The sequence below is a fragment of the Bacillus cereus group sp. MYBK227-1 genome, assembly GCF_051916325.1.
In the GTDB taxonomy this organism is placed as follows: Bacteria; Bacillota; Bacilli; order Bacillales; family Bacillaceae_G; genus Bacillus_A; species Bacillus_A cereus.
Genome location: NZ_JBQAGK010000005.1, coordinates 1 through 57,671 on the forward strand (window position 1 = coordinate 1; position 57,671 = coordinate 57,671).

Below are 57,671 nucleotides of genomic sequence, written 5' to 3' on the forward strand. Positions count from 1 at the left end.
CTCGACTTGCATGTATTAGGCACGCCGCCAGCGTTCATCCTGAGCCAGGATCAAACTCTCCAATAAAGTTAGTTTGTCTAGCATCTAAAATAAAAATTGACGTTTCACGTTATTTGTTTCGTTTAGTTTTCAAAGTTCAACATCGCGTTTCAGCGACTTTTATAATATATCATACTATATTATTTTCGTCAACAAGTTTTTTTGATAAGTTGTATCTCTCATTTGCTGACTCTGCCTATTATATAGGCTTTCTCTTCCCTATGCAAGTATTATTATAAAAAAATAAAGAGAGGGAAAATCCCCTCTCTTATTCTTCTGAAGAAACCTCTTCACTCGTTTCTTCCTCTTCATCTTTTTGTGCTTTTGCTACCGTCGCTACCTCTTGGTCTTCCTCTAATCGAATTAGACGAACACCTTGTGTATTACGTCCCATTTGAGAGATTTGATCAACTGGCATACGAATAATAACGCCTGCCGCTGTAATTAACATAATATCTTCTTCACCTGTAACAGACTTAACAGCTACTAATTTACCGTTCTTATCTGTAATGTTACAAGTTTTCAGACCTTTACCACCGCGACTTTGCAGACGGTATTCATCAATCGGTGTACGCTTTCCGTAACCATTTTTCGTTACAATTAGAACATTTACATCCTCTTCGACAATTTCCATACCTACAACTTGGTCTTCATCGCCCAACGTAATAGCTTTAACACCTGCAGCATTACGTCCCATAGAACGAACATCTTGTTCATTGAAACGAATTAGCATACCGTTACTTGTCCCGACAATAATATCCTTATCACCCGATGTTAAACGTACAGATATTACTTCATCCTCTTCACGAAGAGAAATTGCAATTAAACCATTTGTACGTATATTTGCAAATGATGAAAGTGGCGTTCTCTTAGAAACCCCTTGTTTTGTCGTAAAGAATAAGAACTGATCGTCACCAAATTCACGAATCGGAATAATAGCGTTAATCCACTCACCCTTATCTACCCCTAATAGGTTAATAATTGGTAGTCCTTTTGCAGTACGACTATACTCTGGAATTTCATATCCTTTCGTACGGTATACTTTACCCTTGTTTGTAAAGAATAAAATATGATCATGAGTAGACGTTGTTAATAAATGTTCAACAAAGTCATCATCATTCGTACCCATTCCTTGCACACCACGTCCCCCACGGTTCTGTGTTTTGTACGTAGAAGCTGGTAACCTCTTAATATAACCGTTATGAGTTAACGTAATCGCAATGTTTTGTTCAGGAATTAAATCTTCATCTTCAATAAATTCCATACCGCCAATTGTAATTTCTGTTCGTCTCTTATCATTGAAACGCTCTTTTACTTCTGTTAATTCTTCACGAATAATCTCAAGAACTTTTTCTTCATCTGCTAAAATCGCTTTTAATTCAGCAATTAACTTCATTAAGTCTTGATATTCTTGCTCAATTTTTTCACGTTCTAATCCAGTTAAGCGTTGCAGACGCATATCTAAAATCGCTTGCGCTTGTTTCTCACTTAAACCAAAACGTTCCATTAAGCCTTGCTTTGCAATATCTGCTGTTTTTGAACTACGAATTAACGTAATAACTTCATCAAGATGATCTAAAGCAATTCGTAATCCTTCTAAAATATGAGCACGTGCTTCTGCTTTTTCTAATTCATAAGCAGTACGTCTACGAATTACTACCTTCTGATGCTCTAAATAATGATATAGATTTTGTTTTAAATTTAGTACTTGTGGCTCCCCATTTACAAGAGACAACATATTAATACCGAAACTTGTTTGAAGCGCTGTATGTTTATATAGATTGTTTAATAGTACGTTTGCATTAGCATCACGACGTACTTCCATGACAATACGCATACCATTACGATCTGATTCATCACGTAAATCTGTAATACCTTCAATTTTCTTATCGCGAACTAATTCTGCGATTTTTTCAATTAATCTCGCCTTATTAACTTGATAAGGTAGTTCAGTTACGATAATAGATTGTTTACCGTTTGACTTCTCTTCAATTTCAACCTTAGCACGAAGCATAATGGAACCGCGACCTGTTTCATAAGCTCTTCGAATTCCACTTCTTCCTAAAATTAAACCTGCCGTCGGAAAGTCTGGACCAGGAATATATTCCATCAATTCTGCGATAGTAATATCAGGATTATGACTTAATGCCAGCACACCATCAATTACTTCGCCAAGCTGATGCGGCGGTATATTTGTTGCCATACCAACAGCAATACCTGTTGTACCGTTTACTAATAAATTAGGGAAACGCGCTGGTAGTACTATCGGTTCTCTTTCGGAACCATCATAGTTATCTTGATAATCAATTGTATTTTTTGAAATATCACGTATTAATTCCATAGAAATCTTAGACATTCTTGCCTCTGTATAACGCATTGCTGCTGCTGAATCTCCATCTACAGAACCGAAGTTACCATGCCCATCTACAAGCATATAACGTTGACTAAAATCTTGCGCCATACGTACCATTGTTTCATAAACGGCTGAATCACCATGAGGGTGATACTTACCGATTACTTCACCGACAATACGTGCTGATTTCTTATACGCTTTATCAGCTGTAATTCCTAAATCATTCATCGCATATAAAACCCTACGATGCACAGGTTTTAATCCATCACGAACATCTGGTAATGCACGAGATACGATAACACTCATTGCGTAATCTAAAAATGAGGTACGCATTTCATGACTAATATTAATTTCTCGAATTCGTGCTTGTTGTTGATTGTCTGACATCAACGAGCACCTCCTCTTACATTTCCGTTACACATACATTGATTTATATGTAGAAGACAGGAATACTTAGATTCCTGTCATTACTCATTTAAATATCAAGGTTCTTCACGTATTTTGCATTTTCTTGGATAAAGTTACGACGCGGTTCTACTTTATCACCCATTAAAATTTCAAACGTTTCGTCTGCTTCTATTGCATCTTGAAGAGAAACTTGAAGTAACGAACGTACTTCTGGATCCATTGTCGTCTCCCATAGCTGAGTTGGATTCATCTCCCCAAGACCTTTATAACGTTGAATTCCTGGTTTCGGCTGGGCTGGTAGCTCAGCTAAGATTTTTTCAAGTTCCTTATCGTTGTAAGCATATTGAATTTTTTTACCTTGTTGTATTTTAAACAATGGCGGCTGTGCAATATAGATATAACCACACTCAATTATTTGACGCATATAACGATAGAAGAACGTTAATAATAGGGTACGAATATGTGCACCATCAACATCGGCATCGGTCATAATAATAACTTTATGATAGCGTGCTTTTTCAATATCGAAGTCTCCACCAATATTTGTACCGATTGCCGTAATAATGGTACGAACTTCATCATTTGATAAAATCTTATCTAAGCGCGCCTTTTCCACATTAATAATTTTACCCTTCAGCGGTAAAATTGCTTGGAAATGACGATCGCGTCCTTGTTTTGCAGATCCACCCGCAGAGTCACCCTCTACGATGTAAATTTCACTAATTGCTGGATCTTTCGAAGAGCAATCAGCTAATTTACCAGGTAAACTTGAAACTTCTAACGCACTCTTTCGACGTGTCAATTCACGCGCTTTTTTCGCAGCTACACGTGCACGTGCAGCCATCGTACCTTTTTCTACAATTTTTCGCGCTACATTAGGATTTTCTAGTAAGAACTTTTCAAATGCCTCTGAGAATACAGACTCTGTAATTGTTCTCGCTTCACTATTCCCAAGTTTTGTCTTCGTTTGTCCTTCAAATTGTGGATTTGGATGCTTGATTGATACAATTGCTGTTAAACCTTCACGAACATCCTCACCAGTTAAATTACTGTCCGCATCTTTTAAAATGCTATTTTTACGACCATAGTCGTTGATTACACGAGTTAAAGCTGTTTTAAAACCTACCTCATGTGTACCACCTTCATACGTATGGATGTTATTCGTAAATGAGTAAATATTATTTGTGTATCCTTCGTTATATTGAAGAGAAACCTCAACCTGAATACCATCTTTTGAACCTTCTACGTACACAGGCTCTTCATGAATCGGTTGTTTTGAGCGATTTAAATGCTCAACGTATGATTTAATTCCACCTTCGTAATGGAATTCTTTCTTTTGCTTATGTTCACGTTTATCTTCAATTGTTAATTTAATATTACGATTTAAAAACGCTAATTCACGCATACGAGTTGCTAGCGTATCAAAATCGTATACTGTTGTTTCTTGGAAAATTTCCGGATCTGGTTTAAATCGAGTTATTGTTCCTGTTTGATCGGTGTCACCAATGACTTTTAAATCCGCAACCGGAATACCTCTTTCGTATTTTTGGTAATGGATTTTACCTTCACGATGTACAAATACTTCTAATTCTGTTGATAGAGCATTTACAACCGATGCCCCAACACCATGTAAACCACCAGAAACTTTATAACCGCCACCGCCAAATTTACCACCGGCGTGGAGAACAGTCATAATAACTTCTACAGCTGGACGTCCCATTTTTTCTTGTATACCAACCGGAATACCACGCCCATTATCCGTTACACGAATACTATTATCTTCTTCGATACTAACATTAATTTCATCACAATAACCTGCAAGTGCTTCATCAATACTATTATCTACGATTTCCCAAACAAGATGGTGAAGCCCTTTTCCACTTGTAGATCCAATATACATACCAGGGCGTTTCCGAACTGCCTCTAGTCCTTCAAGCACCTGTATCTGACTTTCATCATATGCATTTTCTTGCATTTGCTTTTGTTCCATTGACACAAAGATCACCTACTTTTCCATTTAAACAGGGGTTATTCCCTATCTATTTCACAATCTACAGTGCCGTTCGTTACATGAATTGTTTTCGCTTCTTTTAATGTTTCGTGTTCAATTCCGTCGACACTCGTCGTTGTAACAAATGTTTGCACTTTTCCTTGAATTGTATTTAAAAGATGTGATTGACGATAATCATCTAATTCTGATAAAACATCATCCAACAAAAGGATTGGATATTCTTTAACCTCTGAATAAATCAATTCAATTTCAGCTAATTTTAGGGATAGTGCGGTCGTTCGTTGTTGTCCTTGCGAACCAAAGACTTGAACATTTTTACTATTAACGAAGAATTGTAAATCGTCACGATGAGGACCAATTAAAGTCGTACCACGGAAAATTTCACGTTGTTTCACAGATTGAAAACTTTCATAGTATACTTCTTTTATTTTCGACAAATCCATTGATTCTGATACATCTACACTTGGTTTATAGACAATTTCTAACTCTTCTAATCCACGGCTTATACCTCGATGAATTGGAGCTGCCCATTCCTGTAGCAAATGCAAAAATTCAAAACGTTTTTGCAGTATTTTCGCACCATGCTCAATTAGTTGAAGTGTAAATACATCCAACATCGTTTCCTCATTCTTACTATTCCCTTGCATTTTTTTCAACAAGTGATTTCGTTGCGTGAGCACCTTTTGATATTGACTTAATTCATACAAATATACAGGAGCTATTTGTCCTAATTCCATATCTAAAAAGCGTCTTCTTACTTGAGGGCTTCCTTTTACAAGATTTAAATCTTCTGGGGCAAACATGACAACGTTCATCACGCCAATATATTGACTTAACTTTTGTTGTTCAAGTTGATTTAATTTTGCCTTTTTACCTTTTTTCGAAATATTTAATTCCAAAGACAAAGAACTGTTTCTTTTTTGTAATTTCCCTTTTATTTGACCAAAATCTTCATCCCAGCGGATAAGTTCGCGATCATTAGAGGTTCTATGAGATTTCGCCATCGCTAAAACATAAATAGCTTCCATCAAATTTGTTTTCCCTTGCGCATTTTCGCCGATAATTACATTTACCTTATCTTCAAAGGAAAGCTCTAATTTTTCATAATTGCGATAGTTTTTTAATTGTATTTCTGAAATAAACAAAGGGCTCCCCCTTTATGCCTGAACTTGGAAAGTTCCGCTTCCTGGAATTTCAATAACATCATTCGCATATAGTTTGCGACCTCTTCTATTTTCAAGTTCGTTGTTCACGTACACTTCATATTCTTGTAAAAACCATTTTACAGCGCCACCTGTATCAATTACATCAGCTAACTTTAAAAATTGTCCTAGTGTAATATACTCTGTTGAAATTTTAATACGTTTCATAAAATCGCTCACTTTCTGAAAGTGTTCATTCTTTCATTGTACTAAATAAACTAGCATTAGGAAAGTAATACCCAAAAATCAAATAAGGGCCACTAGCATCTTTAAACTAGCAACCCTTATTCCTTACCTAGTAAGTACGAACCGGTAAAATTAATTGAATAATTGAATCATCATTTACTGTACGAATTAAGAACGGTCTCATCGCCCCAGTAAAGCTAACTTTAATCTCTGTACTATCCAAAGCTTTCAATGCATCCATCATATATTTTGCACTAAAAGATATTTTTAACTCTTCTCCATCTACTTTTTCGCATTGTACTTCTTCGACAACTTTTCCGATTTCTGGTGAATTCGAAGAAATCTCTAGCATTTCTTGCTCTAAAGTTGATAATTTAACAACGTTATTGCGGCCATCTCTTGCTAATAGTGAAGCGCGATCAATTGCTTGTAGGAATTCTTTTGTATTCACAAAAATATCCGTTTTACTCTCTGCCGGAATTAAACGTGTCGTATCAGGATAATTCCCTTCTAACAATCTTGAGAAGAATAATAAATGTTTTGTACGGAATAATACTTGATACTCCGTAATAACGATATCTACCATTTCTTCAGACTCATCTAAAATTTTACTTAATTCATTTAAGCTCTTACCTGGGATAACAACATTAGCTTGGAATTCATCTGCAATATTATGTCCTTCAATTTTTGCTTTTCGAAGTGCCAACCTATGACTATCTGTTGCAATACAAGTTAACTCGCTGTTATATACCTTCCAGTTTACACCTGTCAAGATTGGTCTTGTTTCAGAAGTAGAAACTGCAAATACAGTTTGTCTGATCATATGTTTAAGTAAATCTGTTGGTATCTTAAATACATGATGTTCTTCAATCTGTGGCAATAACGGATATTCTGCAGAATCTAAACCATTTAGGTTAAACTCTGATTTTCCAGATTTTATTTTTGTCATAAAATGATTTTCTACAGAAATTTCGACAGTGTCTTTAGGTAGTTTTTTTACAATCTCACTAAAATATTTTGCCTGTAAAACAATGCTTCCTGATTGAGCTATTTCTACGATTTCTTTTCCATCTTCTTCGACTGGAATAAACGATTCAATAGAAATATCAGCATCGCTTCCTGTTAATGTAACTCCTTCTTCAGTTGCTACAACTTTAATTCCCGTAAGAATTGGGATTGTTGTACGAGAAGAAACTGCCTTCATTACATCTTGTACACCTCTTACAAGATAGTCTTTTTGTATTGTAAAACGCATAAAGAAAAACCTCCGGTAAGTATAAGATTTTATTTAATTAATAAAGATAAAAAATAGTAGTAATAGTAATAGGGCTTGTGGATATGTGGATAACCCCGCTAAAGGATGTAAAAACAGTCTATCTACATGTGGATAGACTGTGCGTAAAACAAGGTAAGTTATTCACACTATTCAGCTACTACTTTAAAATACCATTAATTTCTTCAACTTGCTTTTGTAATTGCGTATCGGTTTTTAGTAGTTTAGAGATTTTTTCATGGGCATGGATAACTGTTGTATGATCACGTCCACCAAATTCTTCACCTATTTTTGGTAAAGAGGAATCTGTAAGCTCGCGCGATAAATACATTGCAATTTGGCGAGGAAACGCAACTGATTTTGTACGTTTTTTCGCTTTAAAATCTTCTAATTTCACTTGATAAACGTCCCCGACAGCTTTTTGAATATCATAAATAGAGATAATTTTCGGCTTAGAATTTGGAATAATATCTTTAAGTGCTTCAGCTGCTAAATCAGCATTAATATCTTTATTAATTAAAGATGAATAAGCTACAACTCGGATAAGTGCACCTTCTAATTCACGAATATTTGAATCAATTTGATTTGCGATATAAAGCATAACTTCATTTGGTATATCAAGCCCTTCAGCTTTTGCTTTTTTGCGTAAAATCGCAATTCGTGTCTCTAAATCTGGCGGCGTAATGTCTGTAATAAGTCCCCATTCAAAGCGGGAACGAAGACGATCTTCTAAAGTTGGAATTTCTTTTGGTGGTCGGTCACTAGAAATTACAATTTGTTTACTTTCTTCGTGTAATGCGTTAAATGTATGGAAAAACTCTTCTTGAGTCTGTTCTTTTCCAGCAAGAAATTGAATATCATCTATCAATAAAACATCTACGTTACGATATTTATTACGAAAATCAACAGCTTTATTATCACGAATAGAGTTAATAAATTCATTTGTAAATTTTTCTGATGATAAATATACAACTTTTGCATTTGGATTATGTTCAATTACATAATGACCAATTGCGTGCATTAAATGTGTCTTTCCAAGTCCAACTCCCCCGTAAATAAAGAGTGGATTATACGCTTTAGCTGGCGCCTCAGCTACAGCTAATGAAGCTGCATGGGCAAAACGGTTACCAGAGCCAATAACAAATGTATCGAATGTATATTTTGGATTTAACATGCTCTGTGGTAAATGAGCTGAATCATCTTGTGCTGGATTCGGCTTAACTGGAGGCAGATCAATGTCCTCTTCAGCTTGACTTTGGGGAATAATAAAGCGAATTGCTAATTTTGCCCCTGTTAAATCGTATAGTGTTTCTGAAATTAGTTCGGAGTAATGAGATTCTAGCCAGTCACGAGCAAATTCATTCGGAGCTGTAATCGTTAATACGTCTTTCTTCAAGTTATGAGCCGTTGTGGATTTTAACCATGTCTCATAACTAGGCTTGCTTACCTTTTTTTCTAATTCTTTTAAGGCACTATTCCATAAATCAGAGATATTTTCCAAAGGTGTCCCTCCTTTACTAAGTTGGTAAAAGAATAAGGTTGTGCAACAAATGTACAACCTAATAAATATAAAATGTATATTTATACGAAACGTATTTTAAAACCTAAAAACGTCGTTTGTATATGAGATAGGGTTTTCGACAAAAAAAGCAAATGTGGACAACTATTTACCCACATGTGATTAAAACTGTCCACATGTTATACACAAATTGTGGATAAGATAAAGATGTGGAAAACTTATTCAAAGTGAAAACACAACTATAATATCAAAAAAAAGTGGCTATAGCAATGAATTTAAGAAAGTTATCCACAAAATCAATACCTTGTGGAATAAACTTGTCCACAACACGATATACTGTGTAAAAGTGCGAAAAAAGTTTGTGGATATAAAAAGCGCGAAAAAATATTTATCCACAAGGAAATATAGGTGCTGTGAAAAAGTATGTGAATAGGTTCAAAATGAATATTTGATGAAAATTTCTAGAACCATTGACATTTTCCTAGTTAATTAACTATAATTTATAGGACTGTCTTTAACAGATATTCCTCAGGGAGGTGTCATATAATGAAAAGAACTTACCAACCAAATAAACGTAAGCGCAGCAAAGTACATGGTTTCCGCAGCCGTATGAGCACAGCGAACGGACGTAAAGTGCTAGCAGCTCGTCGTCGTAAAGGAAGAAAAGTATTATCTGCGTAGACCACTGATCGTTCAGTGGTCTTTTTTTCTAATAATAGTGAATTTCCGCTGATGAAATACAGGAGTGTCAATTGATATGAAGAAAAAACATCGTATAAAGAAGAATGATGAATTCCAGGCGGTTTTTCAAAAAGGAAAATCAAATGCAAATCGTCAGTTTGTTGTATACCAATTAGATAAAGAAGAACAGCCAAACTTTCGCATCGGCCTTTCTGTTAGCAAGAAAATAGGAAATGCAGTAGTTCGTAATCGAATTAAGCGCATGGTCCGTCAGGCTATTACAGAGTTAAAAGATGAGATAGCTTCTGGAAAAGATTTTGTTATAATAGCAAGGAAGCCTTGTGCAGAGATGACATATGAAGAAGTAAAGAAAAGCTTAATTCATGTCTTTAAACGCTCTGGTATGAAAAGAATAAAAAAGTAGCGTAAGGAAATGAATTACACTATATACATACCGATACAAGGAGGAGTAGGCTTTGAAAAAGAAATTAGGTTTACTAGCCATGGTCGTTGCATTAATGGCGATTGCCACCGGTTGTAGTGAAACGGGTCAGCCGATTACATCGAAAAGTACTGGGATTTGGAATGAATATTTCGTATATCCGCTTTCTCAGTTAATCACGTATTTTGCCGACTTATTTAACAGTAATTACGGTTTAGCAATTGTTATTACAACTCTTATCATTCGTTTTGCATTATTACCATTAATGATTAAACAAACAAAGAGTACAAAGGCAATGCAAGCGTTACAACCAGAAATGGTGAAGTTAAAAGAGAAATATAGTTCTAAAGATCAAGCAACACAGCAAAAACTACAACAAGAAATGATGCAGTTATATCAAAAGAATGGTGTAAATCCATTGGCAGGATGTTTACCGATATTTGTTCAGATGCCTATTTTATTCGCGTTTTATCATGCGATTATGAGAACAGCTGAAATTAAACAACATAGTTTCTTATGGTTCGATTTAGGACATGCAGACCCGTTCTATATCTTACCAGTCGTTGCAGCAATTACGACATTTATTCAGCAAAAGCTTGCAATGGCAGGAACAGCTGGTCAAAATCCACAAATGGCAATGATGCTTTGGCTTATGCCGATTATGATTTTAATCTTTGCAATTAACTTCCCAGCTGCATTATCACTTTATTGGGTTGTTGGTAATATCTTTGGTATTGCTCAAATGTACTTTATTAAAGGGCCAGAGATTAAGGCTAGTAAGGCTGGTAAGGCTGGAGGCTCAAGCAAGTGAGTGTAATTACTGCTAAAGGACAAACAGTCGAGCTGGCAGTAGAGGATGCTTTAAGGCAATTAAATACATCAAAAGATCGAGTAGATATAAATATTGTCGATGAGGGTAAAAGGGGATTCTTAGGTTTATTTGGGAATCGCCCTGCAGTAGTAGAAGTTGTATTGAAGAAAGATCCAATTCAAGAATGTGAAGAATATTTAAGAAATGTTATTCACGATATGGGTGTGGAAGTCGAGATTAGTAAAATTGTAAAAGGACGCGAAATCGAATTTACAATTTCTGGTGATAATGTAGGTGTTTTAATTGGGAAAAGAGGTAATACATTGAACTCTTTACAGTATTTAACAAAACTTGTCGCGAATCGTAACACGAAGCAGTATATCGGTATTACACTAGATGCTGAAAATTATCGTAGTAAAAGAAAAAGTACGTTAGAATCACTTTCTTATCGATTAGCGAAACAAGTATTTAATACGAAAAAAAGAGTTATTTTAGAACCGATGCCATCTTTTGAACGAAAAATTATTCATCAGGCATTATCAAATCATCAAGGTATCAATACAACTTCTGAAGGAAATGAACCACATCGGCATGTTGTAATATCTCCTAAATGACCGGTTGCTCAAATGAGTGCCGGTTTTTTTGAGCGGAAAATAGATGTGGATAACTAAAAAACACTAAACTTATCCACTGTGAATAAGTTTAGTGTTTTTTACATGGGGATATAATAAAATGAGTTATTCTTCTTTTGTAGATAGGTTCGTTATGGTATCCTAATAATTTAGTGAAAGAAATAATCATGTTGAAATAGAGATAAATAAGCAAGTGAGGTGAAAGGACATGGAATTTGATACAATTGCTGCGATTTCCACAGCGCTTGGAGAGGGTGCAATTGCCATTGTTCGAGTAAGTGGGGATGATGCGGTTGAGAAAGTTGATCGTATTTTTAAGGGGAAGGATTTAACAGAGGTTCCTTCTCACACTATTCATTATGGTCATATTGTTGATTTAGATACAAATCAAGTTATTGAAGAAGTTATGGTGTCTATTATGCGCGCACCAAGGACTTTTACACGTGAAAATATAGTGGAAATTAACTGTCACGGTGGACTTGTTTCAGTAAATAAAGTATTGCAACTTATTCTAGCACAAGGAGTACGATTGGCAGAACCGGGCGAATTTACAAAACGTGCTTTTTTAAATGGACGTATCGACTTATCACAAGCAGAAGCTGTTATGGATTTGATTCGAGCAAAAACAGATCGTGCGATGAATGTAGCAATTAATCAAATGGAAGGGCGATTATCTAAATTAATTGGTCTTTTGCGTCAAGAAATATTAGAAACATTAGCTCATGTTGAGGTAAATATAGATTATCCAGAATACGATGATGTAGAAGAGATGACACATAATATTTTAATTGAGAAAGCGACGCATGTTCGTTCGGAAATCGAAAAAATATTAGAAACATCAAAACAGGGGAAAATTTTACGTGAAGGTATTGCTACAGCAATTATCGGTAGACCTAACGTTGGGAAATCATCGTTATTAAATAGTCTTGTTCAGGAGAAAAAGGCAATTGTAACTGATATTGCAGGAACAACTCGTGATGTTATTGAAGAGTACGTTAACGTGCGTGGTGTACCTCTTAAACTTATAGATACAGCCGGTATTCGGGAGACAGAAGATGTTGTTGAACGAATTGGTGTGGAACGTTCAAAAGAAATGATGAGCCAAGCGGATTTAGTATTAGTTGTTGTCAACTATAGCGAGGCTTTAACAAATGAGGATGAAGATCTATTCCGTGCGGTACAAGGAAAAGACTTTATTGTTATTGTGAATAAGACTGATTTACCGCAAGCGATTGATATGGAACGTGTTACAGAGTTAGCCGCGGGAAATCGTGTTATTACAACATCCTTAATTGAGGAACAAGGAATAGATGAACTAGAAAAGGCAATAGCTGATTTATTCTTTGAAGGAACAATCGATTCTGCAGATATGACATATGTTTCTAATGCGAGACATATTGGATTATTAACACAAGCAGGAAAAACAATCGGTGATGCAGTTGAGGCGATTGAAAATGGTGTACCAATTGATATGGTACAAATTGATTTAACAAGAACGTGGGAAATACTTGGTGAAATTACTGGGGACACAGTGCATGAAAGCTTAATTGACCAGTTGTTCTCTCAATTTTGTTTAGGAAAATAATATAGTGAAGTTGTAGAAAGATAGAGATTATTAGGAGGAATAAACAATGGGATACAATGCCGGTTCATACGATGTCATAGTAATCGGTGCAGGTCATGCAGGATGTGAAGCTGGTCTTGCGGCAGCACGAATGGGCTCAAAAACATTAATGTTAACAATTAATTTGGATATGGTAGCATTCATGCCATGTAACCCTTCTGTTGGTGGACCAGCAAAAGGGATTGTTGTTCGTGAAATTGATGCATTAGGCGGAGAAATGGGACGTAATATTGATAAAACTCATATTCAAATGCGTATGCTAAATACAGGTAAGGGACCAGCCGTACGTGCACTTCGAGCGCAAGCTGATAAATTCGCTTACCAACATGAATTAAAGAAAACAATTGAAGAAACACCAAACTTAACGTTGTTCCAAGGAATGGTAGAGCGTTTAATCGTTGAAGAAGGTGTATGTAAAGGGGTAGTTACACAAGCTGGTGCAGAATATACAGCAAAAACTGTTGTAATTACAACTGGAACATTTTTACGCGGCGAGATTATCATGGGCGACTTAAAATATTCAAGCGGTCCAAATAATCAGCAACCGTCTATTACATTATCTGAGCATTTAGAGGAACTTGGATTTGATCTTGTTAGATTTAAAACAGGGACACCTCCGCGTGTAAACAGTAATACAATTGACTACAGTAAAACAGAAATTCAACCAGGTGATGATAAGCCACGTGCGTTCTCTTTTGAAACAACGAAATTTATTATGGATCAAATTCCATGTTGGTTGACATATACAAGTACAGAAACACACCGTTTAATAGATGAAAATTTACATCGTTCAGCTATGTATTCTGGTATGATTAAAGGAACAGGCCCTAGATACTGTCCTTCTATTGAAGACAAAGTAGTAAGATTTAATGATAAACCACGCCATCAAATTTTCTTAGAGCCAGAAGGGCGTAATACACAAGAAGTATATGTACAAGGTTTATCCACAAGCTTACCAGAAGATGTACAACGTGACATGCTTAGAACAATTCCAGGCCTAGAAAATGTTGAAATGATGCGTACAGGTTATGCAATTGAATATGATGCAATTGTGCCAACACAACTATGGCCAACACTTGAAACGAAAAAGATTAAAAATTTATATACAGCAGGACAAATTAATGGAACTTCTGGTTACGAAGAGGCGGCCGGACAAGGGCTTATGGCTGGAATTAATGCAGCATGCCGTTCTTTAGGTAAAAAAGAAGTTGTTTTAGGTCGGGAGGATGCTTATATTGGCGTCTTAATTGATGATCTTGTAACGAAAGGTACAAATGAACCATATCGTTTATTAACGTCTCGTGCAGAATACCGTCTATTATTACGCCACGATAATGCTGATCTTCGTTTAACTGAAGTTGGTCGTGAAATTGGATTAATTAAAGAAGAGCGCTATGAGCGATTTACAAATAAAAAATTACAAATTGAACAGGAAAAGGAACGTTTAAGCAGCATTATTATTAAACCACGTCCTGAAGTTCAAGAATTAATTCGCAATATTGGCGGAAGTGAATTGAAAGATGGAATACGTGCAAGTGACTTATTACGTCGTCCAGAGATGACATATGAGCATATTCATCTTTTAGTACCAAGTGAAGTAGAATTAAGTGATGAAGTTAAAGAACAAGTTGAAATTCAGATTAAGTATGAAGGGTATATTGAAAAATCTTTACAGCAAGTAGAGCGTATGAAGAAAATGGAGAGTAAAAAAATCCCTGTAGATATTGATTATGATGCGATTTCTAGCCTTGCTTCAGAAGCTAGACAGAAATTGAAAGATGTTCGTCCACTTTCAATGGGGCAGGCTTCACGTATTTCTGGCGTAAATCCAGCGGATATTTCCATTTTACTTGTGTATATAGAACAAGGAAAAATTGCACGCGTATCGAACCAATAAATAGTAAGGAGATATTGCTAGATGAACATAGAACAATTTCAATCTATGCTAGAAGAGAAGGGAATCACCCTCTCTTCTAGACAGTTAGAGCAGTTCAAAATCTACTTTGAAACATTAGTAGAGTGGAATGAAAAAATGAACTTAACGGCTATTACAGAAAAAGAAGAAGTATATTTAAAACACTTTTTTGATTCCATTACAGCTGCTTTTTATTATGATTTTTCAAAACCATTCTCAATTTGTGATGTTGGTGCAGGGGCTGGATTCCCAAGTATCCCTTTAAAAATCTGTTTCCCGCACTTAAAAGTAACAATTGTAGATTCATTGCAAAAACGTATTAATTTCTTAAATCACTTAGCCCAAAAGTTAGAATTAAGTGATGTTGCATTTTGTCACGATCGTGCTGAAACATTTGGGAAAAAAGAAGGTGTACGTGAATCATACGATATTGTAATGGCACGTGCAGTTGCGCGTCTTTCTGTATTAAGTGAGCTATGTTTACCACTTGTAAAAGTTGGAGGAACATTCATTGCAATGAAAGGTGCAGCAGCAAACGAAGAAATTGAAAATGGCAAGTATGCTTTAGAGGTGCTAGGCGGAGAGTTAAAAGAGATGTCTACGTTCCAATTGCCGTTTGAAGAGAGTGAACGTAATATTTTATTAATCGAGAAAAAGCGCAAGACACCAAAGAAATATCCACGCAAACCGGGAACACCCAATAAATTACCTATTGAAAAATAAATCTTATTAGACGTAAGATTAAATTATATAAATGAAAACGTAAATGTTTCATAGGAAACATTTTATGGAGAATAGTCAATAGGCCTAAAAGGTGGTGGAATATGTATGAAAAATACGTTTTCTCGTTTATTTGGCTTTGGGGATAAAGAGAGCGAATTCGAATTACAAGACGAAAGCCATGAAGAGATAGATAAAAAGGTATATGAAGAAATACAAGAAATTCCGATAGTAAATATTACCCCTAACCGTTATCAACCAAGAACAGTTTTTGATGATGCGCGTATTGATGAGCTAGCATTAACAATTCGTACACATGGACTTATTCAACCGATTGTTGTAAGGCAATATGAGGATGATAAGTACGAGATTATTGCTGGAGAAAGACGTTTTCGCGCGGCAACAAAGTTAGGTTGGGAAAAGGTTCCTGCAATTATAAAGAATTTAAATGATACAGAGACAGCTTCTGTAGCTTTAATTGAAAACTTGCAACGTGAGGAACTAACGGCAATCGAGGAAGCTGTGGCATATCAAAAGCTGATTGAGTTACATAATTTAACACAAGAAGCATTGGCACAACGACTTGGAAAAGGACAATCTACAATCGCAAATAAGTTGCGCTTGTTAAAGTTGCCTGAAGAAATAAAAAGTGCATTATTAGAAAAAAGCATTACAGAACGTCATGCCCGCGCTCTCATTCCTTTAAAAAATGAGGAATTACAACTGAAGGTTTTACAGGAAATTGTTGAGAAACAACTAAATGTAAAGCAAACAGAAGAACGAATTGCGAAGTTACTAGAGGAAGCGAAACCGAAGCGTAAGGCAAAGCAAAAAGCAGTAAGTCGAGATACGAGGATTGCTATGAATACAATTAGACAATCTTTACAAATGGTTACTGAAAGTGGTTTGAATGTTAATTCTGAGGAAGAAGAATTTGATGAGTACTATCAAATTACAATTAAAATTCCAAAGAAAAAATAATAATGACGTGCTAGAGACCTTATCCTATTGGAGAGGTCTCTTTTACTATATTTTCTTGTTAAATGAAGAAGGAGTTTAGAAATAAATTTTGAAGTTTAATAAAGGACGTAAAAGAAAAAGTTTTATTTCATGTTACAATAAACGTAATTGTTACTAGAATAAGATAGAAAGGTTGAAAGTAGGTGACATCATGGGAAAAATCATTGCTATTGCTAATCAAAAAGGCGGTGTTGGAAAAACAACAACATCTGTTAATTTAGGGGCTGGATTGGCGCAAGTAGGTAAAAAAGTCCTTCTTGTAGATATTGATGCTCAAGGAAATGCAACGACTGGTGTGGGAATTGAAAAATCTGAATTAGATCAATGTATTTACAACGTTCTTGTGGAAGATGCAGATGTTCAAGGGGTTATACAGAAAACCGCAACTGAAAACTTAGATGTTCTACCCGCTACAATTCAATTGGCTGGTGCTGAAATTGAATTGGTACCGACTATTTCCCGGGAAGTACGTTTGCAAAGAGCATTACAGCCAGTTCGTGATGAATATGACTATATTATTATCGACTGTCCCCCATCTTTAGGGTTATTAACGATTAATGCATTAACAGCAGCAGATTCTGTTATTATTCCTGTACAGTGTGAATATTACGCACTAGAAGGGTTAAGTCAGCTATTAAATACAGTTAGACTTGTACAAAAACATTTAAATAAAAATTTAGCAATTCAAGGTGTATTGTTAACAATGTTGGATGCCCGTACAAATTTAGGGATTCAAGTTATAGATGAAGTGAAAAAGTATTTTAGGGATAAAGTATATCGCTCGATTATTCCGCGTAATGTACGCTTGAGCGAGGCTCCAAGTCATGGGAAACCTATTATGCAGTATGACGCTAAATCAAGAGGAGCAGAAGTGTATATAGATTTAGCAGAGGAAGTGATTGCAGGTGGCTAAAGGATTAGGAAGAGGAATTAATGTGTTTTTTCCTGATTTAGATGTGAAAGAAGAGGAAACAATTCAGGAGATTCTTGTAACTGAATTAAGGCCGAATCCATATCAACCGCGTAAACACTTTAATAAAGAGGCGATTCAGGAATTAGCAATTTCGATTAAGGAACACGGTATTCTACAACCATTAATTGCTAGGAAGAGTATTAAAGGATATGAAATTGTTGCAGGTGAAAGACGATTTCGTGCTGCAAAAGAGGCTGGTTTAGAAAAAGTACCTGCGGTTGTAAGACAATTAACTGAACAGCAAATGATGGAATTTGCTTTGTTAGAAAACTTACAACGAGAAGATTTAAATCCTATGGAAGAGGCAATGGCATACCAGATGTTAATGAATGAGCTAAATGTAACGCAAGAACAATTAGCGAAGCGTCTTGGTAAAAGCAGACCTTACATTGCAAATTATACTCGGTTATTAAGCCTACCTTCTTTCGTACAAGATATGATTGCAAATGGTCAACTTTCAATGGCTCATGGGAGAACTTTACTTACGATAAAAGATGAAGAACAATTGAAGTCCTTATTGAAACGCATTGAAAAAGAAGGATTAAATGTTCGTCAATTAGAGAAAATCGTCCAAGAGATTAATCAACACGTTTCACGTGAAACAAAAAAAGTGAAAAAAGAGCGAAATATATTTTTCGTAGAACGTGAAACGTTCTTAAGAGAAAAGTTTGGCACAGATGTGAAAATTAAAGAGACGAAAAAAGAAAAAGGTAAAATCGAAATTGAATTTTTTAATAAAGAAGATTTAAATCGTATTTTAGAACTATTAGCACAGAAAAATTAAAAAGCAAACCATCTTATTATTTATAGATGGTTTGCTTTTTTTAATGCGGATAATTTTTGATCCGTCTCTTTTATACTTTTTGCGATTACATCAGCCATTTTCATGACTAAACTTAATCTTGTATTTTGAAGAACGAAAAACTCCATAAACCCATTTAGATTGACGATACCGTGTATGTGCAAATCACCAACTGCAGGTAATTTCTTATTCATAGCAGCTCCAGGTTTACTAGGTCCCTTTCCAGTAGTGATTGATCCGATATTTTGGGACTTTCCTAAACATGCATCAACAGCAATTATAAATGCAGTAGGATATTCTTTCTGTATATTCTGAATTTTCTCCTCTAAATTTAGCGCATGTACTGGCTCATCTAGTGTACCGAATACTTGGAGGTTTTGGATGTCTATTTGTTCAAGTTTTGTACCAACTAATGGGCCGAGTGCGTCACCTGTAGAGCGATCTGTGCCGATACAAACGAGAATGAGTGGTATATTAGTTTTAATAGGAATATGGGTAAGTAAGAAATTACTGATTATCTCAGAGGCTTCTAGATCTTGGTGCATAACGTTTTGAGTTTCTTTCTCAAAAAATGGTAAGCGAAAACTTCCAATATTCATGAAGCACCCATCCTTTTAATAAATTTTCAATATATGTTATATGGTGAGGAAAATGGAAAGTTATAAGTGCGTAATTTTTGCAAAATGTGAATGAAAACGGAAATAATAGTACTAGTATATATATATTCGTTCCATTTTATACCTGGATGTCGGGGATAAAATAGGATTAAAATCATAAAATTTTTTCAGCAATTAGGGGACTTCTGATACAATAATAAGGGTAACTAAAAAGAAATTTTAGCTAGAGAGGTAGAGGTACATGGATTTATTAGCGAAGTGGTTTAATTCTATGAAACAGTATTTATTAGATGCTGATCGTTGGGCTCATATTGGAGTTGCGACATTAAAAATATGTATTATTTTAACAATTGGTGCAGTTGTTGTGCGAATTGCAAGGGCGGTTGTACGAAATGCGTTTCGTATGGGGAGTCGTTCTCCAATTCAAATTTCAGAACGTCGTACAGTTACAGTAGCGAAATTACTTGAAAATATTGTAGCGTACGTTGTTATGTTCATTATGCTAATTGCGATTTTAGGTGTGTTTGATATTAATGCGTCAGGTTTATTAGCGGGTGCTGGGGTAATTGGTTTAGCAGTCGGATTTGGTGCTCAAAGTTTAGTGAAAGACGTTATTACAGGTTTATTTATTTTGTTAGAAGATCAGTTTTCAGTTGGCGATTATGTTAAAATCGGTCAATTTGAAGGAGTCGTTTTAGAAATTGGACTTCGTACAACGAAAGTAAAGAGTTGGACAGGTGAAATTCATACTTTACCAAATGGAAGTATTATTCAAGTTACTAACTACTCAGTTAGTAATAGTGTAGCGTTTGTTGATGTATCTATTTCATATGAGGCTGATATTGCGAAAGCAGAGCAAGTTATTGAAGATTTATTAGTAGAATTACCTTCAAAGTACGAAAAAATGGTAACAACGCCTCAATTATTAGGTGTGCAAACATTAGCAGCATCAGAAGTTATATTACGTGTTATTGCTGAAGTAGAACCGATGCAACATGCAGTTATTGCAAGGGCACTTCGTAAAGAGATTAAAAATCGTCTTGATTTACATGGAATTGAAATTCCATATCCACGTATGGTTTTATATAATCGTGAAGAATTAGTTAGTGGAAAAGCAATTTAGTATGGAGAGGAGTTTGGAGAATGGAGCAAAAGGAATATAACTTGTATGATGTTGTGGAAATGAAGAAAGCCCATCCATGTGGCGAGAATCGTTGGAAAATTATTCGTATGGGAATGGATATCCGCATTAAGTGCGAGGGGTGTGACCATTCAGTAATGATTCCTCGAAGAGAGTTTGATCGTAAGGTGAAAAAAATACTTGTGAAGCACGAAGAATAGAGGGAGAGTAACAGTTACAGTAGGTAACTGTTACTTTTTTTCGTTTGGCGGAAACTTGTCATTTTTTTCGTTACTATCTATAATGATGAAAGATTGAGACATAGGAGTGAAAAATATGGGATTAACGGCTGGGATTGTTGGATTACCTAACGTAGGGAAGTCCACTTTATTTAATGCAATTACACAAGCAGGAGCAGAATCTGCGAACTATCCATTCTGTACAATTGATCCAAACGTAGGGATTGTAGAAGTACCAGATGAGCGTTTAAATAAATTAACGGAATTAGTAGAACCGAAAAAGACTGTTCCGACTGTATTCGAGTTTACTGATATTGCAGGTATCGTAAAAGGTGCTAGTAAAGGTGAAGGTTTAGGAAATAAATTCTTATCTCACATTCGTCAAGTAGATGCAATTTGCCAAGTTGTTCGTTGTTTTGAAGACGAAAATATTACGCACGTTTCAGGGAAAGTAGATCCAATTGATGATATTGAAACAATCAATTTAGAGCTAATTTTAGCGGACTTAGAGTCTGTTGATAAGCGTATCGAGCGTGTTGCGAAATTAGCAAGACAAAAAGATAAAGAAGCGGTATATGAGCATGAAATTTTAGTTCGTTTAAAAGAAGCTTTTGAAGAGGGAAAACCAGCTCGTACTGTTGAATTTACAGAAGAGCAGATGAAGATTGTTAAAGGCCTTCATTTACTTACAACAAAAGAAATGTTATACGTAGCGAATGTAAGTGAAGACGATATTATCGATCCTTCGGAAAATAAATACGTACAAATGGTAAAAGAATTTGCAGCAAATGAAAATTCTCAAGTAATCGTTGTATGTGCAAAAATCGAATCAGAAATCGCTGAATTAGACGAAGAAGAGAAAAAAGTATTCCTTGAAGAATTAGGAATTGAAGAGTCTGGTTTAGATCAATTAATTCGTGCAGCATATGACCTATTAGGACTTGCTACTTACTTTACAGCTGGCGTTCAAGAAGTACGTGCTTGGACATTTAAACAAGGAATGAAGGCACCACAATGTGCTGGTGTTATTCATACAGACTTTGAGCGTGGATTTATTCGTGCAGAAACAGTTTCTTACGATGACTTAATAACAAACGGTTCTATGACAGCTGCAAAAGAAGCTGGAAAAGTACGTTTAGAAGGAAAAGAATATATCGTAAAAGACGGAGATGTTATGCACTTCCGTTTTAACGTTTAATTTAATATTTCCTAGGAAAAATAAAGATATGAGCTTGGCAAATATATTATATGTTTGCCAAGTTTTTTATGTATTGGTGAGTTGATTCATATAACTTACTATGATATAATCTAAACTCGTGAGTAATTACTATAAATTAATTGCTCCTTGCCCATTACGGGCCGTTTAGACCAAAAGGAGGTGAAAGTGTAATGAGAAAGTACGAAATTATGTACATCATTCGTCCTGGCGTTGAAGAAGAAGCTCAAAAGGCTTTAGTTGAACGTTTTGCAGGTGTTTTAACAAACAATGGTGCAGAAATCATTAACACGAAAGAGTGGGGTAAGCGTCGTTTAGCTTACGAAATCAACGACTTACGTGAAGGTTTCTACATGATCTTAAACGTGAAATCTAACGCAGAAGCGATTAACGAATTCGACCGTTTAGCTAAGATCAACGAAGACATCCTTCGTCATATCGTTGTTAAAGAAGAAGAAAAATAATTGATATATAAGGGAGAGTGGTTCGATTGATGAATCGTGTTATCCTCGTTGGTCGTTTAACTAAGGACCCTGACTTACGTTACACGCCCAATGGTGTCGCAGTAGCTACTTTTACGTTAGCTGTGAATCGCGCATTTGCCAATCAGCAAGGTGAGCGTGAAGCTGACTTTATTAATTGTGTAATATGGCGTAAACAAGCAGAAAACGTAGCAAATTATTTGAAAAAAGGTAGCTTAGCAGGCGTAGATGGACGTCTTCAAACTCGTAATTACGAGGGACAAGATGGTAAACGTGTATACGTAACAGAAGTTCTTGCGGAAAGCGTGCAATTTTTAGAGCCGCGTAATGGCGGTGGGGAGCAACGTGGTTCATTTAATCAGCAACCATCAGGAGCTGGTTTCGGTAACCAAGGCTCTAACCCATTTGGTCAATCTAGTAATTCAGGTAACCAAGGTAATTCTGGATTTACGAAGAATGACGATCCATTTTCAAATGTAGGTCAACCGATCGACATTTCCGACGACGATTTACCGTTCTAATACAGTAAATTTGTTAGTTTTAACAAAGAATGGAGGGAAATAGACATGGCAGGACGCAAAGGTGGACGTGCGAAACGTCGTAAGGTGTGTTTCTTCACAGCTAACGGCATCACTCGCATTGACTATAAAGATGTTGATTTATTAAAACGTTTCGTTTCTGAGCGTGGTAAAATTTTACCTCGTCGTGTAACAGGAACAAGCGCAAAATACCAACGCAAACTTACAGTTGCAATTAAACGTGCTCGTCAAATGGCACTTTTACCATATGTTGGTGAATAATAGCGTATGAAATGCACAGTAGAGTCGGACTCTACTGTGCATTTTGCTATGCTTTTCTTTTTGAAAGAGAGGTTAAAATGTGAAACAAACAAAGTTTATTACAGAAGGTGCAGCATTATTAGCTATATATGCAATTTTATTGCTTATATCTATGTATGTTCCGATTTTGGGTACAGTTGTAACTTTTGCGTTGCCGTTACCATTTATACTATTAATGATAAGACATAAACTATCTAATGTGCTCGTGATTTTTGTAGCGGCACTTTTTGTTACTATTATTGTGAGTCAACCGCTGAATTTAGTGAAGACAATTATGTTTGGATTGATAGGGATTGTTTTAGGATATATGTATAAAACAAGAAAGAAGCCAGTGGAAATCTTAATAGCGGGGACGCTTGCATACTTAATTGGTTTTGTACTTATTTATGTTGCGAGTATAAAGTTTTTCAACATAGATATAATGAAGCAAATGCAAAGTATGTTTAGTGAAAGTATGGCGAAAAGCGAAAAGATAGTAAGTGCTACAGGTATGCCGATTAGTAAGGAACAAAAAGAGTTACTTGCACAAATGAATGATATATTACAATCGTTACTTCCAAGTATACTTGTGCTAGTTTCAGTATGTTTTTCTTGGATTACAGTGATAATATCAGGTAGTGTTTTGAAAAAGTTAAAACATGAAGTTATATCTTGGCCTAAATTTAAAGATATACAATTACCAAAGAGTATCATTTGGTATTACGTTATATTTATTTTGTTAGCAACTTTTATAAAAGTAGAACCAACATCATATTTACATATGGTATTTTCTAACCTAAATGTCATATTTGCACTATTGCTTGTACTGCAAGGTCTGACATTTATCGCCTTTTTAGCGTATAGAAAAGGTTTTACTAAAGGGGTTCCTATTATTAGTTTTATTGCATGCATGTTTATTCCGATGCTGTTTCCTCTTGTGACAATCTTAGGTATAATTGACTTAGGGATTTCATTGCGTTCTAAAATAGGGGGATAAAATAATATTCCTTATACTATTTTAATCTGTTTAACTAACTGGAAGGTAAGTTAGTTTTACTTTATAGGAGTTGTATACATGCCTGAATTTGATAAGAAACAGTGGTTTTTATATCCTGTTTATGTATTGGCATTTTTTGTGTTTGTGCTCATTTTAATTCTCTGTTATTTTCATTTAATTATGGGTATAGCTGCTTTTGTCATTTTTTGTATCGTATTCTTTATCGTTATACGATTTGAACTTAATTTTCAAAGGAATTTCGAAAAGCATACGACAGATATGATTACAAGAGTAAAGAAAGTAAGTAATGAAGCATTTAACCAAATGCCGATTGGTATTTTGTTATACAATAAGGATTATGGGATTGATTGGGCAAATCCTTATTTATCTTCATGTCTGGGACAGCATGCATTAGCTGGATGGCACCTTTACGATGTATCAGAAACATTACTTCTTTTCATTAAAGGAGAAACTTCTGATGATATAGTCTCTTTAAATAATCGAAAGTTTCGCGTTTTTGTAAGGAAAGAAGAAAAGTTAATTTATTTCTTTGATGTAACGGAACAAACAGAAATCGAAAAGATGTACGAGGATCAAAGGACTGTTTTAGCTGTCATCTATTTGGATAATTATGATGAAGTTACACAAGGATTAGATGATCAATTACGTACGAATATAACAAGTCTTGTGACATCGCGACTAAATGAATGGGCACTTAAGTATGGTGCTTATTTAAAACGTGCATCTTCAGAAAGATTCTTCGTTGTGCTAAATGAAAGTATTTTGACGCAGATGGAGAAAGGGAAATTTAGCATTTTAGATCAGGTGCGTGAAGAAACATCTAAAAGGAATATACCACTTACATTAAGTGTGGGTGTCGGATCAGGTGATTTACCTTTATCAGAGCTTGGAGCAATGGCTCAATCTGGTTTAGATCTTGCGCTTGGGCGTGGGGGAGACCAAGTAGCTATTAAACAAGCGACAGGTAAAGTTAAGTTCTATGGAGGTAAGACAAATCCGGTTGAAAAACGTACCCGTGTACGCGCCAGGGTCATTTCGCATGCGTTAAAGGATTTAGTATTAGAAAGTAGTAATGTCATTATTATGGGGCATAGGGCTCCCGATATGGACGCAATTGGTGCTGCGATTGGTATTTTAAAAGTGGCTCAATTAAATGAGCGTAAAGGATATATTGTGTTAGATGAAAATGATTCCGATAAAGGAATTAAGCGTTTGATGGACAAAGTGAAACAAAATGAGGAGTTATGGTCTCATTTTATTACTCCAGAGCAAGCGATGGAATTTGCAAATGATGAGTCGTTACTTGTTGTTGTCGATACGCATAAACCTTCTATGGTGATGGAGCAAAAACTGTTACATAAAATTGAAAATGTAGTAGTTATTGATCATCATCGCCGCGGAGAAGATTTTATTGAAGACCCATTGCTAGTTTATATGGAACCATATGCTTCTTCAACGGCAGAATTGGTTACAGAATTACTTGAGTATCAACCTAAAAATTTAAAGATGACAATGTTAGAAGCGACGGCATTGTTAGCGGGTATTATTGTCGACACGAAAAGTTTCACATTCCGGACAGGGGCTCGTACATTTGATGCTGCTTCTTATTTACGCTCACATGGTGCAGATACTGTACTTGTACAAGAACTTTTAAAGGAAGATATGGATCAGTATTTACGGGTTGCAAAAGCTATAAAAAATGCGTACATTTATAAAAATGGAATTGCGATTGCTAAAGTTGATAGTGATGATTACTACGATCAAGTGCTTATTGCGCAATCGGCAGACACGTTATTAACGATGACAGGGATTATTGCATCATTTGTTGTTGCGAAACGTGGCGAGAATCTCATTGGAATTAGCAGCAGGTCTTTAGGTGAAGTGAATGTGCAGCTAATTATGGAAAACTTAGGCGGTGGCGGGCATTTGACGAATGCAGCCACACAGATGAAAAATGTTACAGTAGATGAAGCTGAGGAGAAGCTTCGATTTGTTATTGATGACTATTTACAGGGAGGCACACAATCATGAAAGTAATTTTTCTAAAAGACGTAAAAGGTAAAGGTAAAAAAGGAGAAGTGAAAAACGTACCAGATGGCTATGCAAATAACTTCTTACTAAAACAAGGATTAGCTGCTGAAGCAACAAATAGCAGTATGAAAACTTTAGAAGCTCAAAAGCGTAAAGAAGAAAAAGATGCAGCAGCAGAGCTTGAAAATGCAAAAGAGTTAAAAGAGACTTTAGAGAAATTAACTGTAGAATTAAAGGCGAAATCTGGAGAAGGTGGCCGTTTATTTGGTTCTATTACAAGCAAACAAATCGTAGATGCAATGCAAAAATCACACAAAATTAAACTTGATAAACGTAAATTTGAAATGGACGATGCAATCCGCGCGTTAGGTTATACAAACGTTACTGTGAAATTGCATCCACAAGTAACAGCAACAGTAAAAGTTCATGTTAGTGAACAATAAAAATAAATTAAGCAAGGAGGATTGCGTATGAGTGATGTACTTGCTGATCGTACCCCTCCGCATAATATAGAGGCTGAGCAGGCGGTTTTAGGGGCCATATTGATTGATCAAGATGCGTTAACTTCAGCATCAGAGTTATTGGTACCTGATTCGTTCTATCGAACGAAACATCAAAAGATTTTTGAAGTCATGCTTGGGCTATCTGATAAGGGAGAGCCGATTGACTTAGTAATGATGACATCAGCAATGGCTGATCAAGGATTACTAGAAGAGGTTGGTGGGGTTTCTTACTTAGCAGAGTTAGCAGAAGTTGTGCCAACTGCAGCTAACGTAGAATATTACGCACGCATCATCGCTGAAAAGGCGCTTTTACGTCGTTTAATTCGCACGGCGACTCATATTGTATCGGATGGATACGAGAGAGAAGATGATGTGGATGGTCTTTTAAACGAGGCTGAGAAAAAAATATTAGAAGTATCCCATCAAACGAATGCAAAAGCATTCCAAAACATTAAAGATGTTCTTGTAGATGCTTATGACAAAATTGAACTTTTGCATAATCAAAAGGGTGAAGTTACTGGGATACCAACTGGGTTTACTGAATTAGATAAGATGACAGCAGGTTTCCAACGAAATGATTTAATTATCGTGGCAGCACGTCCATCAGTAGGGAAAACGGCATTTTCATTAAATATTGCACAAAACGTAGCGACGAAAACGGATGAAAATGTAGCGATTTTTAGTTTGGAGATGGGTGCTGATCAGCTTGTTATGCGTATGCTTTGTGCAGAAGGGAATATTGATGCACAAAGACTTCGTACTGGTTCATTAACTTCCGATGATTGGGCAAAATTAACAATGGCAATGGGGAGTCTCTCAAATGCTGGGATATATATTGATGATACGCCAGGTATTAAAGTAAATGAGATTCGAGCAAAATGTCGTAGATTAAAGCAAGAACAAGGTCTTGGTATGATTTTGATTGACTATTTGCAGCTTATTCAAGGAAGTGGGAAATCAGGAGAAAACCGTCAGCAGGAAGTATCTGAGATTTCTCGTACCTTAAAAGGGATTGCACGTGAATTGCAAGTGCCTGTTATTGCTTTATCACAGTTATCTCGTGGTGTAGAATCTCGTCAAGATAAACGCCCGATGATGTCTGATATTCGTGAATCTGGAAGTATTGAGCAGGATGCTGATATTGTAGCTTTCCTCTATCGTGAAGACTACTATGATCGAGAAACGGAAAACAAAAATACAATTGAAATTATTATTGCAAAACAACGTAACGGTCCAGTAGGTTCAGTGGAACTTGCATTCGTCAAAGAGTTCAATAAGTTCGTTAACTTAGAACGTCGTTTTGAGGATGGACATGCTCCACCGGCATAAAGGCAGTATAAAAAAGAAACACATTTCTTATAATAAGATGTGTTTCTTTTTTTTTATAAGAAAGATAAGGCTTTCATAAGTTAAATATATAATTCTTACGAACGAAAATGTTTTTTTGTGAAAAAATGTTCGCTTTTCGGTTGACTTCTCTTTCGGTTTTGGTACAATTATATTGTTTGAATAGATCGTTTGAAAATTGCGGAGGTGCTTTAATAATGTCTTCAGTAGTAGTTGTAGGAACACAATGGGGCGACGAAGGAAAAGGTAAAATTACTGATTTTCTTTCTGAGCATGCGGAAGTAGTTGCAAGATATCAAGGTGGAAATAACGCGGGACATACAATTGTTTTCGGCGGAGTTAAATATAAATTACACTTAATTCCATCTGGTATTTTCTATAAAGAGAAAATTTGTGTAATCGGAAACGGATTAGTAGTAGATCCAAAAGCATTACTTGAAGAGTTAAAATACTTACACGATCGTGGTGTAAGTACTGATAATTTACGTGTAAGTAACCGTGCACATGTTATTTTACCTTACCACTTAAAACAAGATGAGTTAGAAGAAGCAAGTAAAGGTGATAACAAAATCGGTACAACGAAAAAAGGTATCGGTCCTGCATATATGGATAAAGCTGCTCGTATTGGTATTCGTATGGCTGATCTTTTAGACCGTGAAGCATTTAAAGAGAAGCTTGAGCGCAATTTAGTAGAAAAAAATCGTTTATTTGAAAAAATGTACGATACAGAAGGTTTCACTGTAGAAGAAATTTTTGAAGAGTACTTCGAGTACGGGCAACAAATCGCGCAATATGTATGTGATACGTCTGTTGTATTAAATGATGCATTAGATAATAATCACCGTGTATTATTTGAAGGTGCGCAAGGTGTTATGCTTGATATTGACCACGGTACGTACCCGTTCGTTACATCTTCTAACCCAATTGCTGGTGGTGTAACAGTTGGAACTGGAGTTGGTCCTGCGAAAGTTACTCGCGTTGTAGGTGTATGTAAAGCATATACAAGCCGCGTTGGTGATGGTCCATTCCCTACTGAGCTTCATGATGAAATTGGTCATCAAATTCGTGAAGTTGGTCGCGAGTATGGAACGACAACTGGTCGTCCACGCCGCGTAGGTTGGTTCGATAGCGTTGTTGTAAGACATGCACGTCGTGTTAGTGGTTTAACGGATCTATCATTAAATTCTATCGACGTTTTAACAGGTATTCCAACTCTTAAAATTTGTGTAGCTTACAAATACAATGGCGAAGTTATTGATGAAGTTCCAGCTAACTTAAACATTTTAGCGAAATGTGAGCCTGTATATGAAGAGCTTCCAGGTTGGGAAGAAGATATTACTGGTGTAAAATCATTAGATGAACTTCCTGAAAATGCACGAAAATACGTAGAACGTGTTTCTGAGTTAACAGGAATTCAAATATCTATGTTCTCAGTTGGACCAGATCGTAACCAAACAAATATTGTTCGTAACGTATACGAAGCTTAATTAACATTTTTTAGAAAAAACTCATGTCTGCATGAGTTTTTTCTTATTCTTTTATAAAAAAACAAAAAAAGTATTGCAATAAATACAGAATACATGTTATGATACATCTTGTCGTCACGAAAATATGACGTTGGTGAGTATGAGCCATTAGCTCAGTTGGTAGAGCATCTGACTTTTAATCAGAGGGTCGAAGGTTCGAGTCCTTCATGGCTCACCATTTTATTTTTCGTGGCCCGTTGGTCAAGTGGTTAAGACACCGCCCTTTCACGGCGGTAACACGGGTTCGAATCCCGTACGGGTCATGTTTTTTTTTTGCTTATTTTTGGTCCCGTGGTGTAGTGGTTAACATGCCTGCCTGTCACGCAGGAGATCGCCGGTTCGACCCCGGTCGGGACCGCCACTTTTGTTTATACCACCATTAGTGGTTTTATATATAGTTTTGGCTCGGTAGCTCAGTCGGTAGAGCAGAGGACTGAAAATCCTCGTGTCGGCGGTTCGATTCCGTCCCGAGCCACTCTCAGGATATTAAGTGGGCCCACTTAATATCCTTTTTATTTATGTAATTTTACAAAACTGAGTAGTTATTTTAAAATAGAACGAGGAGCCTCTAGCAGTTGAAGCTAGAGGTTTTTCTATAGATCGTATAGGATGCCGTGTAAAAGTGGATCATACATGAGTCTATGAGAATAGAGGAGAAAATACTTAAACAAAGGATGCGGTCATATAGGACATACTATGTAAACATCAATATGTTTAGGGATTATTGACCATATTTTTATAAGGAGGAAATAGACGATGATGGGAAAGAAAATTTTAGTAGTTGATGATGAAAAGCCGATTGCAGATATTTTGAAGTTTAACCTAGAAAAAGAAGGTTTTGAAATAGTAATGGCGCATGATGGTGATGAAGCAATTGAAAAGGCTAATGAAGAGCAACCAGATATGGTTTTATTAGATATTATGCTACCAGGTAAAGATGGCTTAGAGGTTTGCCGTGAAATACGTAAAAGCTCAGAAATGCCGATTATTATGCTTACAGCAAAGGACTCTGAGATTGATAAAGTATTAGGGCTTGAGCTTGGGGCAGATGATTATGTAACGAAGCCATTTAGTACAAGAGAATTACTTGCTCGTGTGAAGGCGAATTTACGCCGCCATCAACAAGGTGGTGCTGCGGAAAAAGAAGAAAATACAGAAATGGTTATTGGACCAATTGTGATTAATCCAAATGCATATAGTGTAACGAAGCGTGAGGAAAATATCGAGCTTACACATCGTGAATTTGAGTTGCTACATTATTTAGCGAAACATTTAGGACAAGTTATGACACGCGAACATTTATTACAAACAGTTTGGGGTTATGACTATTTTGGAGATGTGCGCACAGTAGACGTTACAGTACGTCGTTTGCGTGAAAAAATTGAAGATAATCCAAGCCATCCTACTTTAATTGTAACTAGACGTGGAGTAGGGTATTACTTGCGTGACCCAGAGCAGGAATAGTATATGAAGAAAGTTGGTTTTTTTCAATCTATTCATTTAAAATTTGTGCTTATATATATGCTATTAATATTAATAGCGATGCAAGTTATTGGAGTATATTTCGTAAGGGAATTAGAGAAGAGCTTAGTACAAGGTTTTAGGGATTCTTTAACGCAGCAAACAAACTTATTATCATATAATTTGAAGCAAGAGTTTAAAAAAAGTTATACAAAAGCAGAAACAGAGTCAACAGATGAAACGATTAAAACTTCAATTCGAAAATTTGCCTCTGATCAGAAGAAAGTTATACAAGAGGTAAGTGTATTTGATTCGCACAGAAAGTTACTGGCTATTTCAGATGAATCAAAGCAGAATAAGGTGAATCGAACATCAACTGATATAGCTGTTCAGCGAGTGTTAGTACAAAAAAAGCCGGAAGTGAAAATTGAGAAGGATGGTAGTACAGGTCATCGTGTTCAAGTTATGCTTACTCCGATTCTAGATGATAACGGTAAGGATGCGCTTGGTGTTATTTACATTGTGGCATCTATGGAAGATGTATATAAACAAATGAAGGATATAAATCAAATTTTTGCTACGGGAACAGTAATTGCTTTATTAGTAACGGCCGTACTTGGGATTTTATTGGCTCAAACAATTACAAGACCAATTTCAGATATGCGGAGACAAGCAATCGAAATGGCAAAAGGAAATTATTCGAGAAAAGTAAAAGTGCATAGCCATGATGAAATTGGACAACTGGCATTATCCTTCAATAATTTATCAAAAAAATTACAACAAGCTCGTTCTTCTACAGAAAGTGAAAGGCGTAAATTATCATCTGTTTTATCACATATGACAGATGGAGTAATTGCTACTGACCGAAAAGGGGATATTATTTTACTAAATGACCCTGCGGAAAAGATGTTAAATGTTTCTCGTGAAACAGCGCTCGATCAATCTGTTTTAGAGGTATTAGGAATACAGGAAGAATTTACGCTCGATCATTTATATGAAGAGCCAGATTCTGTTTTATTAGATTTTAGTACGAGAAACGAACCATATATTTTACGTGCTAGTTTCTCTGTTATTCAAAAAGAAACAGGGAAGGCAAATGGCTTAATTGCTGTACTATATGATGTAACAGAGCAGGAGCGTATAGAAAGGGAACGCCGTGAGTTTGTGGCGAATGTCTCTCATGAATTAAGGACGCCATTAACGACGATGCGCAGTTATTTAGAGGCACTTACAGATGGAGCATGGCAGGATCCAAATATTGCACCACAATTTTTAACGGTTACACAAGAAGAAACAGAAAGAATGATTAGACTTGTAAATGCGTTGTTACAGCTATCTAAACTTGATAGTACAGAGCATCGTTTAATGAAAGAATGGGTCGACTTTACTGATTTCTTTAATAATATTATTGATCGCTTTGAAATGTCTAAAGAGCAAAATGTAAGTTTCAAACGATCTTTCTCTAAGAAATCTAGATTTATTGATATGGATACTGACAAAATTACTCAAGTGCTGTATAACATTATTTCTAACGCATTAAAGTATTCACCAGAAGGTGGAACAGTAACATATCGTTTACGTGATCGCGGTGATTTATTAGAAATTAGTGTAAGTGACCAAGGAATGGGGATTCCAAAAGAAAACGTTGATAAAATCTTTGAACGTTTTTATCGCGTAGATAAAGCTCGTTCAAGACAAATGGGTGGTACTGGGCTTGGATTAGCAATTGCAAAAGAAATGATTGAGGCACATGGTGGCTCTATTTGGGCGAAGAGTGAAGAAGGAAAAGGGACAACTATTTATTTCACGTTACCAATGGCAGCAGATGAAGAGGACGATTGGGAATGAGTATGGAAAACTTTAAAACAATAGTTTTAATTAACCTAGTTGTAATTAGCCTATTTCTTACTTTTAACCTATGGACGTATGTGCCAGATTCTACATCCATGCAAAACGCGAAATTTGTGCAGGGAAATGAAGGAATGAACCAAACTAAAATTTCCGATGTTGTCCGTCCTACTTCTATCATCGTGCATAAAGATAAAAATCATTATGGGAGCAGAAGAGAGGCAGATATAGAATCAATCTATAAGCCTCTGGAAGTAGGGGAACTACATGATTTTAAAGAGATATCAATCACTAAGGGGGATTTCCTTTCATATGTGCATGGTGAAGGGAAAGTTGAACTTGTTTTCCCTACCGATATCCCATTTGATGCAGTAAAATCCATGTTTAACATGAAAGAGAAGAGTACAGATAAGCCTAAACATTTTAATCGTATTCTCCTCGATCCTTCTCGAAGTAAGGATCAAGAAATTAAAATTAACTTTGTTTCTGATGGTGATAACTTTAAAATATACGAGGCAAAATTAAGTGGCGTGTATTTAAAAGATATTGTAAATGCCCAAAATCAATTTATAGTATCAGCAAAGCCTTATTTTGATTATCAACTTAATGATATGAAAAAGTTATTTTTACCAGATGGAACGACAGAGTTAAACAATATAACATATATTTCATCTAATTTAGCAGTTGATACGTTTAAGAATGCTCTGTTTAGTGATCCTCGTTATTTAAGTCCGATTACCGAGATGTCGAAAGAAACATTTACAGATGGTATTAGATCCATGGAAATTGAAAACGATCGTCACATGCTAAAGTATAAAAACTCTTCTGTCTTAACTGAGAAAACGATAGATAATTTAATGCTTTTACAAAAAAGCTTTGAATTCGTAAGTGGTCACAGTGGAAGTTTGGATTCATATCGTTTGGACTATATGAATAAAGGAGAGACAGTATTTCGTTTAAATGAAGATGGATATTCAGTATTCAATGAAGATGGATTAGCTGAATTGAGACAAATATGGGGATCAGAAGAAGTAATGGAATATGAAAGACCGTTGCTGTCTTTAAATACTAAAGGTATAGAACAGAAGGTTACTCTTCCGTCAGGGCATGTTGTAATAGCATCTCTAGAAAATAATCCAGAGATAAAGAAACAAGTAATTAAGGATATTGGTATTGGATACAAGTTATCACTAGATGGACAAGTAGTTCGATTACAACCAATTTGGTATGTAAAGCTTGTTGAAGATGAAACAGGTAAACAGAAAATCTATGAGTGGAGTGAGGGAGGACTAAATGGATTGGGATCGGATTAAAACCATATTTATTGTGACCTTTTTTGTTTTGGACCTCTTTCTCATTTTCCAATTCATTCAAAAGCAAGATAGTAATCAATTGGAGCTTATTGCAGAAACAAAGATAGATCAAGAATTAAAAGCAAACAAAATTACGATGGGAAATATCCCTAAAGAACCGAAAAAAGAGTCATTTATTAGAGCGGAAAATAAAGCTTTTAAAGAAGAAGATATACAGTCTTTGAAAAATCAAACAGTGCATATACAAAATATGTACAAGATAGAAAGTAAGCTAAAAGAGCCTTTTTTAAATACGAAATCATTATCAAAAGATAAGTATAATGAATTTTTGAAGAACTATGTATTGGATGGACAAAAGTATGAATTTGGAGCGGTGAAAGACTCTAAAATTTATTTCTTCCAAAAATATAAAGATAAGCCTATTTTCTATAATAATCAGGCGATGATTGTTGTGGAATTAAATGAAAAAAATGAACTTGTTTCATATACGCAGACAATGCTAACTGATTTAAAAGAAATGGGCGAAGGTGAAAAAACGAAAGAGCAAGAAATTATTACGGCTCAAACAGCTTTAGAAAATTTGTATTTAAAAAATAAAATTCATGGAAATACGCATGTTAAAGAAGCGCAAATTGGTTATGCCACTCTTACCGCATCTACTTCTAATAACCAAGTACTGGCTCCAACATGGAATTTGAAAACGGAGCAGAAGCAGGACTTCTTTGTGAATGCAATTGAAGGACAAGTTATGGAATTAGGAGAAAAGGAAAATCAAGTGGTTGATGAACATACTGGAGTGAGAAAGAATGGGGTTGCATTTTAGCGTACTTGCAAGTGGAAGTACAGGAAATATGCTATACGTAGGAACCGATGAAAAAAAATTACTAGTCGACGCAGGTTTAAGTGGTAAAGCAACAGAGGCTTTATTTAAACAAGCAGAACTGAATATAAATGATGTATCAGGTATTCTTGTAACGCATGAGCATAGTGATCATATTAAAGGATTAGGTGTACTGGCACGTAAATATGATTTACCTGTTTATGCGAATGAGAAAACATGGAATGCAATGGAACATTTAATAGGAAATATCCCAACTGAACAAAAGTTTATTTTCTCAGTTGGTGATGTGAAAACCTTTGGTGATATTGAAGTCGAGTCATTTGGAGTTTCTCATGATGCGGCAGAACCGATGTTTTATGCTTTCCATAACAATAATAGGAAGTTAGCGCTTATTACAGATACGGGATACGTAAGTGACCGTATGAAAGGCATTATTAAGGGAGCTAATGCTTTCGTATTTGAAAGTAATCATGATGTAGAAATGCTTCGTATGGGACGTTATCCATGGAGCATTAAACGACGTATTTTAAGTGACGTTGGGCATGTTTGTAATGAGGATGCTGCATTAGCGATGGCAGATGTAATTACAGATGAGACAAAGCATATTTATTTAGCACATTTAAGCTTAGATAATAACATGAAAGAACTAGCGCGTATGTCAGTATCACAAGTACTAGAGGAAAAAGGATTTGGAGTGGGTGAATCCTTTGAAATTCACGATACAGATCCAAAAATGCCTACAAAAATTCAATACGTATAATTCTTCATTTTAGTAAACAATAAAGGTGAATATAGTTGTTTTCAGGAAGATAGGTGAACAAATATGTCCTTTATTGATGAAGAAAATTATCGTATGAAACGTGCAGGAAAAAAGAAGCACAAAGGTATAGTTCTTTCTAGTATAGCGGGAACAATTGTAGGAGCTTCTTTATTCGCGTTTGGAGCGCCTTTATTTTCAAATTCTGCTGATACGCTTCCGCAAGCTGAAGCAAGCGGAAGTAATATGGCCGAAGCTCAAGGGATTAAACAGATTAGCTTTGTAGATGCTGTTGATCGTGCATCTGAAGCTGTTGTGGGTGTTATTAACATTCAACGAGATAACTTTTCAGAGGCAGATTCAGAGGCCGGTACAGGATCAGGAGTAATTTATAAAAAGACAGATGGTCAAGCTTATATTGTAACGAATAATCATGTTGTAGCTGGAGCGAATCGTATTGAAGTAAGTCTAAGTGACGGTAAGAAGGTTCCTGGAAAAGTATTAGGAACCGATGTAGTCACAGACTTAGCTGTATTAGAAATAGATGCAAAGCATGTGAAAAAAATAATTGAAATTGGCGATTCTAATACTGTTCGCAGAGGAGAGCCAGTTATTGCGATTGGAAACCCACTTGGACTGCAATTTTCTGGAACAGTTACACAAGGTATTATTTCAGCTAATGAACGTATTGTCCCTGTAGATTTAGATCAAGATGGACATTATGATTGGCAAGTAGAAGTGTTACAAACAGATGCAGCGATTAATCCGGGGAATAGTGGCGGTGCGCTTGTAAATGCAGCAGGACAATTAATTGGTATTAATTCAATGAAAATTGCTGCAAAAGAAGTAGAAGGAATCGGCCTTGCTATTCCGGTGACTAGAGCTGTTCCGATTATGAATGAACTTGAGAAGTATGGAAAAGTAAGAAGACCATATGTTGGGATTGAACTTAGGTCATTAAATGAAATTCCAAACTATTATTGGTCAAAAACATTACATTTACCAGGTACTGTAACAGAGGGAGTTTGTATTTTGGATGTGAAAAGTCCTTCGCCAGGTGCGGATGCTGGTTTAAGAGAACATGATGTTATTGTGGCAGTAGATGGAAAACCGATTCGCGATATTATTGGATTCCGTACGGCCTTATATGATAAGGAAATTAATGATAAAATGACTCTTACGTTTTATCGTGGCACAAAAAGAGTAACAACAACAGTGAAATTAGGCATTCAAAAGTATTAAAAACAGGAGGGCCTACCTCCTGTTTTCTATTGTAGAAAAGTGAGGTGAAGAAAATGAATTTACCTTGTTGTTTAGAGCATGTTGAATTAGCGTTAGATATTATTGTGGATGAGTGTGAAGTTGCGCCAGTTATCAACAATGTGGATAACTCGGAAAAAGAGAAAAAAACATGTGAATTTTGTCAAAATGAGGCGACATATGTTGTATCGAACACAGATTCTCACACAATATGTGGGTAGTATTTGTGGATATGTGGATAAGTTTTGTGGATAACATGTTTGTAAGGTGGAGGATACGTGTGAATATCTCGATTATTTCAATTGGGAAATTAAAAGAAAAATATTTGAAACAAGGTATAGCAGAATACTTAAAACGATTATCTGCATACGCAAAAGTAGAAGTAATTGAATTGCCTGATGAAAAGGCGCCAGAAAATTTAAGTGAAGCAGAAATGTTAATTGTAAAGGAAAAAGAAGGTATACGTATACTGGATAAAATTTCTGATGACACGCATGTGATTGCATTAGCTATAGAAGGAAAGCAAAAGTCATCAGAAGAATTCGCGATAAGTCTAGATCGCCTTGCTACATACGGAAAGAGTAAAGTCGCATTTGTAATTGGTGGATCACTCGGACTAAGCTCAGAAGTGATGAAGCGTTCAAATGAATCACTTTCTTTTTCAAAGATGACATTACCACACCAATTAATGCGATTAGTGTTGCTTGAGCAAGTGTATAGAGCGTTTCGGATTAATCGTGGGGAACCGTATCATAAGTAATGTATTCTATATAAAACACTGATATTATCATATTTATTTTATTATGCCTATAACTGGAGGCTATGTGAATGGTAAGTGATCAGACGAGATATTCTAGGCTCGCGAATATAACAAAAATAATAAATACGAAATTAGAACTACGTGACGTATTGCAGCGTGTGACAATGGCGATATCAGAGGAGATTGTTAGGTGCGATGCTGTTGGAATTTATTTACCCCAGGAAGATGGAACATTTAGAGGGTTTGCAGGAAAACCAGAGACTATAAATGGTGTAACGCTCGATACTCAAGTAATTGATCCTGAAATAGACTTACTGGCAAAAGAAGTTATTGAAACGAAAAGAACCATCTATATTCCTGATACCTCAAAGGATCATCGACCAGATCCGAGACCGGTTAATGCATTCAAAATTAAGTCCTTATTAGCTCTGCCTATCTCATTTGGGCAAGAGTTATTTGGTCTGGTTTTTTTATTTGATTATGGAATTCCGATGAACTTAACAGATTCAGAAATTCAAAGTGTTGAAGCTTATGTAAATATGGCTGCGGTTGCAATTCAAAACGCAAATAATTTAAAACAAAAGGAAAACCTTATTGCTGAGAAACAACTGTTACTAAATGTTACACGTGATTTATCGATGTGTTCCTCGATACAGGAGAGTTTTGATAAATGCTTTTTTTACCTAGAACAGATTTTAGAGAGTAAAAATATGACTGCTCATCTTCTAGATCCGCTAGATAAAACAACAATTAAAACAACGAAATTAAGTAAGGACTGTCATTGGACAGAAGCGGATTGGACAGAGAAAAGCTATGAAGCCAAGATCCAAGAGGTTATTCAAACAAAAAATATAGATAGTAAGGGTCTATTGATGATTCCATTGGTTTCAATGGGAGAAGTATTAGGGGTAATCGTCGTTGGCAAAGAAGGAAAAGCTCACAATTATGATGATTCCCAACTTCAACTAGCAAAATCTATCGTTGATGCCACAGCCCCTACGTTTTCGAATTTGTTGTATATGGATCAACTAGAGAGCATAGTGGAAGAGCGAACGAGAGAGTTAGCTGCTGCTAATGAAAAAGTTACAAGTGTGATTGAATGTATTACGGATGGATTTTTTATTTTAAATAATAAATGGGAATTTACGTACGTAAATAAGTACCAATATTTTCCGCAAAGAAAAACAGCAAAAGATGTATTAGGAAAGAATATATGGAATGTTTTCCCGAGTGAAATTGACACAGTTATGTATAAGGAATTTCATCGTGCGATGTCAGAGCGAACTACAGTTCATTTCGAATTTCTTTCTACTGCAGATGAATATTGGCACGAAGTTATTGCATACCCATATGATGATGGTATTTGTTGTATTTTTAAAAACATAACGGAAAAAAAGAAATATGAACAGGAATTGAAAAGATTATCCAATATAGATTTAATAGGGCAAATGGCAGCAGGTATCAGCCATGAAATTAGAAATCCAATGACAACAGTACTGGGATTTTTACAGTTATTAAAAGAAGAGAATACCTATGAGAAACATAATAAGTACTTTTATTTAATGATTGAAGAACTTAACCGTGCCAATTCTATTATTACTGAATTTCTCTCAATGGGTAATACAAGGAAATTGGATTTGCAGATGTTAGATTTAAATTCAATTATCCGCGATATTATTCCTTTAATAAAGATTGATACGTACAATCAAAATAAATATATTCAAGTCGATACAAATGACATTCCAGAATTACTTTTAAATCGTAATGAGATACGGCAATTATTAATGAATCTATATCGTAATGGCTTAGAAGCGATGAATACAGGGAAAGTTCTAACCATTAGCACTTACAAGGAAGGTCAAAATTGTGTGGTGCTTGCAGTGCGGGATCAAGGAAAAGGTATCAGGCCTGAAGTATTAGAGAAACTGGGTACGCCGTTTTACACGACCAAAGATAATGGAACTGGATTGGGGTTAGGTGTATGTTATGCCATCGCTGCCCGCCATAATGCAAAAATAGAAATTCAAACAGGATCGGAAGGCACTACCTTTTTTGTTAAATTTAATTATGAAAATAATAAAAAATAACCTTATTTAGAATAGTTACGATGAACCGTATCATAAATAAATTTATTCTTTGTATATAAAAGGATAAAAAGACCATTGGACAAAAATTACCGATGGTCTTTTAAATATTATTAGATGGTATGTAGATTTCCTAAAATAAGTATGTTTCTATTTCCATAAAAATATGCTGTAATATGAAGAGGAAAAAGTATAAGTAGTTAGAGAAGTGAGGAATTAAAGGTGAAGAAGTTTAAGAAGTTTTACTTGGAGATTACGAGTGTATGTAATCTTGCGTGTAGCTTTTGTCCGCCGACGGAAAGGCAGAAGCAATTCATTTCTGTGGAGGATTTTGCTAAAAGATTAGACCAAATTAAACCTCACACAGACTACATTTATTTGCACGTGAAGGGTGAGCCGTTGCTCCATCCGAAAATAGATCAACTATTAGACTTAAGTCATGAAAAAGGGTTTAAAGTTAATATTACAACGAACGGAACGTTAATTAATAAGAGAAGACATAGGCTGTTAAATAAGCCTGCGTTAAGACAAATGAATTTTTCACTGCATAGTTTTGATGGACATCCAGGTTCGCAAGATAAAGAGGGCTATGTAAGGAGTATACTTTCCTTCATTAGGGAAGCGACAAGTCAATCAGATTTAATTGTATCGTTAAGGTTATGGAATTTAACTCAGGATAATAAAACAAATGCTGAAATCCAGAAAAATAGAGAGTTATTATCTATAATTGAAAATGAATTTGATCTATCTTATCAAATTGAAGAGAAGCTTACACCAGGAAAAGGTATAAAAATTGCAGAACGTGTCTTTATTAATCAAGACTATGAATTCCAGTGGCCAGCATTACATGAGGAAGAGGATGATGGGAAAGGATTCTGTCATGGACTTCGTAATCAAGCGGGTATTTTAGCGAATGGAACAGTTATTCCTTGTTGTTTAGATGGTGAAGGGATTATTAACCTTGGGAATATTAATAATGATTCATTTTCTAACATTATTGAAGGTGAAAGAGCAACAAACATTGTCGATGGATTTTCGAAAAGAGTTGCGGTTGAAGAACTTTGCAGGAAATGTGGATATCGCAAACGGTTTGGGAAGTAAATATGAAATAAGCCCTCATTAAAGCGAGGGCTTATTTTTTTATTCTTGATAAGAATGCTCTAATTCATCAATTAATGAACCAACGTAAGAAACAGCTTTACGGATTGCATCTGGTTTTGACATATCTACTCCGGCATGTTTCATTAGTTCAAGTGGTTTCATTGTACCACCAGCACGAAGCACATCTAACCAGCGATCAATAGCAGGTTGTCTTTCCTCTTTAATCATTTGAGCTACTGCAGTGGATGCAGTGAGGCCTGCGGAATATGTATAAGAATATAGACCCATATAATAATGAGGTTGACGCATCCAAGTTAAGCCTGCACCTTCATCGATTTCTACAGAATCTCCCCAGAATGTCGATAGGACATTCGTTTTGATTTCAGTTAAAGTTGTAGCTGTAAGGGCCTGTCCTTCTTCTGCTAGAGCATATACTCTACGTTGATATTCACCCTCAAGTAAGTGAGTAACAAAGTTGTGATAATATGTGCCAAGTAGTTGCAGAATAACCCATCTGCGCATTCTCTTATCGTCAGTAGTCGCTAGTAAATGCTGAGCTAATAGTAATTCATTCATAGTTGATGGTGCTTCAACAAAGTACATAGATGGGCGTACGTTCATAATACGTTGATTTTTATTTGCTAAATAAAAATGACCGGCATGTCCAAATTCATGTGCTAATGTAAAGCATCCGCGCATCGTATTTTGCCATGTAATTAAAATATAGGGATGAGAGCCGTATGGACTTGAGCAAAATGCTCCTGTTGATTTACCTACGTTATCTGCAAGATCTACCCATCTTTCTTTGAATCCTTTTTCGATTATGGAACTATATTCATCGCCTAATATTTTTAAAGAATCTTGAATGAGCGTGCCTGCGTCTTCATAAGTAATCGACGGATTAAATTCGGGATCTAAAGGTGCATGTAAGTCACAGAAAAGCATTTGATCGAGTCCTAATACTTTCCTTTTTAAATCTGCAAAACGGCGCATATGAGGTGCTAGTTCTTTATAAATAATATCAAGTTGGTTGTTATACATTTCAAGTGGAACCTTTTGTGGTTCTAATAGCATATGGGTAACGGATTCATATTTACGTAAACGAGAAAGTGTTACTTGTTTTTTTACTTCAGTAGCATATGTTGTGGCAATTGTATTTTTATATCGGTTTAGTGTGGAAACAAATGATGAATATGCTTTTCGACGTATATATGTGCTTGGAGAAAATTCATATTTGCTTTCAACTAATGAGAATGAAACAGGAAGTTCGTTTCCTTGTTCGTCTTGTATAGAAGTGAAATCCATATCGGCCAATTTAGTCATGCCGTAAATTTTGTATGGAGAACTATGAACTTCGCCAAGTGCAGCAAGTGCTTCTTCTGTTTCAGGAGAGAGTGTGTGCTGTCTTTTTTGTAGTATTTCTAGTAACGATTTACGGAAAGGTTCAAGTTTTGTTTCTTCAGTTAAATATTTTTCAATTGTTCCTTCGTCGAATGAGAGGATTTCATTATGAATAAAGGATAGTGCAGTATGTACTTTCGTCCATAAAGCAGAAATTTTGGAAGAGTTCGCTTGAATACTTGGATTTGTACGATCAGTAGATTCTTTTAAATTTGCATATGAGTATAGTTTTGTTAACGTCATTAAAAGCTCTTCTTCTAAAAGTAGGCAATTTAATAAAGTGTGGGAGCTAGTATGTAAATGCCCTTTAAATGAATCAAGTTTCTGTATATCATTTTCCAATGCGTTTAATGCAGCATGCCATTCGGCATCAGAATTATACAAATCGGATAAATCCCATGTTAGTTCAGCAGGTACCTCTGCGCGATTAAGGCGATTTTCCATTACATTTTTCAAGTCGTATCTCCTCCTTATTAAGACTATCTAAACACATAATACTAGAAAATTCAGTTAAATTAAAATATTTTACATTTTTATATACAAAAAAGAAGGACAAGCATGAAAATGCTTGTCCTTCGAGTTAATTTAAGAATTAATATACTTTGTCACCATTGAAAATCGAGTTTTTCACGACAACATAATCTACAGTACGAATAGCGTCTAATTTTGTTCCGCCAGCGTAAGAGATAGAAGATTGAAGATCTTGTTCCATTTCGATTAACGTATCTTCTAAAGAACCTTTATGCTCAACGAACATTTTCTTACCTTCAACGTTTTTCTTCTCACCCTTTTGGAATTCAGAAGCAGAACCGAAGTATTCTTTATAAAGTTTGCCATCTCTTTCAATTGTTTCCCCTGGAGACTCTTCGTGACCAGCGAATAGAGAACCGATCATGACCATAGTTGCCCCAAATCGAATAGATTTAGCTACGTCGCCGTGTGTACGAATACCACCATCAGCGATAATTGGCTTACTTGCAGCTTTTGCACACCAGCGAAGTGCAGCTAGCTGCCAACCACCAGTTCCGAAGCCTGTTTTAATTTTAGTAATACAAACTTTACCAGGTCCAATACCAACTTTTGTTGCATCGGCACCAGCATTTTCTAATTCTCTTACCGCTTCTGGAGTTCCAACGTTTCCAGCGATAACGAAGCTCTCTGGTAAATGTTTTTTAATATGTTGAATCATGTTGATCACAGCATTAGAATGACCGTGTGCGATATCAATCGTGATATATTCAGGTGTAAGTTGCTCAGCAGCTAATTGTTGTACGAATTCATATTCGTCCTCTTTTACACCAACGCTGATAGAAGCGATTAATCCACGTGATTGCATATCTCTAATGAATGAGATTCGTTTCTCTGGTTGGAAACGATGCATGATATAAAAGTAGTTGTTCTCAGCTAAATAAGTTGCAATTCTTTCATCAATAATCGTTTGCATATTTGCAGGCACGACAGGTAATTTAAATTTATGTTTTCCTAAAGTGACAGTTGTATCACATTCAGAGCGGCTATTTACAATACATTTTGCAGGAATTAATTGAATATCTTCATAGTCAAATACGTTTTCCATCATTTACACCCCTAAAATACGAATATTTTATTTTTATTAATCAAAAATGTTCGTCCATAGGATAATTTACATTATTTTTATTAAGAAGTCAAAGGATTTCTTAACATTTTTTTAAAAAGTAGATTTTATATCTAAAAAAAAACGTTAAAAACGAATTTAAAACGTTTTTTTGTTTTTATTGTTCGTTTATGGGAAGGGTTGAAAAATTAAGATAATTATACAAGGTTGTATGTATTCTTTTTATTTTTTTGAGTGGATGTAGGATACTATAAAAAGGTTAATGCTAACAATACGAGAAAAAGATGTTATCAAGTAGTTGAACAATATATGAAATGAAAAGGTTTATTTCTATATAAAAAGATGAATCTGGCATGATTCACCTTTTATGTGAGGTTTCAAGTATAATAAGTAGGGTGATAGTAACGTATACAAAAGATAAAAAAGAAAATAATACAGAATAAAATGAGGTTAATATATGAGTAAAAAAAGTTTTTCTGATTATAAATTAAGTAAGGAAATTGTAAGGGCACTTACTGGGTTAGGGTATGATCATCCAACGGAAGTACAAGGTGAGGTTATTCCAGTTGCATTACAAAAGAAGGATCTTGTTGTGAAATCCCAGACTGGAAGTGGAAAAACAGCTTCATTTGGTATTCCACTTTGTGAAATGGTGGAGTGGGAAGAGAATAAACCACAAGCATTAGTTTTAACACCAACGAGAGAGCTTGCGGTACAGGTAAAAGAAGATATTACAAATATAGGTCGATTCAAAAGGATTAAGGCTGCGGCAGTTTATGGGAAATCTCCATTTGCACGTCAAAAATTAGAATTAAAGCAAAAGACACATATTGTAGTTGGGACTCCTGGTCGTGTGTTGGATCATATTGAGAAGGGTACCCTTTCTTTAGAGTGTTTGAAGTATTTAGTTATTGATGAAGCAGATGAGATGCTAAATATGGGCTTTATCGATCAAGTAGAGGCAATTATTGATGAATTACCTACAAAAAGAATGACAATGTTATTTTCAGCAACACTTCCAGAAGATGTTGAGAAATTGTCTCGTACATATATGAATTCACCAACTCATATTGAAATTAAAGCGGCTGGGATTACGACGGATAAAATTGAACATACTCTTTTTGAGGTGATAGAAGACGAGAAGCTTTCACTACTTAAAGATGTAACAACGATTGAGAATCCTGATAGCTGTATTATTTTCTGCCGTACACAAGAAAATGTAGATCATGTATATAGACAATTAAAACGAGCTAACTATCCTTGTGACAAAATACATGGTGGTATGGTACAAGAAGATCGTTTTGAAGTCATGGATGATTTTAGAAAAGGAAAATTCCGTTATTTAGTAGCAACAGATGTAGCTGCGAGAGGAATTGATATTGATAATATTACACATGTTATTAATTATGATATTCCACTTGAAAAAGAAAGCTATGTACATCGTACTGGAAGAACGGGACGAGCTGGAAATAGTGGAAAAGCTATTACATTTATAACACCATATGAAAATAGATTTTTAGAAGAGATTGAGGAGTATATTGGATTTGAAATTCCAAAGGCAATTGGACCTTCAAAAGAAGAAGTTATGAAAGAGAAAGCTGCATTTGAAGAAAAGATACATGCTAAACCAATTATAAAGAAAGATAAAAATGCAGACATCAACAAAGGCATTATGAAGCTGTACTTTAATGGCGGGAAGAAAAAGAAAATTAGGGCGGTAGATTTCGTCGGTACAATTGCTAAAATTAAAGGTGTTACAGCAGAAGATATAGGCATTATTACGATACAAGATAATGTTTCTTACGTTGAAATATTAAATGGAAAAGGACCACTTGTCTTGAAAGTCATGAAGACTACAACGATTAAAGGGAAACAACTAAAAGTTCATGAAGCAATTAAGTAAATAAAAAACTATCCACTTTAATAGGTGGATAGTTTTTTATTTATGATTCTTTTAAATCATCCACTAGTTGCTCCGCTAAACGTCTATACATATTACTCATAGTCACGAAGGATGTTAGTAGTAGAAATTTTTCTAGCTTTGTATCTTCTAAGGAAGAAATCTCATTTACTTCTGTAACACGGTTATTTACGTCTTGTTTAAAGCTTTCGACATTGCTTTCAGTAAGAGCAAGATAATTTTTGTATAACGTATTTAATTCGAATGAATCATCATTTAATAAGGAGTCATTTATAGTTTCTAATGAACTTTTTATGTCGTTAATGGAGAGAGCTCCCTTTAATTGATAAATTAGGCTAATTAAAATCATATGCTCTTTTGAATACTTTTTATTTTTGATGGGGATGAATAGTTTCCCTTTTGCGTAATTATTAATCATCGTTTTGGTTAATACTTTTTCATCATCAGTTCTCGTTGTATCTGCATAAGTATTCTCAAATAGTTGAACAACTTGATCTACATATAAGTCAACATTTGGAATATCCTCAAGTTTAATGTTTTTTTCTAAATGCAATGTCTCAAGTAATTCATTTATATTTTCCACGTAGAATCCCTCACTTTTATAACTTAGTGGAACTTAATGTTTAATATATCTTTAAATATGGTATTACGAAACAAATGAATTGTAAATGTTGACCTTAAAAAGAAATGTGTATATACTTACATGTAGTTATTAAAACTACATGTAAGTATATGAGGGGTGTTATTATGAATGCTTATGTAAGGGAACCAGTTAATGCATTTACTCACTTAGGTGGAGCGATATTATCATTTATTGCCTTATTAGCTATGCTTGTGAAAGTTTCTATCAAGATGCCATCATTTGCTGCAATTACAGCTGTTATTTTGTTTGGTATTGGAATGATGGTCCTTTATACGGCGTCAGCTGTGTATCATAGTGTTGTGGCCAATGAACGTGTTATTTACTTCTTTAGGAAGCTAGATCATTCTATGATTTTTATATTAATTGCAGGTACATATGCACCCTTTTGCTTAATTACATTAAATTCAGCAAGTGGTTTACTATTATTTTGTTTAGTCTATGCAACTGCGATTTGTGGCATTGTATTTAAAATGTTTTGGTTTAATTGTCCAAGATGGTTATCGACAGCAATTTATATTACGATGGGTTGGTTAATTGTGTTATTCTTTGCACCGTTAGCTGAGAATTTAAGTACAGGAGGCATTATTTTCTTAGTACTTGGGGGCATTTTTTATACAATTGGTGGATTTATTTATGGAACAAAGCCAAAATGGTTAGAGTTTAAATATATGGGGCATCATGAAATTTTTCATGTTTTTGTATTATTAGGTAGTCTTGCGCATTTTCTAAGTGTATATTGTTATGTAATTTAATAAAATTATTATGGGATAAAATGTAAGTTTCTGTGTTCGCATGTTAAACATAGGATAAGAAATATGTGATATACTTTGAGAAGTTTATAATGAATGAAATATGGAGGACTATAATTATGGCAATACTTGTAACAGGTGGAGCAGGATATATTGGTAGTCATACATGTGTAGAATTACTAAATAGCGGTTACGAAGTTATAGTAGTGGATAACCTTTCGAATAGCTCGGTAGAATCTATAAATCGAGTGAAAGAAATAACAGGAAAACAATTTAAGTTTTATAAAGAAGATGTTTTAAATCGCGAAGCGCTTGACGCAATTTTTGAAGAAAATGCAATTGAAGCAGTTATTCACTTTGCAGGATTTAAAGCTGTAGGGGAGTCAGTAGCGATTCCATTAACATATTATCATAACAACATTACAAGCACGTTAGTGCTATGTGAAGTAATGCAGAAACATAATGTAAAGAAGATAATCTTTAGTTCATCTGCAACTGTATATGGTATCCCGGAAACGTCACCGATTACGGAGGAGTTTCCATTAAGTGCAACAAATCCATATGGTCAAACGAAATTAATGATTGAGCAAATTATGCGTGATGTAGCATTTGCAGATGCAGAATGGAGTATCGCGTTACTTCGCTATTTCAATCCATTTGGTGCACACGAAAGTGGGCGTATCGGAGAAGATCCAAATGGAATCCCAAATAACTTAATGCCATATGTAACGCAAGTAGCGGTAGGTAAGTTAAAAGAATTAAGCGTATTCGGAAATGACTATCCAACGAAAGATGGAACAGGAGTCCGTGATTACATCCATGTTGTGGACTTAGCAAATGGTCACGTAAAGGCGCTTGAGAAAGTACTGAGTACAACGGGAGTAGATGCTTATAACCTGGGCACAGGTATGGGCTATAGTGTACTAGAGATGGTTGAAGCGTTTGAAAAAGTTTCGGGTAAGAAAGTTCCTTATAAAATTACAGAGCGTCGCCCAGGTGATGTGGCAGTATGTTTTGCTGATGCATCGAAAGCAAAGCGTGAATTAGGCTGGGAGGCAACACGCGGATTAGAAGAAATGTGTGCAGATTCTTGGAAATGGCAATCAAATAATAAAAATGGCTATTTAGAAGTTTAATGATGAATATAAAAAAATGACCTTTGCATAAAAGCAAGAGGTCATTTTTTATTAATTTTATTAGCGAACCTAGAAAAGAACGTTCGCTGTTTTAAATGATGTGATTTTACAATATCTTATGCTAGAAGGTAGTAGAATGAGATAGAGGAATGTATTATTTTATTAATTTTTTATAGAAATTGAAAGCGTAGTATTGAAAAGTATTCCAACACTTGTATCATTGCTAGAGTCCGTTTATAATCAAGGAATCCTAGTTCATGTTTTAATAGGATTATTTATTATTGAAAGCGTTTTAAGTTCGCTCCTTTTTGAGGTAGGAGGTCTGACTTATTCGGATGAAAAATTATGTATGTAGTTTTAAATGGGAAGAAAAATAATATAAGTATCACTTTATAGTGTGGGGAGGTTAAAAGTGTGAAAGGTAAAGATTTTCACACGAATATATATGGGTTATGTAGGATTATTACTTTCAGGGGCAGCTTTATTTTTAAATAGTCTTGTTATATTAGGGAAAGCAGAGATGAAAAGTGCGGGTGTTTTTAATTTATTTGTGGGTGCACTACAAATTATTATTCCGTTTTATTTGATCATGATTTCTGACCAAAGCAATTGGACAGTGTATTCATATGCGGCTACTTTCTTATTTGGATTAACTTATTTATATGTAGGTGTTACTTTTATAAAAGGAATGGATAGTAGTGGTCTAGGATGGTTTTGTATTTGGGTAGCAATTATAGCCTTATTCTATATGGTTGTTTCATTTGTTCAATTCCATGATGTTGTTAATGCGTTAACGTGGTTTATGTGGGCATTACTTTGGTATTTATTCTTTGTATTAAATACACAAAAGAAGAACATTAATCAATATCTTGGAAGGATTGCCTTCGTACAATCATGGGTAACATTGACTTTACCTTCACTCTTTTATTTTATGGGAGTGTGGGGAGAGGGATTTGTATATGAACTATGGGTTTATGTATCAGTAATTTCTATTTTGTACTTCTGTTATTGTATTTATAAATATCGAGTACGTTAATATATTTTCTGTAGAAAAGCATGGAATCGTTAAACGAATTCCATGCTTTTTATATGTTGGCACTTATAATAGAGAGGTAGTATTTTACAATTTGCTAAAATGGGGATGATGAAGTTGAAAAAAGTATTGGTGCTAGGGGGAACAAGATTTTTTGGTAAACATTTAGTAGAAGCACTTTTGCAAGAGGGGCACGATGTAACGATTGCGACGAGGGGAGTTACTGAAGATTCTTTTGGTAGCGCAGTAAAAAGAATAATTATTGATAGAGAAGATGGAAAGCTACTAGAAAAGCGTCTAGAAGGAAAAAGTTATGATATTGTATACGATAATTTATGCTATAGCTCGAATGCAGCGAAGATAATATGTGAAGTGTTACGAGGGAAAACGAAGAAATATGTTATGACATCTTCAATGGCCGTCTATGAACCTGCCCTAAGCTTATCAGAAGAAGACTTTAATCCGCACGATTATGCAATCGCGTATGGAGATAGGAATGACTTCAATTATGGTGAAGGAAAGAGATTAGCTGAAGCCGTTGTATTTCAACAAGCAACATTCCCAGTTGTTGCAGTTCGTTTTCCAGTTGTTATTGGAGAAAACGATTATACGAAAAGGTTACAATTTTACGTTGAATGTATTGTGAACCAAAAACCTATCGTTGTGGATCATGTAGATGGAACTTTGTCATTTATACATGAAAAAGAGGCAGGAGAGTTTCTAGCTTGGTGCGGAATGGAAAATGTGAAAGGGCCAATTAACGCCTGTAGTAACGGGGTAGTTTCTACGGAAGAAATTATTCATTTCATAGAAGAGAAGACAGGAATAAAAGCACTCATTCAGAAAGCTGGGGAAAATATAGCTCCTTATAATGAGGTAACTAACTGTACATTACATAATGGAAAGGCTCGTGAATTCGGATTTTTGTTCCGAGAGCTGAAACTAGAAATGAAAAATGTTTTAAAACATTATATAAATACAATGAAGTAATCATAAATCCCCCGGTGGCAATCCGGGGGATTCTGGAGGATTTCGACAATACTGATTTTACATTACCAAATTTACCTTATACGTACGACTAATGTTTTTGTGATTGAATTGCTTGTAAATACTTCTCGTTTACTTGGTCCCAGTTTACTGTATGCCACCAGTTGGTAACAAACTCTGGGCGCCTATTTTGATACTTTAAATAATAAGCATGTTCCCATACATCAATTACGAGTAAGGGGATTTTCCCTTCTTGCAAAGGCGTATCTTGATTTGGTGTACTCATAACAGAGAGTTCCTCACCGTCAAGAACAAGCCATCCATAGCCACTTCCAAAACGACTAATAGCTGCTTTGGAAAGTTGATCTTTTAAGTTGTCAAAGGTATTGAAATAATAATCAATTACTTTTGCAACGTCTCCATTAGGCTCACCGCCACCTCGTGGGCTCATCACTTCCCAAAAAAGACTATGACAATAGTGACCACCACCGTTATTTCGTACAGCTGTAACAATTTCCTTCGGTAAAGCATCTAAATTACATAGCAATTCTTCTAAAGATTTATTATGTAATTCAGTATAATTTTCTAAAGTAGCATTTAAATTGTTTACGTATGTCGCATGGTGCTTTCCATGATGAATGGAAAGTGTATTGCTATCAATATGTGGCTCTAGTTCATCATAGTCATATGAAAGCTTTGGCAATTGAAATGAAGACATAACATTACCTCCTTTCCACTTAAAAAGTTGGTCTAGGTAAAAATACTTTACCTGAGTCAAAAATACACCCATTTTCCATATAAGTCAATAGTAAGTCCATTAATTTTCTGAAAAATATTACAATAAAAGTAACACTCTCACTTTCATTTGTGACTCCTATCCTTTTTGCTTATACTGTAAAGTAGCAGGGTTTTGTTGAAATAGAAGGAGATTGTTTATGAGTAAAACGAAACAATTAATAGAGGAAGCAAGTAATTTTATTACGATTTGTTATAAGGAGCTTCATAAAGAACAATTGATAGAAGAACGTATAAAAGAAATTCAAATTGAGATAGAAAAGACAGGGACATATGAGCATACATTTGAAGAACTTGTTCATGGTTCACGAATGGCATGGCGTAACAGTAATAGATGTATTGGAAGACTATTTTGGAGTAAGATGCACATATTAGATGCGCGCGAAGTAAATGATGAAGAGGGTGTATATAATGCATTAATTCATCATATTAAATATGCAACGAACGACGGGAAAGTTAAACCAACCATTACGATTTTTAAGCAATATCAAGGTGAAGAAAATAATATAAGAATTTATAATCACCAATTGATTCGATATGCAGGATATAAAACAGAAACGGGAGTGATTGGTGATTCTCATTCCGCTACATTTACGGACTTTTGTCAGGGGCTTGGTTGGCAAGGAGAAGGTACGAATTTCGATGTATTGCCACTTGTGTTCTCTATAAACGGGAAGGCGCCTACATATAAAGAAATTCCGAGAGAAGAAGTAAAAGAAGTGCCAATTGAACACCCAGAATACCCTATTTCATCACTTGGAGTAAAATGGTATGGTGTTCCAATGATTTCAGATATGCGTTTAGAAATTGGCGGTATTTCTTATACAGCCGCTCCGTTCAATGGATGGTATATGGGAACAGAAATTGGGGCGCGCAACTTAGCAGATCATGATCGTTATAATTTACTTCCGGCTGTTGCGGAGATGATGGATTTAGATACATCGAGAAACGGTACCTTATGGAAAGATAAGGCGCTAATTGAGTTGAATATTGCCGTACTACACTCCTTTAAAAAACAAGGAGTTAGTATTGTTGATCACCATACTGCTGCACAACAATTTCAGCAATTTGAGAAGCAAGAAGCTGCTTGTGGTCGTGTTGTAACAGGTAATTGGGTATGGCTTATTCCGCCATTATCTCCAGCTACCACTCACATTTATCATAAACCGTATCCGAATGAAATTTTGAAGCCAAATTTCTTTCATAAATAATATTTAGTGTAGGTTTTTTCTGTGAAATATAATTTTTTTTAATTACTGTTATGTAGCAAATGGAAGCCTTTACTCTCGGTTATTTTTGGAAGAGGCTTTTTGAACCAAGGAGTACCTTATGTTATAATCAAATTTCTGTTTCGAAGACCTTATAGAAATATAAGGTCTTTTGTTTTGCTTTTTTATGTAAGAGGAAGAGGATTTTTCTTTTTAATAAGGGATTTGGCATATTTTTAGGGACAACATAAGTATGTGGGAAGTCGATAAAATGTTATGCATATATAATTATTATGTTTTTAGGTTTAAACAATAAAACATAATAAAGTTGTTTTTTTAGATTGCTGAGGAAGGAGGAAGGAAGTATAAATGAGGATGAAGAGTCGAAAAACTGATTGGCCTGTATTTATTATTAGTGGTGGTTCACTTTTATTATTTGTAATTGCAGTTTTTTTGAACAAGGATTATGTAGAGAGTGCGATTAATAAAAGTTTCGCTTTTTCAATTAAATATTTCGGTGCCTTCTGGCAAGTTTTATTATTAGGTACATTTATTGTTGCGATGTGTATGGCTTTCTCCAAATATGGGAGAGTTAAGCTTGGGGGATTAGAAAAACCTGAGATTAGTACGGCAAAATGGCTTGCTATTATTATGTCTACATTACTTGCTGGAGGTGGCGTTTTTTGGGCAGCAGCAGAGCCAATGTATCATTTGATGACGGTGCCACCAATACATGATGGTATATCTGCTGGAACGAAAGAAGCAGTCATGCCTGCTTTAGCACAAAGTTATATGCATTGGGGATTTTTAGCATGGACGATTTTAGGTACAATTAGTGCGGTAGTTATGATGTATGGACATTATCATAAAGATATGCCGCTAAAACCTCGAACACTTTTATATCCTATTTTTGGGGAAAAATTAAGAAAGAGCCTGCTTGGAACGATAATTGATGCAGCTGCAATTATTGCAGTAGCTGCAGGTACAATTGGCCCAATTGGATTTTTAGGTTTACAAGCAAGTTATGGATTACAAGAATTATTTGGAGTTTCTGATGTGTTTACTACTCAATTAGCAATTATTGTTTGTGTGGTGGCCGTGTCTACCATATCGGCAGTAACAGGTATTGATAAAGGGATTCAAATTATAAGTAATTTAAATGTTAGATTAGCAATTGTGTTAATGGCATTCATATTACTATTTGGGCCAGGTGGATTTATTATTGATTCGTTTGTTTCTTCGTTTGGATTTTATGTAAATGAGTTTATACCGATGAGCACATACCGTGGTGATACAAGTTGGTTAGGATCTTGGACAATCTTTTTCTGGGGATGGTTTATTGGATACGGACCAATGATGGCAATTTTAGTGAGTCGAATTTCAAGAGGGAGAACGATTCGAGAAATCATCGTTGCAATTGGAATTATCGCACCTATTATTACAACATTTTGGTTTACTATATTAGGTGGATCAGGCGTGTTTTATGAGTTGATGAATCCTGGGTCTATCTCGGACGCATTAAGTGAATCTGGTATGCCGGCAGCTATGATTGCAATTACAGGGCAATTGCCACTTTCTAATATTATTGGACCAGCATTTCTTTTATTAACAATTTTATTTGTAGTGACAACAGGAGATTCAATGGCGTATTCCATTTCAATGGCAGTGACTGGAGACGGAGATCCTAGAATTAGTTTGCGAATTTTTTGGTCGCTTATTATGGGCGCAGTTGCAGCAATTCTTTTATATATGGGTGAAGGAAGTATTAATGCGCTACAATCGTTTATCGTGGTGACGGCAGTTCCGGTATCAATTTTGTTATTCCCAATGCTATGGTTAGCGCCTAAAGTTGCGGGAGAATTAGCATTAAAACAAGGTATTGTAAAAGAAGAAGATAAAACTGCAGTCTTATTTCAGAAGGCTAGTAAATCAAAATAAATAAAAACGTAAAAGAGGAAGCATCTTAAATGAGATGCTTCCTCTTTTACGTTTAATCTAATACTTTTCCCTTTGTTTCTGGTACACATAGTAGCATTGTAATTAACCCGATTGGGTAGATGATAAAAATCAAGGACAATGCTCCAAGTAGGTTGCCACCTGTAGCAAGTAAGCCAATAATAACAGGCCCAAATCCAGCTAACCCACGTCCTGTACCGAAAATAAAGTTTTCGGCGGTAGAGCGAGCTTCAGCAGGATAGTTTTCAGCTAAAATTGCTCCAAATCCTCCCATCATTCCATTTGCAAAGAATCCAAGCAATGCACTTCCCCATAATAATAATGTTGAATCTGTGAATAAGAAGAAGTAAATGAGACAGTATACTGTACCGCCAATATAATAGATTGCAAAAGTTTTACGGCGACCAATTTTATCAGCTAGAATACCAAAGATTGCAATTCCAATTAGCATACCGATGGTAGAAATGAACATCCAGCCACTTGCTTTTGCTAATGTATAGTTATATTTATTTGCTAAAATAGTGGGCATCCATGTGAAGATTCCGTAATATCCGAAGTTTTGGATGAACGACATAATAATAAGACCAATTGTTGTAATTGTTACTTTTTTATTGGCAAATAACTTTCGAAGTGGAAATTTTTTTATATGTTTTAGTTGTTCTGCTTCAGTAGTTGTTAATTTACCTGCAGCTTCTTTTTGCAATAGTTCCTTTTTGTAGCGTTGTTTTTGCTCCCATATTTTCGGTTCACTTAAACTTTTACGGACATAGACAGCTAGTAAAGCTGGAATTAATCCAAATAAGAAAACGGCTCTCCATCCAAAGTGTGGGACAATAAATGCTGGAAGGAGTGAAGCAATCAGTACACCAAATTGCCATCCAAGTGCAACAACAGATGTCGCTTTAGCGCGCATTTCTTTAGACCATGTTTCTGTTACGATGGCCATTCCGATTCCGAATTCACCACCAACTCCCATTCCAACTAAAAAGCGCAGAATTAATAATTGCCAGTAGTCTGTTGCGAAATAAATGAGTGCGGTTGCTAGTGAAAACAGTAAGATTGTGAAGGCCATTGTACGAATACGGCCAAATAAATCAGCAATAAATCCAAATAAATAAGAACCAATTAACATTCCTATTGTGGTAGCTAAAGTTAAGTTTCCACCTTCAACAGGACTTAAGTGAAACTCTTTTAAAATATAGACAAGTACGAAAGATAATAGCAACATATCTAAACCTTCTGCTGCATATCCTAGCGCAGAACCAAATAATGTTTTATATCTTTTCGCTTTTGTCTCCTCTGTTGTTTGTTGTACATCAGTAGTGACGTTCATTATTACTCCTCCTTATTTTCTACAGTCGCTATGGAAGAATAACAAAAGGCCTTCTCACCTGATATGATGAGAAGGCCAAAAAAGCATACGTATCCCCAAGAAAAGAACATACGTATATTGTATTCCGACTTCCTTCTCAACCTCACGGGGTTGGGTTAAAGGACTGTATTATATTACTTTATTTTTAGCACTCTTCTATATGTATTGTCAAATAAAGAGGAAGTTATTATGTGTAAAATATTTCAAAAAACATTTCGTTCTTCTTGACGCCGACTTCATTATTTTCCCATAATAAAACTAACTAAATAAAAAGGAATGAATCAAAGATGCTAAATTTAGTACTCATGATGATTGAACGAGTCGGACTTATAGTTATTTTAGGATTTTTACTCTCTCATATTAAAACTTTCAGACGCCTCCTTCATAAACAGGATGGCTATGTAGATAAGCTTAAGCTTATTTGTATTTTTTCGGTATTTACAATTGTAAGCAATTACACTGGGATTGAAATAGCAGGAAATACGATTATGAATGAAAATTGGTTACAAGGTGTTTCATCATCGAGTACCATTGCAAATACACGTATTATGGGTGTTGGAATTAGTGGATTGCTTGGTGGTCCTATCGTCGGAATTGGGGTAGGATCAATTGCTGGTATTCACCGTTATATGCTTGGAGGGACGACAGCTCTAAGTTGTGCAATCTCTTCAATTTTAGCAGGCGTTATAACTGGTTATATCGGATACATTTTTAAAAAATATAACCGTACAATTACCCCTAAGTTTTCAGCGATTTTAAGTGTTTTTATCGTTTCTTTAGAAATGATTATGATCCTATTAATTGTAGAGGATGGAATGAGCATTGTGAAAACAATTGCGATACCAATGATCCTTGTAAATAGTTTTGGAAGTTTTATTTTACTTTCTATGATACAAGCTATTTTGCGTCAGGAAGAGAACGCAAAGGCACTTCAGACTCATAAGGTATTACGTATTGCAGATAAAACGTTACCATATTTTCGCCAAGGCTTAACAGAAGAATCGTGTAAGCATGTGGCACAAATTATTCACCGCTTTACAGGAACAGATGCGGTATCCTTAACAGATACAGAGAAAATATTAGCTCATGTTGGATTAGCATCAGATCACCATATTCCGTCACATAGTTTAATAACTGGTTTGTCGAAAGAAGTGTTACACACAGGGAAAATAATGAAAGCAAAATCACGTGAGGTTATTAATTGTCAACACGAAGGCTGCCCTTTGCAAGCGGCGATTGTTATTCCACTAACTTCACATGGAAATACAATAGGGACATTAAAACTGTATTTCAAAAATCCTAACCAGTTAAGTCGTGTGGAAGAGGAATTAGCAGAAGGATTAGCAAAAATATTCTCTACACAACTTGAATTAGGTGAAGCTGAGTTGCAAAGTAAATTATTGCAAGATGCGGAAATAAAGGCATTACAAGCACAAATTAACCCGCATTTTTTATTTAATGCGATTAATACAGTATCAGCTTTATGCCGAACAGATGTAGAAAAAGCAAGGAAGTTATTATTACAGCTTAGCGTATATTTCCGATGTAATTTGCAAGGGGCACGTCAGTTATTGATTCCACTAGAACAAGAATTAAACCATGTACAGGCATATTTATCCTTAGAACAAGCAAGGTTCCCAAATAAGTATGAGGTAAAGATGTATATTGAGGACGAGCTAAAGACAACTTTAGTACCACCATTTGTTCTTCAACTATTGGTTGAAAATGCATTGCGACACGCTTTTCCGAAGAAGCAACCAGTATGTGAAGTAGAAGTGCATGTTTTTGAAAAAGAGGGTATGGTTCATTTTGAAGTAAAAGATAATGGGCAGGGAATTGAGGAAGAACGTTTAGAACAATTAGGAAAGATGGTAGTTTCGTCAAAGAAAGGGACTGGAACAGCTTTATATAATATTAATGAAC

General features: G+C 35.4%; 51 protein-coding genes, 4 tRNA genes and 1 rRNA gene (1 of these 56 running past the window's edge). 43 read left to right on the plus strand and 13 right to left on the minus strand.

The features are described from left to right. From ACTFRM_RS21390 to dnaA, 7 genes are all read right to left on the minus strand, one after another. Positions 1-66 (minus strand): 16S ribosomal RNA (locus ACTFRM_RS21390); the annotation flags it as partial. Between the two features lie 241 nt (positions 67-307). Beyond that, complete coding sequence (gene gyrA, locus ACTFRM_RS21395) at positions 308-2,779, minus strand: DNA gyrase subunit A (protein ID WP_001282864.1); 2,472 nt, start codon at positions 2,777-2,779, stop codon at positions 308-310. An 88-nt stretch (positions 2,780-2,867) separates the two neighbouring features. Continuing rightward, positions 2,868-4,790: a DNA topoisomerase (ATP-hydrolyzing) subunit B gene (gyrB, locus tag ACTFRM_RS21400; protein WP_000435982.1), complete on the minus strand. Its 1,923-nt coding sequence runs from the start codon at positions 4,788-4,790 to the stop codon at positions 2,868-2,870. Between the two features lie 38 nt (positions 4,791-4,828). After that, positions 4,829-5,956 carry a DNA replication/repair protein RecF gene (gene recF / locus ACTFRM_RS21405; RefSeq protein ID WP_000470745.1) on the minus strand — a complete coding sequence of 376 codons (1,128 nt, stop codon included), beginning with the start codon at positions 5,954-5,956 and terminating at the stop codon, positions 4,829-4,831. A 12-nt stretch (positions 5,957-5,968) separates the two neighbouring features. Next, positions 5,969-6,181, minus strand: coding sequence for a S4 domain-containing protein YaaA (gene yaaA / locus ACTFRM_RS21410; protein ID WP_000821364.1), 213 nt, complete (start codon positions 6,179-6,181; stop codon positions 5,969-5,971). A 127-nt stretch (positions 6,182-6,308) separates the two neighbouring features. Continuing rightward, the gene (gene dnaN / locus ACTFRM_RS21415; RefSeq protein ID WP_001212884.1) at positions 6,309-7,454 is read right to left on the minus strand and encodes a DNA polymerase III subunit beta; all 1,146 of its coding nucleotides are present in this window, start codon (positions 7,452-7,454) and stop codon (positions 6,309-6,311) included. A gap of 178 nt (positions 7,455-7,632) precedes the next feature. After that, the gene (dnaA, locus tag ACTFRM_RS21420) at positions 7,633-8,973 is read right to left on the minus strand and encodes a chromosomal replication initiator protein DnaA (RefSeq protein ID WP_000428017.1); all 1,341 of its coding nucleotides are present in this window, start codon (positions 8,971-8,973) and stop codon (positions 7,633-7,635) included. Positions 8,974-9,537: 564 nt separating this feature from the next. On the opposite strand from dnaA, the gene rpmH reads away from it, so the two are divergent. From rpmH to spo0J, 10 genes are all read left to right on the plus strand, one after another. Continuing rightward, positions 9,538-9,672, plus strand: a complete 135-nt coding sequence (rpmH, locus tag ACTFRM_RS21425) for a 50S ribosomal protein L34 (protein ID WP_000831901.1) — start codon at positions 9,538-9,540, stop codon at positions 9,670-9,672. 76 nt (positions 9,673-9,748) lie between these two features. Next, positions 9,749-10,096 carry a ribonuclease P protein component gene (gene rnpA, locus ACTFRM_RS21430; protein WP_000726619.1) on the plus strand — a complete coding sequence of 116 codons (348 nt, stop codon included), beginning with the start codon at positions 9,749-9,751 and terminating at the stop codon, positions 10,094-10,096. Between the two features lie 52 nt (positions 10,097-10,148). After that, positions 10,149-10,925 carry a YidC family membrane integrase SpoIIIJ gene (gene spoIIIJ / locus ACTFRM_RS21435; protein ID WP_000727738.1) on the plus strand — a complete coding sequence of 259 codons (777 nt, stop codon included), beginning with the start codon at positions 10,149-10,151 and terminating at the stop codon, positions 10,923-10,925. Further along, positions 10,922-11,539, plus strand: a complete 618-nt coding sequence (jag, locus tag ACTFRM_RS21440; protein ID WP_000111516.1) for an RNA-binding cell elongation regulator Jag/EloR — start codon at positions 10,922-10,924, stop codon at positions 11,537-11,539. Before spoIIIJ ends, jag begins: the two co-directional genes overlap by 4 nt. 226 nt (positions 11,540-11,765) lie before the next feature. Continuing rightward, on the plus strand, positions 11,766-13,142 hold the full coding sequence (mnmE, locus tag ACTFRM_RS21445) for a tRNA uridine-5-carboxymethylaminomethyl(34) synthesis GTPase MnmE (RefSeq protein ID WP_000393757.1): 1,377 nt from the start codon (positions 11,766-11,768) through the stop codon (positions 13,140-13,142). A 46-nt stretch (positions 13,143-13,188) separates the two neighbouring features. Then, positions 13,189-15,078, plus strand: coding sequence for a tRNA uridine-5-carboxymethylaminomethyl(34) synthesis enzyme MnmG (mnmG, locus tag ACTFRM_RS21450; RefSeq protein WP_000541031.1), 1,890 nt, complete (start codon positions 13,189-13,191; stop codon positions 15,076-15,078). A gap of 21 nt (positions 15,079-15,099) precedes the next feature. Next, positions 15,100-15,819, plus strand: a complete 720-nt coding sequence (gene rsmG / locus ACTFRM_RS21455; protein WP_001019628.1) for a 16S rRNA (guanine(527)-N(7))-methyltransferase RsmG — start codon at positions 15,100-15,102, stop codon at positions 15,817-15,819. Between the two features lie 105 nt (positions 15,820-15,924). Further along, positions 15,925-16,797 (plus strand): nucleoid occlusion protein, encoded by an 873-nt coding sequence (gene noc, locus ACTFRM_RS21460; RefSeq protein ID WP_000799016.1) that lies wholly within the window; start codon positions 15,925-15,927, stop codon positions 16,795-16,797. A 190-nt stretch (positions 16,798-16,987) separates the two neighbouring features. Further along, a complete protein-coding gene (gene soj / locus ACTFRM_RS21465) occupies positions 16,988-17,749 on the plus strand; it encodes a sporulation initiation inhibitor protein Soj (protein ID WP_000516114.1) in 762 nt (253 codons plus the stop codon). After that, positions 17,742-18,593, plus strand: a complete 852-nt coding sequence (gene spo0J, locus ACTFRM_RS21470; RefSeq protein WP_001051832.1) for a stage 0 sporulation protein Spo0J — start codon at positions 17,742-17,744, stop codon at positions 18,591-18,593. The genes soj and spo0J overlap by 8 nt, the downstream gene beginning before the upstream one ends. A gap of 20 nt (positions 18,594-18,613) precedes the next feature. On the opposite strand, the gene yyaC is transcribed toward spo0J, so the two are convergent. After that, positions 18,614-19,210: a spore protease YyaC gene (yyaC, locus tag ACTFRM_RS21475; RefSeq protein WP_001020714.1), complete on the minus strand. Its 597-nt coding sequence runs from the start codon at positions 19,208-19,210 to the stop codon at positions 18,614-18,616. A 259-nt stretch (positions 19,211-19,469) separates the two neighbouring features. Between yyaC and ACTFRM_RS21480 the strand changes: the two genes are divergently transcribed. From ACTFRM_RS21480 to ACTFRM_RS21600, 25 genes are all read left to right on the plus strand, one after another. Then, positions 19,470-20,351, plus strand: coding sequence for a mechanosensitive ion channel family protein (locus ACTFRM_RS21480; protein ID WP_000364814.1), 882 nt, complete (start codon positions 19,470-19,472; stop codon positions 20,349-20,351). 20 nt (positions 20,352-20,371) lie between these two features. After that, positions 20,372-20,569: a DUF951 domain-containing protein gene (locus tag ACTFRM_RS21485; protein WP_000435485.1), complete on the plus strand. Its 198-nt coding sequence runs from the start codon at positions 20,372-20,374 to the stop codon at positions 20,567-20,569. Positions 20,570-20,684: 115 nt separating this feature from the next. Next, positions 20,685-21,785: a redox-regulated ATPase YchF gene (gene ychF / locus ACTFRM_RS21490; protein WP_173600729.1), complete on the plus strand. Its 1,101-nt coding sequence runs from the start codon at positions 20,685-20,687 to the stop codon at positions 21,783-21,785. A gap of 191 nt (positions 21,786-21,976) precedes the next feature. Continuing rightward, entirely contained in the window at positions 21,977-22,267 is a 291-nt protein-coding gene (gene rpsF, locus ACTFRM_RS21495; RefSeq protein ID WP_001233778.1) for a 30S ribosomal protein S6, read from the plus strand. 26 nt (positions 22,268-22,293) lie between these two features. Beyond that, positions 22,294-22,806 (plus strand): single-stranded DNA-binding protein, encoded by a 513-nt coding sequence (gene ssb, locus ACTFRM_RS21500; protein ID WP_000981966.1) that lies wholly within the window; start codon positions 22,294-22,296, stop codon positions 22,804-22,806. Positions 22,807-22,851: 45 nt separating this feature from the next. Continuing rightward, positions 22,852-23,085 carry a 30S ribosomal protein S18 gene (gene rpsR / locus ACTFRM_RS21505; protein ID WP_000918873.1) on the plus strand — a complete coding sequence of 78 codons (234 nt, stop codon included), beginning with the start codon at positions 22,852-22,854 and terminating at the stop codon, positions 23,083-23,085. Between the two features lie 79 nt (positions 23,086-23,164). Next, positions 23,165-24,100: a YybS family protein gene (locus ACTFRM_RS21510; RefSeq protein WP_000814837.1), complete on the plus strand. Its 936-nt coding sequence runs from the start codon at positions 23,165-23,167 to the stop codon at positions 24,098-24,100. Between the two features lie 78 nt (positions 24,101-24,178). Beyond that, positions 24,179-26,152, plus strand: coding sequence for a DHH family phosphoesterase (locus ACTFRM_RS21515; protein ID WP_001113778.1), 1,974 nt, complete (start codon positions 24,179-24,181; stop codon positions 26,150-26,152). Next, the gene (gene rplI / locus ACTFRM_RS21520; protein WP_000864228.1) at positions 26,149-26,595 is read left to right on the plus strand and encodes a 50S ribosomal protein L9; all 447 of its coding nucleotides are present in this window, start codon (positions 26,149-26,151) and stop codon (positions 26,593-26,595) included. The genes ACTFRM_RS21515 and rplI overlap by 4 nt, the downstream gene beginning before the upstream one ends. Before the next feature lie 27 nt (positions 26,596-26,622). Next, positions 26,623-27,984, plus strand: a complete 1,362-nt coding sequence (gene dnaB, locus ACTFRM_RS21525) for a replicative DNA helicase (RefSeq protein ID WP_001286148.1) — start codon at positions 26,623-26,625, stop codon at positions 27,982-27,984. A gap of 215 nt (positions 27,985-28,199) precedes the next feature. Next, entirely contained in the window at positions 28,200-29,489 is a 1,290-nt protein-coding gene (locus ACTFRM_RS21530) for an adenylosuccinate synthase (protein ID WP_000100238.1), read from the plus strand. A gap of 141 nt (positions 29,490-29,630) precedes the next feature. Beyond that, positions 29,631-29,706 (plus strand) — tRNA-Lys (locus tag ACTFRM_RS21535). 13 nt (positions 29,707-29,719) lie between these two features. Then, positions 29,720-29,791, plus strand: a tRNA-Glu gene (locus ACTFRM_RS21540). A 22-nt stretch (positions 29,792-29,813) separates the two neighbouring features. Then, positions 29,814-29,889, plus strand: a tRNA-Asp gene (locus tag ACTFRM_RS21545). 41 nt (positions 29,890-29,930) lie between these two features. Then, positions 29,931-30,003, plus strand: a tRNA-Phe gene (locus ACTFRM_RS21550). Positions 30,004-30,284: 281 nt separating this feature from the next. Beyond that, positions 30,285-30,992 (plus strand): cell wall metabolism DNA-binding response regulator WalR, encoded by a 708-nt coding sequence (gene walR / locus ACTFRM_RS21555; protein ID WP_000971865.1) that lies wholly within the window; start codon positions 30,285-30,287, stop codon positions 30,990-30,992. A 3-nt stretch (positions 30,993-30,995) separates the two neighbouring features. Further along, positions 30,996-32,837 (plus strand): cell wall metabolism sensor histidine kinase WalK, encoded by a 1,842-nt coding sequence (gene walK, locus ACTFRM_RS21560; protein ID WP_000755367.1) that lies wholly within the window; start codon positions 30,996-30,998, stop codon positions 32,835-32,837. Then, entirely contained in the window at positions 32,834-34,150 is a 1,317-nt protein-coding gene (locus tag ACTFRM_RS21565; protein WP_000061560.1) for a YycH family regulatory protein, read from the plus strand. Before walK ends, ACTFRM_RS21565 begins: the two co-directional genes overlap by 4 nt. Further along, entirely contained in the window at positions 34,131-34,973 is an 843-nt protein-coding gene (locus tag ACTFRM_RS21570) for a two-component system regulatory protein YycI (RefSeq protein WP_000383740.1), read from the plus strand. The genes ACTFRM_RS21565 and ACTFRM_RS21570 overlap by 20 nt, the downstream gene beginning before the upstream one ends. Beyond that, positions 34,957-35,751, plus strand: a complete 795-nt coding sequence (locus ACTFRM_RS21575) for an MBL fold metallo-hydrolase (protein WP_086396125.1) — start codon at positions 34,957-34,959, stop codon at positions 35,749-35,751. Before ACTFRM_RS21570 ends, ACTFRM_RS21575 begins: the two co-directional genes overlap by 17 nt. A 63-nt stretch (positions 35,752-35,814) precedes the next feature. Continuing rightward, positions 35,815-36,990, plus strand: coding sequence for a S1C family serine protease (locus tag ACTFRM_RS21580; protein WP_000008031.1), 1,176 nt, complete (start codon positions 35,815-35,817; stop codon positions 36,988-36,990). Positions 36,991-37,043: 53 nt separating this feature from the next. Then, positions 37,044-37,229, plus strand: a complete 186-nt coding sequence (locus tag ACTFRM_RS21585; protein WP_001052827.1) for a CxxH/CxxC protein — start codon at positions 37,044-37,046, stop codon at positions 37,227-37,229. 59 nt (positions 37,230-37,288) lie between these two features. Then, positions 37,289-37,768: a 23S rRNA (pseudouridine(1915)-N(3))-methyltransferase RlmH gene (gene rlmH, locus ACTFRM_RS21590; protein ID WP_001027000.1), complete on the plus strand. Its 480-nt coding sequence runs from the start codon at positions 37,289-37,291 to the stop codon at positions 37,766-37,768. 68 nt (positions 37,769-37,836) lie between these two features. Next, positions 37,837-39,855 (plus strand): GAF domain-containing sensor histidine kinase, encoded by a 2,019-nt coding sequence (locus ACTFRM_RS21595; protein WP_000253117.1) that lies wholly within the window; start codon positions 37,837-37,839, stop codon positions 39,853-39,855. A 219-nt stretch (positions 39,856-40,074) separates the two neighbouring features. After that, on the plus strand, positions 40,075-40,953 hold the full coding sequence (locus ACTFRM_RS21600; protein ID WP_000713633.1) for a radical SAM/SPASM domain-containing protein: 879 nt from the start codon (positions 40,075-40,077) through the stop codon (positions 40,951-40,953). Between the two features lie 39 nt (positions 40,954-40,992). Here the strand turns inward: ACTFRM_RS21600 and pepF are convergent, their stop codons facing one another. Both pepF and guaC read right to left on the minus strand, forming a co-directional pair. Beyond that, positions 40,993-42,810 (minus strand): oligoendopeptidase F, encoded by a 1,818-nt coding sequence (gene pepF, locus ACTFRM_RS21605; protein ID WP_016123914.1) that lies wholly within the window; start codon positions 42,808-42,810, stop codon positions 40,993-40,995. 136 nt (positions 42,811-42,946) lie between these two features. Beyond that, a complete protein-coding gene (guaC, locus tag ACTFRM_RS21610) occupies positions 42,947-43,930 on the minus strand; it encodes a GMP reductase (RefSeq protein ID WP_000432447.1) in 984 nt (327 codons plus the stop codon). A 475-nt stretch (positions 43,931-44,405) separates the two neighbouring features. Here guaC and dbpA point away from each other — a divergent pair, with 475 nt between their 5' ends. Further along, positions 44,406-45,851 (plus strand): ATP-dependent RNA helicase DbpA, encoded by a 1,446-nt coding sequence (gene dbpA / locus ACTFRM_RS21615; RefSeq protein WP_000039350.1) that lies wholly within the window; start codon positions 44,406-44,408, stop codon positions 45,849-45,851. Between the two features lie 40 nt (positions 45,852-45,891). Here the strand turns inward: dbpA and ACTFRM_RS21620 are convergent, their stop codons facing one another. Further along, positions 45,892-46,452, minus strand: a complete 561-nt coding sequence (locus ACTFRM_RS21620; protein WP_000427879.1) for a DUF1836 domain-containing protein — start codon at positions 46,450-46,452, stop codon at positions 45,892-45,894. Between the two features lie 164 nt (positions 46,453-46,616). Here ACTFRM_RS21620 and trhA point away from each other — a divergent pair, with 164 nt between their 5' ends. From trhA to ACTFRM_RS21640, 4 genes are all read left to right on the plus strand, one after another. Continuing rightward, positions 46,617-47,264 (plus strand): PAQR family membrane homeostasis protein TrhA, encoded by a 648-nt coding sequence (trhA, locus tag ACTFRM_RS21625; protein WP_000995363.1) that lies wholly within the window; start codon positions 46,617-46,619, stop codon positions 47,262-47,264. Between the two features lie 116 nt (positions 47,265-47,380). Next, entirely contained in the window at positions 47,381-48,397 is a 1,017-nt protein-coding gene (gene galE, locus ACTFRM_RS21630; RefSeq protein ID WP_000996540.1) for a UDP-glucose 4-epimerase GalE, read from the plus strand. A 445-nt stretch (positions 48,398-48,842) separates the two neighbouring features. Further along, a complete protein-coding gene (locus ACTFRM_RS21635) occupies positions 48,843-49,433 on the plus strand; it encodes an AmiS/UreI family transporter (protein WP_000542569.1) in 591 nt (196 codons plus the stop codon). Positions 49,434-49,532: 99 nt separating this feature from the next. Next, entirely contained in the window at positions 49,533-50,420 is an 888-nt protein-coding gene (locus tag ACTFRM_RS21640; protein WP_103597579.1) for an NAD-dependent epimerase/dehydratase family protein, read from the plus strand. An 88-nt stretch (positions 50,421-50,508) separates the two neighbouring features. Here ACTFRM_RS21640 and sodA read toward each other — a convergent pair whose 3' ends face one another. After that, positions 50,509-51,135, minus strand: coding sequence for a superoxide dismutase [Mn] (gene sodA / locus ACTFRM_RS21645; protein WP_000094037.1), 627 nt, complete (start codon positions 51,133-51,135; stop codon positions 50,509-50,511). A gap of 217 nt (positions 51,136-51,352) precedes the next feature. Between sodA and ACTFRM_RS21650 the strand changes: the two genes are divergently transcribed. Together ACTFRM_RS21650 and ACTFRM_RS21655 are read left to right on the plus strand one after the other, a co-directional pair. Continuing rightward, a complete protein-coding gene (locus tag ACTFRM_RS21650) occupies positions 51,353-52,423 on the plus strand; it encodes a nitric oxide synthase oxygenase (protein ID WP_000047627.1) in 1,071 nt (356 codons plus the stop codon). A gap of 366 nt (positions 52,424-52,789) precedes the next feature. Continuing rightward, positions 52,790-54,358: a BCCT family transporter gene (locus ACTFRM_RS21655; RefSeq protein ID WP_139848947.1), complete on the plus strand. Its 1,569-nt coding sequence runs from the start codon at positions 52,790-52,792 to the stop codon at positions 54,356-54,358. A gap of 52 nt (positions 54,359-54,410) precedes the next feature. Here ACTFRM_RS21655 and ACTFRM_RS21660 read toward each other — a convergent pair whose 3' ends face one another. Further along, entirely contained in the window at positions 54,411-55,709 is a 1,299-nt protein-coding gene (locus ACTFRM_RS21660; RefSeq protein WP_001103412.1) for an MFS transporter, read from the minus strand. Between the two features lie 326 nt (positions 55,710-56,035). On the opposite strand from ACTFRM_RS21660, the gene lytS reads away from it, so the two are divergent. Then, positions 56,036-57,671, plus strand: the 5' portion of a protein-coding gene (gene lytS, locus ACTFRM_RS21665) for a two-component system sensor histidine kinase LytS (protein ID WP_000933561.1). The gene runs 134 nt beyond the window's last position; only the first 1,636 of its 1,770 coding nucleotides appear in the window; it begins with the start codon at positions 56,036-56,038; its stop codon lies off the right edge, out of view.

Coding starts and splice junctions, on each gene's coding strand:
- ACTFRM_RS21480 (WP_000364814.1), top strand. CDS start 19,470: ATGGATTTATTAGCGAAGTGGTTTAATTCTATGAAACAGTATTTATTA.
- ACTFRM_RS21635 (WP_000542569.1), top strand. CDS start 48,843: ATGGGTTATGTAGGATTATTACTTTCAGGGGCAGCTTTATTTTTAAAT.
- rpsR (WP_000918873.1), top strand. CDS start 22,852: ATGGCAGGACGCAAAGGTGGACGTGCGAAACGTCGTAAGGTGTGTTTC.
- rpsF (WP_001233778.1), top strand. CDS start 21,977: ATGAGAAAGTACGAAATTATGTACATCATTCGTCCTGGCGTTGAAGAA.
- dbpA (WP_000039350.1), top strand. CDS start 44,406: ATGAGTAAAAAAAGTTTTTCTGATTATAAATTAAGTAAGGAAATTGTA.
- dnaB (WP_001286148.1), top strand. CDS start 26,623: ATGAGTGATGTACTTGCTGATCGTACCCCTCCGCATAATATAGAGGCT.
- ACTFRM_RS21575 (WP_086396125.1), top strand. CDS start 34,957: ATGGGGTTGCATTTTAGCGTACTTGCAAGTGGAAGTACAGGAAATATG.
- yaaA (WP_000821364.1), bottom strand. CDS start 6,181: ATGAAACGTATTAAAATTTCAACAGAGTATATTACACTAGGACAATTT.
- rsmG (WP_001019628.1), top strand. CDS start 15,100: ATGAACATAGAACAATTTCAATCTATGCTAGAAGAGAAGGGAATCACC.
- ACTFRM_RS21655 (WP_139848947.1), top strand. CDS start 52,790: ATGAGGATGAAGAGTCGAAAAACTGATTGGCCTGTATTTATTATTAGT.
- guaC (WP_000432447.1), bottom strand. CDS start 43,930: ATGGAAAACGTATTTGACTATGAAGATATTCAATTAATTCCTGCAAAA.
- mnmE (WP_000393757.1), top strand. CDS start 11,766: ATGGAATTTGATACAATTGCTGCGATTTCCACAGCGCTTGGAGAGGGT.
- ACTFRM_RS21485 (WP_000435485.1), top strand. CDS start 20,372: ATGGAGCAAAAGGAATATAACTTGTATGATGTTGTGGAAATGAAGAAA.
- galE (WP_000996540.1), top strand. CDS start 47,381: ATGGCAATACTTGTAACAGGTGGAGCAGGATATATTGGTAGTCATACA.
- ACTFRM_RS21660 (WP_001103412.1), bottom strand. CDS start 55,709: ATGAACGTCACTACTGATGTACAACAAACAACAGAGGAGACAAAAGCG.
- walR (WP_000971865.1), top strand. CDS start 30,285: ATGATGGGAAAGAAAATTTTAGTAGTTGATGATGAAAAGCCGATTGCA.
- ACTFRM_RS21595 (WP_000253117.1), top strand. CDS start 37,837: ATGGTAAGTGATCAGACGAGATATTCTAGGCTCGCGAATATAACAAAA.
- walK (WP_000755367.1), top strand. CDS start 30,996: ATGAAGAAAGTTGGTTTTTTTCAATCTATTCATTTAAAATTTGTGCTT.
- trhA (WP_000995363.1), top strand. CDS start 46,617: ATGAATGCTTATGTAAGGGAACCAGTTAATGCATTTACTCACTTAGGT.
- ACTFRM_RS21640 (WP_103597579.1), top strand. CDS start 49,533: ATGGGGATGATGAAGTTGAAAAAAGTATTGGTGCTAGGGGGAACAAGA.
- gyrA (WP_001282864.1), bottom strand. CDS start 2,779: ATGTCAGACAATCAACAACAAGCACGAATTCGAGAAATTAATATTAGT.
- ACTFRM_RS21565 (WP_000061560.1), top strand. CDS start 32,834: ATGAGTATGGAAAACTTTAAAACAATAGTTTTAATTAACCTAGTTGTA.
- ACTFRM_RS21530 (WP_000100238.1), top strand. CDS start 28,200: ATGTCTTCAGTAGTAGTTGTAGGAACACAATGGGGCGACGAAGGAAAA.
- yyaC (WP_001020714.1), bottom strand. CDS start 19,210: ATGAATATTGGAAGTTTTCGCTTACCATTTTTTGAGAAAGAAACTCAA.
- mnmG (WP_000541031.1), top strand. CDS start 13,189: ATGGGATACAATGCCGGTTCATACGATGTCATAGTAATCGGTGCAGGT.
- ACTFRM_RS21650 (WP_000047627.1), top strand. CDS start 51,353: ATGAGTAAAACGAAACAATTAATAGAGGAAGCAAGTAATTTTATTACG.
- ACTFRM_RS21515 (WP_001113778.1), top strand. CDS start 24,179: ATGCCTGAATTTGATAAGAAACAGTGGTTTTTATATCCTGTTTATGTA.
- sodA (WP_000094037.1), bottom strand. CDS start 51,135: ATGTCTTCATTTCAATTGCCAAAGCTTTCATATGACTATGATGAACTA.
- ACTFRM_RS21585 (WP_001052827.1), top strand. CDS start 37,044: ATGAATTTACCTTGTTGTTTAGAGCATGTTGAATTAGCGTTAGATATT.
- gyrB (WP_000435982.1), bottom strand. CDS start 4,790: ATGGAACAAAAGCAAATGCAAGAAAATGCATATGATGAAAGTCAGATA.
- ychF (WP_173600729.1), top strand. CDS start 20,685: ATGGGATTAACGGCTGGGATTGTTGGATTACCTAACGTAGGGAAGTCC.
- rpmH (WP_000831901.1), top strand. CDS start 9,538: ATGAAAAGAACTTACCAACCAAATAAACGTAAGCGCAGCAAAGTACAT.
- rnpA (WP_000726619.1), top strand. CDS start 9,749: ATGAAGAAAAAACATCGTATAAAGAAGAATGATGAATTCCAGGCGGTT.
- ACTFRM_RS21580 (WP_000008031.1), top strand. CDS start 35,815: ATGTCCTTTATTGATGAAGAAAATTATCGTATGAAACGTGCAGGAAAA.
- dnaN (WP_001212884.1), bottom strand. CDS start 7,454: ATGCGTTTTACAATACAAAAAGACTATCTTGTAAGAGGTGTACAAGAT.
- soj (WP_000516114.1), top strand. CDS start 16,988: ATGGGAAAAATCATTGCTATTGCTAATCAAAAAGGCGGTGTTGGAAAA.
- noc (WP_000799016.1), top strand. CDS start 15,925: ATGAAAAATACGTTTTCTCGTTTATTTGGCTTTGGGGATAAAGAGAGC.
- rplI (WP_000864228.1), top strand. CDS start 26,149: ATGAAAGTAATTTTTCTAAAAGACGTAAAAGGTAAAGGTAAAAAAGGA.
- ACTFRM_RS21570 (WP_000383740.1), top strand. CDS start 34,131: ATGGATTGGGATCGGATTAAAACCATATTTATTGTGACCTTTTTTGTT.